General features: G+C 60.3%; 49 protein-coding genes, 5 tRNA genes and 1 pseudogene (2 of these 55 cut by a window edge). 25 read left to right on the top strand and 30 right to left on the bottom strand.

Translation table 11 applies throughout. From position 1 onward, the window contains the following. On the bottom strand, positions 1–1,151 hold the 5' portion of the coding sequence (locus tag NR126_RS21420; RefSeq protein ID WP_105755338.1) for an acyl-CoA dehydrogenase. Its footprint begins 79 nt before the window's first position; 1,151 of the gene's 1,230 nt are visible here — the first part of the coding sequence; it begins with the start codon at positions 1,149–1,151; its stop codon lies beyond the left edge, outside the window. Between the two features lie 176 nt (positions 1,152–1,327). On the opposite strand from NR126_RS21420, the gene NR126_RS21415 reads away from it, so the two are divergent. The 3 genes from NR126_RS21415 to NR126_RS21405 all read left to right on the top strand — a co-directional run bounded on the left by NR126_RS21415 (position 1,328) and on the right by NR126_RS21405 (position 3,703). After that, a complete protein-coding gene (locus NR126_RS21415) occupies positions 1,328–2,257 on the top strand; it encodes a LysR family transcriptional regulator (RefSeq protein WP_027618816.1) in 930 nt (309 codons plus the stop codon). Positions 2,258–2,375: 118 nt separating this feature from the next. Beyond that, a complete protein-coding gene (locus tag NR126_RS21410) occupies positions 2,376–2,786 on the top strand; it encodes a MerR family DNA-binding transcriptional regulator (RefSeq protein WP_027618815.1) in 411 nt (136 codons plus the stop codon). 17 nt (positions 2,787–2,803) lie between these two features. Continuing rightward, the gene (locus NR126_RS21405; protein ID WP_256831167.1) at positions 2,804–3,703 is read left to right on the top strand and encodes a hydroxymethylglutaryl-CoA lyase; all 900 of its coding nucleotides are present in this window, start codon (positions 2,804–2,806) and stop codon (positions 3,701–3,703) included. A gap of 590 nt (positions 3,704–4,293) precedes the next feature. Here the strand turns inward: NR126_RS21405 and NR126_RS21400 are convergent. Beyond that, positions 4,294–5,988 (bottom strand): AMP-binding protein, encoded by a 1,695-nt coding sequence (locus tag NR126_RS21400; protein WP_256831159.1) that lies wholly within the window; start codon positions 5,986–5,988, stop codon positions 4,294–4,296. A 217-nt stretch (positions 5,989–6,205) separates the two neighbouring features. Between NR126_RS21400 and NR126_RS21395 the strand changes: the two genes are divergently transcribed. From NR126_RS21395 to NR126_RS21380, 4 genes are read left to right on the top strand one after another with little or no spacing between them, the layout of a single operon-like run. Then, positions 6,206–7,369 (top strand): isovaleryl-CoA dehydrogenase, encoded by a 1,164-nt coding sequence (locus tag NR126_RS21395; RefSeq protein ID WP_256831151.1) that lies wholly within the window; start codon positions 6,206–6,208, stop codon positions 7,367–7,369. A gap of 11 nt (positions 7,370–7,380) precedes the next feature. Further along, complete coding sequence (locus NR126_RS21390; protein WP_027618811.1) at positions 7,381–8,988, top strand: carboxyl transferase domain-containing protein; 1,608 nt, start codon at positions 7,381–7,383, stop codon at positions 8,986–8,988. 13 nt (positions 8,989–9,001) lie between these two features. Further along, positions 9,002–9,817: a gamma-carboxygeranoyl-CoA hydratase gene (locus tag NR126_RS21385; RefSeq protein ID WP_027618810.1), complete on the top strand. Its 816-nt coding sequence runs from the start codon at positions 9,002–9,004 to the stop codon at positions 9,815–9,817. Then, positions 9,817–11,760, top strand: coding sequence for an acetyl/propionyl/methylcrotonyl-CoA carboxylase subunit alpha (locus tag NR126_RS21380; RefSeq protein WP_027618809.1), 1,944 nt, complete (start codon positions 9,817–9,819; stop codon positions 11,758–11,760). The genes NR126_RS21385 and NR126_RS21380 overlap by 1 nt, the downstream gene beginning before the upstream one ends. Positions 11,761–11,802: 42 nt before the next feature. Here the strand turns inward: NR126_RS21380 and NR126_RS21375 are convergent, their stop codons facing one another. Further along, the gene (locus tag NR126_RS21375) at positions 11,803–12,468 is read right to left on the bottom strand and encodes a LexA family transcriptional regulator (protein ID WP_027618808.1); all 666 of its coding nucleotides are present in this window, start codon (positions 12,466–12,468) and stop codon (positions 11,803–11,805) included. Positions 12,469–12,598: 130 nt separating this feature from the next. Here NR126_RS21375 and NR126_RS21370 point away from each other — a divergent pair, with 130 nt between their 5' ends. Both NR126_RS21370 and NR126_RS21365 read left to right on the top strand, forming a co-directional pair. Beyond that, positions 12,599–12,940, top strand: a complete 342-nt coding sequence (locus tag NR126_RS21370; RefSeq protein ID WP_027618807.1) for a DUF6124 family protein — start codon at positions 12,599–12,601, stop codon at positions 12,938–12,940. 510 nt (positions 12,941–13,450) lie between these two features. Continuing rightward, entirely contained in the window at positions 13,451–14,602 is a 1,152-nt protein-coding gene (locus NR126_RS21365) for a M14-type cytosolic carboxypeptidase (RefSeq protein ID WP_027618806.1), read from the top strand. 126 nt (positions 14,603–14,728) lie between these two features. Here NR126_RS21365 and NR126_RS21360 read toward each other — a convergent pair whose 3' ends face one another. Further along, complete coding sequence (locus tag NR126_RS21360) at positions 14,729–15,271, bottom strand: cytochrome b (RefSeq protein WP_105755341.1); 543 nt, start codon at positions 15,269–15,271, stop codon at positions 14,729–14,731. Beyond that, on the bottom strand, positions 15,268–16,353 hold the full coding sequence (locus NR126_RS21355) for a catalase family peroxidase (protein ID WP_027618804.1): 1,086 nt from the start codon (positions 16,351–16,353) through the stop codon (positions 15,268–15,270). Before NR126_RS21355 ends, NR126_RS21360 begins: the two co-directional genes overlap by 4 nt. A gap of 158 nt (positions 16,354–16,511) precedes the next feature. On the opposite strand from NR126_RS21355, the gene NR126_RS21350 reads away from it, so the two are divergent. After that, positions 16,512–17,018, top strand: coding sequence for an RNA polymerase sigma factor (locus NR126_RS21350; RefSeq protein ID WP_027618803.1), 507 nt, complete (start codon positions 16,512–16,514; stop codon positions 17,016–17,018). Then, positions 17,015–17,770: an anti-sigma factor gene (locus NR126_RS21345; RefSeq protein WP_027618802.1), complete on the top strand. Its 756-nt coding sequence runs from the start codon at positions 17,015–17,017 to the stop codon at positions 17,768–17,770. Before NR126_RS21350 ends, NR126_RS21345 begins: the two co-directional genes overlap by 4 nt. Here NR126_RS21345 and NR126_RS21340 read toward each other — a convergent pair. Continuing rightward, positions 17,767–18,048: pseudogene (locus tag NR126_RS21340) on the bottom strand (spore coat protein U domain-containing protein); the annotation flags it as partial. The gene NR126_RS21345 and the pseudogene NR126_RS21340 sit on opposite strands and share 4 nt — an antisense overlap. A gap of 323 nt (positions 18,049–18,371) precedes the next feature. On the opposite strand from NR126_RS21340, the gene zapE reads away from it, so the two are divergent. Both zapE and NR126_RS21330 read left to right on the top strand, forming a co-directional pair. Beyond that, positions 18,372–19,508, top strand: a complete 1,137-nt coding sequence (gene zapE / locus NR126_RS21335) for a cell division protein ZapE (protein WP_105755343.1) — start codon at positions 18,372–18,374, stop codon at positions 19,506–19,508. A gap of 70 nt (positions 19,509–19,578) precedes the next feature. Beyond that, entirely contained in the window at positions 19,579–20,892 is a 1,314-nt protein-coding gene (locus tag NR126_RS21330; RefSeq protein ID WP_256831107.1) for a leucine-rich repeat-containing protein kinase family protein, read from the top strand. Between the two features lie 51 nt (positions 20,893–20,943). Here NR126_RS21330 and NR126_RS21325 read toward each other — a convergent pair whose 3' ends face one another. Next, positions 20,944–21,648: a YebC/PmpR family DNA-binding transcriptional regulator gene (locus tag NR126_RS21325; protein WP_027618792.1), complete on the bottom strand. Its 705-nt coding sequence runs from the start codon at positions 21,646–21,648 to the stop codon at positions 20,944–20,946. A 218-nt stretch (positions 21,649–21,866) separates the two neighbouring features. On the opposite strand from NR126_RS21325, the gene NR126_RS21320 reads away from it, so the two are divergent. Next, a complete protein-coding gene (locus NR126_RS21320) occupies positions 21,867–23,732 on the top strand; it encodes a type VI secretion system Vgr family protein (protein ID WP_256831105.1) in 1,866 nt (621 codons plus the stop codon). 6 nt (positions 23,733–23,738) lie between these two features. Here the strand turns inward: NR126_RS21320 and NR126_RS21315 are convergent, their stop codons facing one another. Together NR126_RS21315 and NR126_RS21310 are read right to left on the bottom strand one after the other, a co-directional pair. Further along, on the bottom strand, positions 23,739–25,130 hold the full coding sequence (locus NR126_RS21315) for an FAD-dependent oxidoreductase (protein WP_027618791.1): 1,392 nt from the start codon (positions 25,128–25,130) through the stop codon (positions 23,739–23,741). A gap of 78 nt (positions 25,131–25,208) precedes the next feature. After that, positions 25,209–26,534: an MFS transporter gene (locus NR126_RS21310; protein ID WP_256831103.1), complete on the bottom strand. Its 1,326-nt coding sequence runs from the start codon at positions 26,532–26,534 to the stop codon at positions 25,209–25,211. A gap of 289 nt (positions 26,535–26,823) precedes the next feature. Here NR126_RS21310 and NR126_RS21305 point away from each other — a divergent pair, with 289 nt between their 5' ends. Beyond that, on the top strand, positions 26,824–27,696 hold the full coding sequence (locus NR126_RS21305; RefSeq protein WP_027618789.1) for a LysR family transcriptional regulator: 873 nt from the start codon (positions 26,824–26,826) through the stop codon (positions 27,694–27,696). Positions 27,697–27,708: 12 nt separating this feature from the next. Here the strand turns inward: NR126_RS21305 and NR126_RS21300 are convergent, their stop codons facing one another. After that, the gene (locus NR126_RS21300; protein ID WP_027618788.1) at positions 27,709–28,569 is read right to left on the bottom strand and encodes a LysR substrate-binding domain-containing protein; all 861 of its coding nucleotides are present in this window, start codon (positions 28,567–28,569) and stop codon (positions 27,709–27,711) included. 109 nt (positions 28,570–28,678) lie between these two features. Here NR126_RS21300 and NR126_RS21295 point away from each other — a divergent pair, with 109 nt between their 5' ends. The 3 genes from NR126_RS21295 (at position 28,679) to NR126_RS21285 (ending at position 31,415) form a co-directional block, all read left to right on the top strand. After that, positions 28,679–29,788, top strand: coding sequence for a 2-aminoethylphosphonate--pyruvate transaminase (locus tag NR126_RS21295; RefSeq protein ID WP_027618787.1), 1,110 nt, complete (start codon positions 28,679–28,681; stop codon positions 29,786–29,788). A gap of 52 nt (positions 29,789–29,840) precedes the next feature. Further along, positions 29,841–30,668, top strand: coding sequence for a phosphonoacetaldehyde hydrolase (gene phnX / locus NR126_RS21290; protein WP_027618786.1), 828 nt, complete (start codon positions 29,841–29,843; stop codon positions 30,666–30,668). Positions 30,669–30,866: 198 nt separating this feature from the next. Beyond that, positions 30,867–31,415, top strand: a complete 549-nt coding sequence (locus NR126_RS21285; protein WP_105755346.1) for a cytochrome b — start codon at positions 30,867–30,869, stop codon at positions 31,413–31,415. Here the strand turns inward: NR126_RS21285 and NR126_RS21280 are convergent. Both NR126_RS21280 and NR126_RS21275 read right to left on the bottom strand, forming a co-directional pair. Further along, positions 31,412–32,329: a 1-aminocyclopropane-1-carboxylate deaminase/D-cysteine desulfhydrase gene (locus NR126_RS21280; protein WP_256831094.1), complete on the bottom strand. Its 918-nt coding sequence runs from the start codon at positions 32,327–32,329 to the stop codon at positions 31,412–31,414. The genes NR126_RS21285 and NR126_RS21280 overlap by 4 nt on opposite strands. Positions 32,330–32,403: 74 nt before the next feature. After that, positions 32,404–34,443, bottom strand: a complete 2,040-nt coding sequence (locus NR126_RS21275) for an NADPH-dependent 2,4-dienoyl-CoA reductase (protein ID WP_256831093.1) — start codon at positions 34,441–34,443, stop codon at positions 32,404–32,406. 211 nt (positions 34,444–34,654) lie between these two features. Between NR126_RS21275 and NR126_RS21270 the strand changes: the two genes are divergently transcribed. Both NR126_RS21270 and NR126_RS21265 read left to right on the top strand, forming a co-directional pair. Then, on the top strand, positions 34,655–35,785 hold the full coding sequence (locus NR126_RS21270) for a nitrilase-related carbon-nitrogen hydrolase (RefSeq protein WP_256831092.1): 1,131 nt from the start codon (positions 34,655–34,657) through the stop codon (positions 35,783–35,785). A 3-nt stretch (positions 35,786–35,788) separates the two neighbouring features. After that, positions 35,789–36,829: an AraC family transcriptional regulator gene (locus NR126_RS21265; RefSeq protein ID WP_105755349.1), complete on the top strand. Its 1,041-nt coding sequence runs from the start codon at positions 35,789–35,791 to the stop codon at positions 36,827–36,829. A 6-nt stretch (positions 36,830–36,835) separates the two neighbouring features. Here NR126_RS21265 and NR126_RS21260 read toward each other — a convergent pair whose 3' ends face one another. The 13 genes from NR126_RS21260 to NR126_RS21200 all read right to left on the bottom strand — a co-directional run bounded on the left by NR126_RS21260 (position 36,836) and on the right by NR126_RS21200 (position 47,631). Beyond that, positions 36,836–36,982, bottom strand: a complete 147-nt coding sequence (locus NR126_RS21260; protein ID WP_256831086.1) for a hypothetical protein — start codon at positions 36,980–36,982, stop codon at positions 36,836–36,838. Between the two features lie 150 nt (positions 36,983–37,132). Next, entirely contained in the window at positions 37,133–38,014 is an 882-nt protein-coding gene (locus tag NR126_RS21255; protein WP_027618780.1) for a DUF2242 domain-containing protein, read from the bottom strand. Between the two features lie 191 nt (positions 38,015–38,205). Next, positions 38,206–40,065 carry a SurA N-terminal domain-containing protein gene (locus tag NR126_RS21250; RefSeq protein ID WP_105755351.1) on the bottom strand — a complete coding sequence of 620 codons (1,860 nt, stop codon included), beginning with the start codon at positions 40,063–40,065 and terminating at the stop codon, positions 38,206–38,208. Between the two features lie 102 nt (positions 40,066–40,167). Further along, positions 40,168–40,244 (bottom strand) — tRNA-Asn (locus NR126_RS21245). A gap of 53 nt (positions 40,245–40,297) precedes the next feature. Further along, on the bottom strand, positions 40,298–40,570 hold the full coding sequence (locus NR126_RS21240) for an HU family DNA-binding protein (protein WP_002552737.1): 273 nt from the start codon (positions 40,568–40,570) through the stop codon (positions 40,298–40,300). A gap of 147 nt (positions 40,571–40,717) precedes the next feature. After that, the gene (lon, locus tag NR126_RS21235; RefSeq protein ID WP_027618778.1) at positions 40,718–43,114 is read right to left on the bottom strand and encodes an endopeptidase La; all 2,397 of its coding nucleotides are present in this window, start codon (positions 43,112–43,114) and stop codon (positions 40,718–40,720) included. A 198-nt stretch (positions 43,115–43,312) separates the two neighbouring features. Beyond that, positions 43,313–44,596 carry an ATP-dependent Clp protease ATP-binding subunit ClpX gene (gene clpX, locus NR126_RS21230; RefSeq protein ID WP_027618777.1) on the bottom strand — a complete coding sequence of 428 codons (1,284 nt, stop codon included), beginning with the start codon at positions 44,594–44,596 and terminating at the stop codon, positions 43,313–43,315. A gap of 112 nt (positions 44,597–44,708) precedes the next feature. After that, positions 44,709–45,344, bottom strand: coding sequence for an ATP-dependent Clp endopeptidase proteolytic subunit ClpP (clpP, locus tag NR126_RS21225; protein WP_027618776.1), 636 nt, complete (start codon positions 45,342–45,344; stop codon positions 44,709–44,711). 92 nt (positions 45,345–45,436) lie between these two features. Continuing rightward, positions 45,437–46,747 (bottom strand): trigger factor, encoded by a 1,311-nt coding sequence (gene tig, locus NR126_RS21220; RefSeq protein WP_027618775.1) that lies wholly within the window; start codon positions 46,745–46,747, stop codon positions 45,437–45,439. Between the two features lie 402 nt (positions 46,748–47,149). After that, positions 47,150–47,225, bottom strand: a tRNA-His gene (locus NR126_RS21215). Between the two features lie 78 nt (positions 47,226–47,303). Next, positions 47,304–47,388: transfer RNA gene (locus tag NR126_RS21210), tRNA-Leu, on the bottom strand. Between the two features lie 58 nt (positions 47,389–47,446). Continuing rightward, positions 47,447–47,522 (bottom strand) — tRNA-His (locus tag NR126_RS21205). Between the two features lie 32 nt (positions 47,523–47,554). After that, positions 47,555–47,631 (bottom strand) — tRNA-Arg (locus NR126_RS21200). A gap of 276 nt (positions 47,632–47,907) precedes the next feature. Here NR126_RS21200 and folD point away from each other — a divergent pair. Both folD and pbpG read left to right on the top strand, forming a co-directional pair. After that, positions 47,908–48,762 carry a bifunctional methylenetetrahydrofolate dehydrogenase/methenyltetrahydrofolate cyclohydrolase FolD gene (folD, locus tag NR126_RS21195; RefSeq protein ID WP_256831061.1) on the top strand — a complete coding sequence of 285 codons (855 nt, stop codon included), beginning with the start codon at positions 47,908–47,910 and terminating at the stop codon, positions 48,760–48,762. A 237-nt stretch (positions 48,763–48,999) separates the two neighbouring features. Further along, complete coding sequence (pbpG, locus tag NR126_RS21190; RefSeq protein WP_027618773.1) at positions 49,000–49,938, top strand: D-alanyl-D-alanine endopeptidase; 939 nt, start codon at positions 49,000–49,002, stop codon at positions 49,936–49,938. A 39-nt stretch (positions 49,939–49,977) separates the two neighbouring features. Here pbpG and NR126_RS21185 read toward each other — a convergent pair whose 3' ends face one another. Then, positions 49,978–50,652: a peptidase C39 family protein gene (locus tag NR126_RS21185; RefSeq protein ID WP_256831215.1), complete on the bottom strand. Its 675-nt coding sequence runs from the start codon at positions 50,650–50,652 to the stop codon at positions 49,978–49,980. A gap of 177 nt (positions 50,653–50,829) precedes the next feature. Between NR126_RS21185 and NR126_RS21180 the strand changes: the two genes are divergently transcribed. Further along, the gene (locus NR126_RS21180) at positions 50,830–51,033 is read left to right on the top strand and encodes a hypothetical protein (protein ID WP_081786357.1); all 204 of its coding nucleotides are present in this window, start codon (positions 50,830–50,832) and stop codon (positions 51,031–51,033) included. Positions 51,034–51,100: 67 nt separating this feature from the next. Here the strand turns inward: NR126_RS21180 and NR126_RS21175 are convergent, their stop codons facing one another. After that, on the bottom strand, positions 51,101–51,850 hold the full coding sequence (locus NR126_RS21175) for a TerC family protein (protein ID WP_027618771.1): 750 nt from the start codon (positions 51,848–51,850) through the stop codon (positions 51,101–51,103). Between the two features lie 28 nt (positions 51,851–51,878). Next, entirely contained in the window at positions 51,879–52,130 is a 252-nt protein-coding gene (locus NR126_RS21170; RefSeq protein WP_105755352.1) for a hypothetical protein, read from the bottom strand. Positions 52,131–52,361: 231 nt separating this feature from the next. On the opposite strand from NR126_RS21170, the gene nhaR reads away from it, so the two are divergent. Next, positions 52,362–53,261 carry a transcriptional activator NhaR gene (gene nhaR, locus NR126_RS21165; protein ID WP_027618769.1) on the top strand — a complete coding sequence of 300 codons (900 nt, stop codon included), beginning with the start codon at positions 52,362–52,364 and terminating at the stop codon, positions 53,259–53,261. A 4-nt stretch (positions 53,262–53,265) separates the two neighbouring features. Here nhaR and NR126_RS21160 read toward each other — a convergent pair whose 3' ends face one another. Further along, positions 53,266–54,420 (bottom strand): MFS transporter, encoded by a 1,155-nt coding sequence (locus NR126_RS21160; RefSeq protein WP_105755353.1) that lies wholly within the window; start codon positions 54,418–54,420, stop codon positions 53,266–53,268. 306 nt (positions 54,421–54,726) lie between these two features. Between NR126_RS21160 and sstT the strand changes: the two genes are divergently transcribed. Next, complete coding sequence (gene sstT / locus NR126_RS21155) at positions 54,727–55,959, top strand: serine/threonine transporter SstT (protein ID WP_256831051.1); 1,233 nt, start codon at positions 54,727–54,729, stop codon at positions 55,957–55,959. Positions 55,960–56,019: 60 nt separating this feature from the next. Here the strand turns inward: sstT and NR126_RS21150 are convergent, their stop codons facing one another. Next, positions 56,020–56,497, bottom strand: the 3' portion of a protein-coding gene (locus tag NR126_RS21150) for a DUF1993 family protein (RefSeq protein ID WP_027618766.1). 32 nt of this gene lie beyond the right edge of the window; 478 of the gene's 510 nt are visible here — the last part of the coding sequence; its start codon lies beyond the right edge, outside the window; it ends in the stop codon at positions 56,020–56,022.

Genomic DNA, 56,497 nt, shown 5'->3' with positions numbered 1-56,497 from the left:
TCCGGACCATCGGCCAAACGCAAGGTACGCTGCATGGCGTACATGTAGGCCAGCGGGAAATCGTTGGACACCCCGGCGCCACCGTGGATCTGAATCGCCCGGTCGATCACCCGCAATGCCACATTCGGGGCGACCACCTTGATCTGCGCAATCTCGCTTTTCGCCACCTTGTTACCCACGGTGTCCATCATATAAGCGGCCTTGAGGGTCAGCAGGCGCGCCATGTCGATTTCCATCCGCGAGTCGGCAATCTTGTCGACGTTCCCACCCAGGCGGGCCAGCGGCTTGCCGAACGCGGTGCGATTGACCGCACGCTTGCACATCAACTCCAGGGCACGTTCGGCCATGCCGATCGAACGCATGCAGTGGTGAATGCGGCCCGGGCCGAGGCGACCCTGAGCAATTTCAAAGCCCCGGCCTTCGCCCAATAGAACGTTTTCATAGGGCACGCGGACGTTATCGAACAAGACTTCGGCATGACCATGGGGCGCATCGTCGTAGCCGAACACCGGCAATGGACGCAGAATTTTTACCCCAGGGGTGTCCACTGGCACCAGGATCATCGAGTGCTGGGCATGCCGTGGCGCATCCGGGTTACTCAGGCCCATGAAGATCAGGATCTTGCAACGCGGGTCGCAGGCACCGGAGGTCCACCATTTTTTGCCGTTGATCACCCACTCATCGCCATCGCGCACGGCACGGGCCGCCATGTTGGTGGCGTCCGACGAGGCTACGTCCGGTTCGGTCATGGCAAACGCCGAACGGATCTCGCCGCGCAGCAGGGGTTCGAGCCAGCGCTGTTTCTGCTCTTCATTGGCGTAACGCACCAGCACTTCCATGTTGCCGGTGTCCGGCGCCGAACAGTTGAATGGCTCGGGGCCGAGCAGGGAGCGGCCCATGATTTCCGCCAGCGGTGCGTATTCCAGGTTGGTCAGGCCCGCCCCCAGTTCCGACTCTGGCAGGAACAGGTTCCACAAGCCTTCCGCCTTGGCCTTGCGCTTGAGCTCTTCCATGATCGCGGTGGGCTGCCAGCGATCGCCTTCGGCGACCTGGCGTTCAAACACCGCTTCGGCTGGATAAACGTACGCATCCATGAACGCGGTGACGCGTTCACGCAGTTCCTGAACCTTGGGCGAATAAGCGAAATCCATGGGCAGTTACCTTTTTTGACCAGGTGGTGAAGTCGTTATGGAGGGCATGAATCGATGCTAGATCAGCTACGAAAATTTACCTAGCCTATTCTCGGCGTGTATTAACATTCATCACCGATATATGATCGACTTATCGAGCCACCTGCTCCCATAACAAAAGCCAAGAGCGAAATGCCATGAATCTAAGCAAGGTCGACCTCAACCTGTTCATCGTTTTCGACGCCATCTATACCGAAGCCAACCTGACCCGCGCCGGGCAGATTGTCGGCATTACCCAGCCGGCGGTATCCAACGCTCTGGCCCGCCTGCGCGAGACTTTCAACGACCCGCTGTTCGTGCGCACCGCCCAGGGCATGGTGCCGACGCCGATGGCGCAAAACATCATCGGCCCGGTGCGCAATGCCTTGTCGCTGCTGCGGGTGTCGGTGCAGGAAAGTCGCATCTTCAACCCGCAACAGGCGGTCAAGACCTACCGCATCAGCATGACCGACCTCACCGAGGCGGTGATCCTGCCACCGCTGTTCCAGCGCCTGCGTCGCCTCGCCCCGACGGTGATCATCGAGAGTTTCCTGTCCAAGCGCCGCGAAACCACCAAGGAACTGGCTGCCGGACGCCTCGACTTCGCCGTCGATGCGCCGCTCAATACCGACCCGCAAGTGCGTCACGTCAAGTTGATGGAAGACCATTACGTGTGCGCCATGCGCAAGGGCCATCCAATGGCGGGCAAGGAAAAGTTCAGCCTCGATGATTACCTGGGATTGACCCATATCCATATTTCCAGCCGCCGCAGCGGGCTGGGTCATGTCGACCTGGCGTTGGGCAAAATGGGCATCCAGCGCAAGATCGCCCTGCGCTCCCAGCATTACCTGATGGCCTCCCAGGTGCTGCAGCAAACCGATATGGTCATGACCGTGCCGGCCCGCTTCGCCCGCCGCCACGAACTGCATTCGTTCCCGCTGCCAGTGAAGGACGTACCGCCGGTGGCGACCCACCTGTATTGGCACGAAAGCACCGACCAGGACCCGGCCAACCGCTGGATGCGCGAGCAGATGATCGAACTGTGCCAGCAAGTCACCGCCCATGAGAAACAGCTGGATAAGGTGTAGGAACGGTGCAGTGAATCCTGTAGCAGCGCTGCGCTTGAGCGATCAACCGCAACGCTGCTTGACGTTTACGTCAACCTGACATTAGCTTAGCGCCATGACCCCACTCTCGAGCGCGCCCATGAGCAGCCAGACCTACAGCATTTCCGACCTCGCCCGCGAGCTCGACATCACCACCCGTGCCATTCGCTTCTATGAAGAGCAAGGCCTGCTCAGTCCCGAGCGTCGCGGGCAGGAGCGGATCTATTCGCCACGGGACAAAGTCAGCCTGAAACTGATTCTGCGTGGCAAGCGTATCGGCTTCTCCCTGGCCGAATGCCGCGAACTGATCGAACTCTACGACCCTTCCAGCGGTAATACCAAGCAATTGCACAGCATGCTGGCCAAAATCACCGAGCGTCGCGAGCAGCTTGAACAACAGTTGCTGGACATCGAGCAGATGAAGCTGGAACTCGACACTGCCGAAGAGCGCTGTGTCCAGGCGCTGGAACAGACCCTCAAGAGCCAACAGGCCGCACAGTCACACTCCTAACCGCAGGTGAACCTGATATGTCCCTCCCCTCCCATGTACGCCTGATTGAAGTCGGCCCGCGCGACGGCCTGCAGAACGAAGCCCAGCCCATCAGCGTCGCCGACAAAGTGCAACTGGTCGATGCCCTGAGCGCCGCCGGCCTGGGCTACATCGAAGTCGGCAGCTTCGTTTCGCCGAAATGGGTGCCGCAGATGGCCGGTTCCGCCGAGGTCTTCGCGCAAATCCAGCGCAAGGCCGGCGTTACCTATGGCGCGTTGGCGCCCAATCTGCGTGGCTTCGAAGACGCGATCGCGGCCGGAGTCAAGGAAGTCGCGGTGTTCGCCGCCGCCTCCGAAGCGTTCTCCCAACGCAATATCAACTGCTCGATCAGTGAAAGCCTGCAGCGCTTCGAGCCAATCATGCAGGCCGCCCGAGAACAGGGTGTGACGGTGCGCGGTTATGTGTCCTGCGTGCTGGGCTGCCCATACGAGGGCGATGTGACACCGGAGCAAGTGGCCATGGTCGCTCGCGAATTGTTTGCGATGGGCTGCTACGAAGTATCGCTAGGGGACACCATCGGCACCGGCACCGCTGGCGCTACCCGCAAAATGTTCGATGTAGTGAGCAAGGATGTGCCACGGGACAAGCTTGCCGGGCACTTCCACGACACCTACGGCCAGGCCATGGCCAATATCTACGCCAGTCTGCTGGAAGGCATCGCGGTGTTTGACAGCTCGATTGCCGGACTCGGCGGCTGCCCTTACGCCAAGGGCGCCAGCGGTAACGTGGCCACCGAAGACGTGCTGTACCTGCTCAATGGCCTGGGCATCGAAACCGGGGTCGACATGGACCTTCTGCTGCTGGCCGGCCAGCAGATTTCCAACGTCCTGGGGCGCGCGACCGGTTCGCGCGTGGCCAAGGCCCGCAGCGCACACTGAATGTGTCGGGGGTGTTACCTCACCCCCGCACAAACGAGTAACACGGAAACAAACTGCGCCAAATCTCTCCGTGATTTTTTTCTTAAAAATGTTAAATCATTGATTTTAAAGGCTTTTAAAAAGTTGGCACGGCATCTGCTTTATCTATCGCACAACAAGAATAAAAAAATTGCGGTAACCCTAATAAAAACAAGACGTAACGACTCTGACATAACAAAAACAACACGGCAGAGACGCAGCTAACAGATTTTTTTGGAGAAGGTGTGCTTTCAGGGTGCTGCTGGCAGTAACCCGCAACCGGGCAGAGAACAATAAACCTACCTTCAGGTAGCTCCCGAACTGGTTGGATCGCTAGACGAAAAGCAGATCAGCGCTCAAAAAAATACGTTTGCTCTTGACCTCGGATGGGGTCGCCAAAAACAGCGGTAAAGGGCCACGGTTGACAAAAACAACAACAGACCGCCCCTTAATAATAAAAAAAGAGCACGCAACGACAAATTAAAGGGGAGCCTCGGCTCCCCTTTGTGCTGTCTGGCGTTTGGCTTTTGCCTCGAGACAGGGGCGATTGCTCGCCCCTCCCGCAATGCCGGCTACACCTTCAGCTTCAACTCCTCGACGCTGATCTCACGCATCTTGAACTTCTGGATCTTGCCGGTCACGGTCATCGGGAACTCCTCGACGAACTTGAAGTAACGCGGCGTCTTGAAGTGGGCGATGCGCTCCTTGCACCAAGTCTGCAGCTCCAGCTCGTTGGCGGAATGACCGGGGTGGAACTTGATCCAGGCGACGATTTCCTCACCGTACTTCTCGCACGGAATGCCGATGACCTGCACATCCGCCACCGCCGGATGAGTGAAGAAGAACTCCTCCAACTCGCGAGGGTAAATATTCTCACCGCCGCGAATGATCATGTCCTTGTTGCGCCCGGCAATGCACACGTAGCCTTCTTCGTTCATGGTCGCCAGATCACCGGTGTGCATCCAGCCGGCCTGGTCGATGGCTTCCGCTGTGCCCTGGGGGTTGTTCCAGTAACCAAGCATCACACTGTAACCACGAGTGCAGAGCTCGCCGATGGTGCCACGGGGCACCAGATTACCGGCGTCATCGATGATCTTGCTTTCCAGTTGCGGCTGGGTCCGACCGACCGTGGTCACGCGCAGCTCGAGATCGTCTGAAGGACCCGTCTGCAATGACACCGGACTGGTTTCCGTCATGCCGTAGGCAATCTGCACTTCACTCATGTGCATTTCGCTGATGACCCGCCGCATGACTTCGATTGGACAGGTCGCTCCGGCCATGATCCCGGTGCGCAAGGTCGACAGGTCGAACTCGGCCCGACGCGGTTGATCGAGCATCGCGATGAACATGGTCGGCACGCCGTACAGGCCGGTGGCCTTTTCCTGGGCAACGGTTTCCAGGGTCAGCAATGGGTCGAAGGCATCGTTGGGATAGATCATGGTGGTGCCGTGGGTGATGCAGCCCAGATTGCCCATGACCATGCCGAAGCAGTGGTACAGCGGCACCGGGATCACCAGACGGTCGTTGGCGGTCAGGCCCAGGCTTTCGCCAACCATGTAACCGTTATTCAGGATGTTGTAATGACTAAGGGTCGCGCCCTTGGGAAAGCCGGTGGTGCCCGAGGTGTATTGAATGTTCACCGCCTGATCGAAATGCAGGCTGGCCTGGCGCGCCTTGAGTTGCTCAGGCGCAACATCGGCCGCCAACTGCGGCAGGTGCGCCCATGCCAGGAAACCGGCCGGCGGCGTAGGGTCGAGGCTGATGACGCCGCGCAAGTCCGGCAGACGCTCGCACCGCAACTGCCCACTGCCCTGCTGCGCCAACTCCGGCACCAGGCCCTGGATCATCGCGTGATAATCGGAAGTCTTGAACGAACCGGCACACACCAGCCACTGGCAACCGGACTGCTTGAGCACATACTCCAGCTCGGAACTGCGGTAGGCCGGATTGATGTTGACCAGAATCACCCCGATCTTCGCGCTGGCGAACTGGCTGATGCACCACTGGGCGCAATTCGGCGCCCAGATGCCCAGGCGGTCACCCGCCTGCAGACCGAGCACCAGCAAGGCCTTGGCATTGAGCTCGACCGCCTCGGCCAGTTGAGCCCAGGTGTAGCGCAACTGCTGATGGCGAACCACCAGCGCCTCTCCCTGCGGATACTGGGCTACCGTGTTATCGAAGGCCTGGCCGATGGTCATCGCCAGCAAGGCTTTGTCCTGTGAGCCACGGGTATAGCTGTGCTGTGGGTGAGCACTGTGTTGATCCATGACGACCCCTATTGTCTTTATTAGCGGGTGTGTGGAAGCCCGGCAGCCTGCCGCCGGACCCGACCTGAACTGCCTCTACTCTCGCTCAAGTTGACGTTAACGTAAAGGGCGATTGACAGCCTTTCGTCTCAGGTTTACGTTAACGTAAAGGTGACAGCCGATTCGGCGCGCTTTACAGGCCGATTCCCCATTAATAAAAACAGTTTGAAGGTGCCCCATGAGCTATCCGACTCTGAACTTTGCCCTCGGCGAAACCATCGACATGCTGCGCGACCAGGTCCGCGCATTCGTCAGCAAAGAGATCGCGCCTCGCGCGGCACAGATCGACAGCGACAACCTGTTCCCGGCGGATCTGTGGCGCAAGTTCGGTGACATGGGCCTGCTCGGCATCACTGTTCCAGAAGAGTACGGCGGCGCCGGCCTGGGCTATCTGGCCCACGTGGTGGCCATGGAAGAAATCAGCCGCGGCTCGGCGTCGGTTGCCCTTTCCTACGGCGCGCACTCCAACCTTTGCGTCAACCAGATCAACCGCAACGGCAACCATGAACAGAAAACCAAGTACCTGCCCAAGCTGATCAGCGGCGAACACATCGGCGCCCTCGCCATGAGCGAACCGAATGCCGGCTCCGACGTGGTGTCAATGAAACTGCGCGCCGACAAGCGCGGCGACAAGTACGTGCTCAACGGCAGCAAGACCTGGATCACCAACGGCCCAGACGCCAACACCTACGTGATCTACGCCAAGACCGACCTGGAAAAAGGTCCGCACGGCATCACCGCCTTCATCGTCGAGCGCGACTGGAAAGGCTTCAGCCGCAGTAACAAATTCGACAAGCTGGGGATGCGCGGTTCCAACACCTGCGAGCTGTTCTTCGACGACGTTGAAGTACCGGAGGAAAACATCCTCGGCGTGCTCAACGGTGGCGTGAAGGTGCTGATGAGCGGTCTCGACTACGAGCGCGTGGTGCTCTCCGGCGGTCCGACCGGGATCATGCAGGCCTGCATGGACCTGATCGTGCCGTACATCCACGACCGCAAGCAGTTTGGCCAGAGCATCGGCGAATTCCAGCTGATCCAGGGCAAGGTCGCCGACATGTACACCCAACTCAATGCCAGCCGCGCCTACCTGTACGCCGTGGCCCAGGCTTGCGAACGTGGCGAAACCACGCGCAAGGACGCCGCCGGGGTGATCCTCTACAGCGCCGAACGCGCGACGCAAATGGCACTGGACGCGATCCAGATTCTCGGTGGTAACGGCTACATCAACGAATTCCCGGCAGGTCGTCTGCTGCGTGACGCCAAGCTGTACGAAATCGGCGCCGGCACCAGCGAGATCCGTCGCATGCTCATCGGCCGCGAACTGTTTAACGAAACCCGCTAACGGAGCTGCCCATGGCTATCCTGCATACCCAGCTCAACCCCCGCTCGGCGGAATTCGCCAGCAACAGCGCCGCGATGCTGGCCCAGGTCGAGGCGTTGCACACCCTGCTCGCCCAGGTCCAGCAAGGCGGTGGCGCCAAGGCTCAGGAGCGGCACACCTCGCGCGGCAAACTGCTGCCTCGCGAACGGATCAACCGCTTGCTCGACCCGGGTTCACCGTTTCTCGAAATCAGCCAGTTGGCAGCCTATGAAGTCTACGGCGAAGACGTACCGGCAGCCGGCGTGATCGCCGGCATCGGCCGGGTCGAAGGCGTGGAATGCATGATTGTCGCCAACGATGCCACGGTCAAAGGCGGTTCCTACTACCCGCTGACAGTGAAAAAACATCTGCGCGCGCAGACCATTGCCCAGCAGAATCGTCTGCCGTGCATCTATCTGGTGGACTCCGGCGGCGCTAACCTTCCGCGCCAGGATGAGGTGTTCCCGGACCGTGAGCACTTCGGGCGGATCTTTTTCAACCAGGCCAACATGAGTGCCATGGGCATCCCGCAGATCGCCGTAGTGATGGGCTCCTGCACCGCGGGTGGAGCCTACGTACCGGCGATGGCCGACGAAGCCATCATGGTCCGTCAGCAGGCAACGATCTTCCTTGCCGGCCCGCCGCTGGTCAAAGCCGCGACGGGGGAAGTGGTCAGCGCCGAAGACCTCGGCGGTGCCGATGTGCACTGCAAGATTTCCGGGGTCGCCGACCACTACGCCGACAGCGACGAACACGCCCTGGCCCTGGCCCGCCGTAGCGTGGCCAACCTCAATTGGCGCAAGCTCGGCGACGTGCAGCAACGCACGCCAATTGCCCCGCTGTTCCCCAGCGAAGAGCTGTATGGCGTGGTCCCGGCCGATGCCAAGCAACCGTTCGACGTACGCGAAGTGATTGCACGTCTGGTCGACGGCTCGGTGTTCGATGAGTTCAAGGCGCTGTTCGGCACCACCTTGGTGTGCGGATTTGCCCACCTGCACGGCTACCCGATCGCGATCCTGGCGAACAACGGCATCCTCTTCGCCGAAGCCGCGCAAAAAGGCGCGCACTTCATTGAACTGGCCTGCCAGCGCGGTATTGCGCTGCTGTTCCTGCAAAACATCACCGGTTTCATGGTCGGGCAGAAATACGAGGCCGGCGGCATCGCCAAGCACGGCGCGAAACTGGTGACCGCCGTGGCCTGTGCCAAGGTACCGAAGTTCACCGTGATCATCGGTGGCAGTTTCGGCGCCGGCAATTACGGCATGTGCGGCCGGGCCTACGACCCACGCTTTCTGTGGATGTGGCCCAACGCGCGAATTGGCGTGATGGGCGCCGAACAGGCCGCCGGCGTGCTGGTGCAGGTCAAGCGCGAACAGGCCGAACGCAGTGGCCAGGGTTTCAACGCCGAGCAGGAAGCCGAGATCAAGCAACCGATCCTCGATCAGTACGAAGAACAAGGTCACCCCTACTATTCCAGCGCGCGCCTGTGGGACGACGGTGTGATTGATCCGGCACAAACCCGTGACGTGCTGGCACTGGCCTTGTCGGCGTCGCTGAATGCCCCTGTCGAACAGAGCCGCTTCGGCGTGTTCCGGATGTGATCTGGAGAAAACCATGAGCGACTTCAATACCCTCGAACTGCTGACCGACGCCCGTGGCTTTGCCACGCTCTGGCTCAGTCGCGAAAGCAAGAACAACGCATTCAACGCCCAGATGATCCGCGAGCTGATTCTCGCCCTCGACCAAGTCCAGGCCGATCCGAGCCTGCGTTTCCTGCTGGTGCGCGGTCGCGGCAAGCATTTCAGTGCCGGCGCAGACCTGGCCTGGATGCAGCAATCGGCAGAGCTTGATTATCAGACCAACCTCGACGATGCCCGCGAGCTCGCCGAGTTGATGTACAACCTGGCCAAGCTGAAGATCCCGACCCTGGCGGTAGTCCAGGGTGCGGCCTTCGGCGGAGCGCTGGGCTTGATCAGTTGCTGCGACATGGCGATTGGCGCCGATGACGCGCAATTCTGTCTCTCGGAAGTGCGTATTGGCCTGGCTCCTGCGGTGATCAGCCCGTTTGTCGTACAGGCCATTGGCGAGCGTGCAGCGCGTCGTTATGCCCTGACCGCCGAGCGATTCAGCGGCGTACGGGCCCAGGAAATCGGCCTGCTCAGCGAGAGCTATCCGTCGGAGCAATTAGAAGCCCAGGTCGCGGCCTGGATCAGCAATCTGTTGCTCAACAGCCCACAAGCCATGCGTTCCAGCAAAGAGTTGCTGCGTGAAGTCGGCAGCGGTGCACTCAACCCGGCGCTGCGTCGCTATTGCGAAAACGCCATTGCGCGGATTCGTGTCAGCCCCGAAGGCCAGGAAGGCTTGCGCGCCTTTCTGCAGAAACGTCCGCCGAGCTGGCAGCCTGAAACCACCACCAAGGAGTCGCGTTGATGAGCGCACCTGTCCTCACCACCCTGTTGGTGGCCAACCGTGGCGAAATCGCTTGCCGGGTCATGCGCACGGCCAAGGCCCTGGGCTTGACTACGGTCGCCGTCCACAGCGCCACCGACCGTGACGCCCGGCATAGCCGCGAGGCCGATATCCGGGTCGACTTGGGCGGCAGCAAGGCCGCTGACAGCTACCTGCAAATCGACAAACTGCTCGCTGCGGCCAAGGCCAGCGGCGCCCAGGCCATTCACCCTGGCTACGGCTTCCTCTCGGAAAATGCCGGCTTCGCCCGCGCCATCGAAAACGCCGGGCTGATTTTCCTCGGCCCGCCGGCGTCAGCCATCGATGCCATGGGCAGCAAATCCGCGGCCAAGGCCCTGATGGAAACGGCTGGCGTACCGTTGGTGCCGGGTTACCACGGCGAAGCCCAGGACCTGGAAACCTTCCGCGCCGCTGCCGAGCGTATCGGCTACCCGGTGTTGCTCAAGGCCACGGCGGGCGGCGGCGGCAAAGGCATGAAAGTGGTCGAGGACGTCAGCCAACTGGCCGAAGCCCTGGCCTCGGCCCAGCGTGAAGCGCTGTCATCGTTTGGCGACTCGCGGATGCTGGTGGAGAAATACCTGCTCAAGCCGCGTCACGTGGAAATCCAGGTATTCGCCGATCAACACGGCAACTGCCTGTACCTCAACGAGCGGGATTGCTCGATTCAGCGTCGGCACCAGAAAGTCGTCGAGGAAGCGCCGGCCCCGGGCCTCAGCCGCGAGTTGCGCCAGGCAATGGGCGAAGCGGCGGTGCGTGCCGCCCAGGCCATCGGTTATGTCGGTGCCGGCACGGTGGAGTTCCTGCTGGATTCGCGTGGCGAGTTCTTCTTCATGGAGATGAACACCCGCCTGCAGGTCGAGCACCCGGTCACCGAGGCCATCACGGGCCTGGATCTGGTGGCCTGGCAGATTCGCGTCGCCCAGGGTGAAGCGCTGCCCATCACCCAGGCCCAGGTGCCGCTGATCGGGCATGCGATTGAAGTGCGCTTGTACGCCGAAGACCCTGGCAACGACTTCCTGCCGGCTACCGGGCAATTGGCGCTGTACCGGGAATCCGCCGCAGGCCCGGGGCGCCGCGTCGACAGCGGGGTCGAGGAAGGCGATGTGATTTCGCCGTTCTATGACCCGATGCTGGGCAAGTTGATTGCCTGGGGTGAAGACCGCGAACAGGCACGCCTGCGCTTGCTCAGCATGCTCGATGAGTTCGCCATTGGCGGTTTGAAGACCAACATCGCTTTCCTGCGCAGAATCGTCGCTCACCCGGCTTTCGCTGCAGCTGAACTAGATACCGGATTTATCCCACGCTATCAGGAACAATTACTGCCAGCGCCTACAGCGCTCAGTGATGAATTCTGGCAGGCTGCCGCCCAGGCTTTCGCCCAAAGTCAGGCGCCGAGCGTGCGCCACGACGATCCGAGCTCGCCCTGGGCCAGCGGCACTGGCTTACGCCTGGGATTGCCTGCTGAAACGACCCTGCACCTGAGCTGCGAAAGCGAAGACCGCGCCCTCACTTTGGTTGTCGCCGGCACCGCACAGCTCAAGGGTGAGCACCTGCAGCTCGAGGTCGAAGGGGTGCGGCATCAGGTGCAAGCCATTCGTCAGGCAAACCGCCTGTACCTGCAATGGCAGGGTGAATTGCGCTGCATCACGGCGTACGACCCGATTGCCGCCGTGGAAGCCAGCCACGGCCATCAGGGCGGCCTGACCGCACCGATGAACGGCAGCATCGTCCGGGTTCTGGTAGAGCCTGGGCAAAAGGTCGAGGCCGGGGCGCAACTGGTGGTGCTTGAAGCGATGAAAATGGAGCACAGCATTCGTGCGCCCCAGGATGGGGTGATCAAGGCGCTGTATTGCCAGGAAGGCGAGATGGTCAACGAAGGCAGTGCGTTGGTCGAGCTGGAATAACGGAGTGTGAATGGCAGGTCCCGTGACGAGGGACCTGTCTGGTTAGAACCTGGCAGTGGCCTGCACCACTACACCAATGATCTGACAGTCTTCAGTGAACAGGACTTTGGGATAAGTCGGATTCAAGGGTACGAGATAGCGCTCACCGCCCTCTTCACTCAGCTTGCGGAACGTCGCCTCGGCGCTATGGGCCCATTGCGCAATCACCAGTTTACCTGGCTCCGCCGGCACGGCGGGATCGACCAGGACCAGCATGTCGTTAGCAATGCTGGTGCCACTGGGCGCCGTCATCGCATCCCCCACGACCACTAGCCAGAATGCCGCCCCCACGGCGTGGTAATCCGACAGTTCGGTACGCTGCTTGCTGATACCGGACGGTGGCGTTTCGCGTACCTCCGATAACGTCCGCCAGTCGCTGACCGGGTAGCGAAAATACGGGTTGAAACGTTGCGCGAGGGCGACTGCGGACTCATTTTCCAGGGCGTCGTCCAGCGCCTCTGCACGCTCGCGAATCACCATGGCGACCTCGAGCGAGCCGAGGCCCAGTTCCTGCAGCACACGGTTCATGTCTTCAAGACTGGGGGTGCGCCTTTTATTGAGCCAATGTCCGACGCCACCCTGTGACATGGCGAGACGCTCCGCGAGTTTTTCCTGAGTGATTTTGAGCTCACTCATCCTGGCCTTGACCAGCTCTATCCATTTATCCATGGGCGGAACAATACTTCGCGCAACCTGACCCTCAACACACATATTGTAGTATTTAATTTGTGGTCATGAATACGAATAGTACTACTATCTTTCCCACTCATTCGCCCCACCCACGGAGTACTACCCCATCATGGATAACCCCAGTAACGAGCCGGCCGATCCCGACGTCGCGATCGATTACACCGCTCTCAAGGATTGCGCAGCCACCCAGCGGGCGCTCGACTATTACTTGAAACCCATTGTTTCAGAGACGCCCAGCGGCGAACGCTTTTTCGCAGTGAGCCGGCATGTCGGCCGCGAGGAAGCCCTGATCCACGCCTCCGACTTGCTGCGCTGTGCGGCCGCCATTGCCCATGAAACAGCAGATAGCCGACACGGTGCGGGTCGCGACCTGGCGTTGTCGATCGGGCATATGGTCGATATGGCGAAAGCCATGGTGGACAGGTCCCTTGAAGCCGACAGCCACAAGTAACGAGATGAAATGAAAGCGAGAATGGCCGGATCAGGGTCGATCCTGGACTCAGGGTTCAGCGGCAGGAAAATTATTTCCCGGGAGACGGGTAAAAAGGTTTGACTTGCAAATGATAATGATTATTATTGCAAGCAACTGGTCGCGAGATCAGTTGGATAGACCAAGGGACCTTAGGTCGGACTCTTGGAATATCTCCTCATCAGGCTAATCACGGTTTTTGACCCGGCTTTTTGCCGGGTCTTTTTTTTGCCAGTTATTCTGGCTTTGGCTTCAGGCTAATGAAGACTGGTGTTGCTAAATTCGATGGCGCGAATGATATCAAAAGAGCACCTTTTTGCAACAAGCCGCCCAAAACCCATCGAAAATAGCACTTGAGAATCAATCGCATAAACACTAAGCTGCGGCTGCGTCAAGGACGACGCCCCCCCCCTTTTATTCCCGTAAATGCCCTCGGTTTTACCCCCCGCCCGTGTAAAGTAGCGTCATAACAATCATATTCAGGATGAGATTATGACCGTGGCTCAGCGTCCCCTTGAAATCACCGCCAACTTCGACAGCGGCAACATCGAAGTGCTGGACCTCAGCAATCCCCTGCAACCCCTGCTCGCCATCAAGCCCGACACCCGTAGCCCGCACTTTCAATGGTTCCATTTCAAGGCCAGCGGCCTGCACGTGGGCCAGGATCACTGGTTTCGCCTGAGCAATGCCAGCAAGTCCTCCTACAACAAGGCCTGGGACGGTTATCAGGCGGTGGCCTCCTACGATCACGTCAACTGGTTCCGTGTACCAACCATCTTCGAGGGCGACTGCCTGCGCTTCAGCCTCGAAGCCACCGCCACCCACGCCTGGTTTGCCTATTTCGAACCCTACAGCCGTGGGCGCCACGATTGGTTGATCGACCAGGCGCTGACCAAAGCCGGCACCGAATTGCTGGCCACCGGCAAGAGCGTCGAGGGTCGCGACATTCAATTGTTGCGCAAAGGCAGCGGCGCAGAGGGTCAGCGCAAGGTGTGGATCATCGCCCAGCAGCACCCCGGCGAGCACATGGCCGAGTGGTTCATGGAAGGGGTCATTGAGCGCCTGGAAAAACACGACGATCCGATTCTGAACAAACTTCTGGCCAGCGCCGATTTGTACCTGGTGCCGAACATGAATCCGGACGGCGCCTTCCATGGCCACCTGCGCACCAACGCCATGGGCCAGGACCTCAACCGCGCCTGGCAGAGCGCCAGCCCGGAACTCAGCCCGGAAGTGTTTTTCGTCCAGCAGCAAATGGAGAAATACGGCGTCGACCTGTTCCTCGATATCCACGGTGACGAGGAAATACCCCACGTGTTCACCGCCGGTTGCGAAGGCAACCCAGGCTACACGCCGCGCATCGAGAAGCTCGAAGAGCATTTCCGCAGCCACCTGAAACACACCACCAAGGACTTCCAGACCAAGTACGGCTACACGCGCGACGAGCCGGGAAAAGCCAACATGACCCTGGCCTGCAACAGCGTCGGTCAGAAGTTCGACTGCCTGTCACTGACCCTGGAAATGCCGTTCAAGGACCACGACGATCATCCGAATCCCCATACCGGCTGGTCGGGCAAGCGCTCGATGCAGTTGGGTAAGGATGTGTTGACCACAGTGGCGGACATGGTCGGTACCCTGCGCTAAGAAAACCGCCTGCGGACGTGATCCTGGGCAAGGATCACGTCCAGGCGCATTTCACTGCGCCGCAATCCGCCGACAATCCTCCGGCTCCAGCAACCGCCCATCCTCCGAACGCAGCGCCCTGCCCAATCAGTGATCCTTGCCCGATAACATGCTCTGCAACACCCCGTCACGCCGCACCCAACCGTGAAAGAGCGCTGCGGCCAGGTGCAACAACACCGTGAGGAACAACAGATACGCCAGATAGCCATGGGCCTTGCGCAAAAAGGCGAACAGCGAAGCATTGGCCGGCACGATTGCCGGAAGCTGCACGGCGCCCCCCAAGGTCACCGGGTCGCCCGCCGCCGAGATCATCGCCCAGCCCAGCAAGGGCAGCACCACCATCAGCCCATACAGGAGCAGATGGGAGGCCTTGGCGGCCAATACTTGCCAGCCCGGCAAGTCGGCCGGCAATGGCGGTTGGCGGGTGGCAAAGCGCACGAAGATTCGCACGATCACCAGCAGCAGGATCGCCACGCCCAGCGGCTTGTGCAGGTGGATCAGCCACTCATGGCGCTCGGACACCGAGGCCACCATGCCAGCACCGATAAACAACATGGCGATGATCATCACGGCCATCAGCCAGTGCAGCAGCCTTGCGACTGCGGCGAAATGCTTCGGTTGCGCACTCATTGTGCCGCCTCCTGGTTAACGCCAGGCAACTGGCTGACTTCACTGGTGCGTCGCAGGTACGAACGGGCGTAAGCCGCCGAACGCGCCGCGAGCAAAGGGTCTTTCGAGGCTTCGATGCCACTGGGCAGAATCAACGGGTCGTAGTTGATGTCCCGGCACTCGCCACTGCTCTGCGCCTGGCTGCCTTGCAGCACCAGAGTCCCGGCGTTCAAGACTTTGCGCGTGGCCGGCCAGGCTTTACTGGCGTCGTCGGTGGGGTCGCCCGGATCGGCCAAGGTGATCTGCAACTGCCAGCGCAAAGGGCCGGCCCGCAGCCGCTCGAGCAAGTCCTTTTCGAGGAAGTCGGCGCCCTGGGGCGGGCCGCTCACAGCGCCGTCCCGGGCGATCGGCACCACGCCCCAGCGAACGGCCTGACGCTGGCCGGCCGCATTGACCAGATAAAACGCATTGATCCCGTTGTAGGTCTCGGTGGCGTAGCTGGCCGACGGCTTGGCCGTCTTGACCCATTGCAGGAAGGGGCCGGTTTCCGGGTGCGCGGCAAAAAAAGCCGGTGCGGCGGCGGGATCGGGCTTGCCGGTGGCGGGCATCGGTGACTGTGCCTGCTGCAATTGATAGAACGCCTCAGGCGTGCCCACCGGGAACACCGGCATGCTGTTCATGCCAGTGCGCCATTGCTGGCCGTCCGCCTGATTGAAGCGCAGCGCCAGGCTGCGGATCGGTACACTGTTGTCGGGTGCGTAGGGATTGCCGCCCGGCAAGGCAAAGCGCCCGACCACCGGGGTGCGCGGCGCATTGAAGACCTGGGCAGTGGAGTACGCCCGTGCTTCTTCACTGCTCTCGAAGTAACCGGTCACGCACACGCCTTTGGCGTGGTTACGGCGAAAGCCCTGATGAACGCCGCCGTTCTTCTCAAGGACATTGACCAACGCATCGGGTGTCAGGCGCTGTGGGTCAAGCGAGCCATTAACGTAGGCGAAAGCCGCCGCGAGGCCGCCAACCACCACGCCGATTCCGGCGAGGCGCAGGGCCAGGCTCATGAAGCTCAAGGGTTGTCTGTCGCGCGGCGGTGCAGGATCTACCATGGAACACTCCGGGGCCGAGAATGGCTTGTGGCAAGGACAAGGCAGACGCAGGCCGCGCAGGTTTATTCCCTGGCCCGCTGTTTATTTTTTCGACGCGGGAATAATCTTCATGGCCAAGCGTCTCTCTCGTCCCAAGCGTAGTGTCTGGCCCGACCACCATGAATCCTTTCGACGAACAGTTACGTGAACTCATCCCCAGGCTGCGGCGTTTTGCCGTGTCACTGACGCGTAATCCGAGCAGCGCCGACGACCTCGTGCAGTCCTGCCTGGAGCGCGCCTTGTCGAGTTGGGGTGGCAAACACCCGGAAGGTGATCTGCGGGCCTGGCTGTTTGCGATTCTGTACCGGCAGTTTCTCGATGCCCATCGCCGTTCGCGGCGCTATGCGCGCATGCTCGAATTCTTCACCGGCCGCGACGAGCCACAGCCGTCGCTGGAGCGCACCGTGATCGCGCAAAGCACCCTGGAAGCCTTCGACCGCCTGCCCACCGAGCAACGTGCACTGTTGCTCTGGGTTTCGGTGGAGGGCTTGAGTTATAAAGAAGTGGCCGAGATTCTCCAGGTGCCCACCGGTACCGTGATGTCGCGTCTGTCCCGTGCCCGCCAGGCCTTGCGCCAGCTCAGCGACGGTGAAATCAGCAGCCCTTCCCTGCGGATACTCAAATGATCAGCATGCCCCCCAGCATCAACGACCTGCACGCCTACGTTGACCATCAGTTGAACGATGCCGACCGGCGCCTGGTGGAAACCTACCTGGTGGCCAATCCGCAGATGGCCGGACAGGTTCGCGCCTGGCAACAGGACGCGCAGCAGCTGCGGGCAGCCCTCGGTGGAGCGCTGCAACAACCTGACAACCCGGCACTCGACCCGACGCTGATTCGCCAGCGCAGCCAGCGTCAGTCGCGGCGCCACCTGGCGAGCGCCGCCATGCTGTTGCTGGCGCTGGGTGTGGGTGGCTTAAGTGGCTGGCAAGCGCGGCAGATGAGCCTGCCCCTTGCCTCGACCCTGCCGATGACCGATGCCCTGCAGGCCTACCGACTGTTCGCCCAACTGGGCATCCTGCCCGCCGACTACAAGGTCAGCGACGAAGGCAATATTCAAGGCTGGCTGGATCACTACTTCGCCCAGGCCAATCGCTTGCCGGACCTTGCCAGTTCCGGCTTTCGACCGGTCAGCGGACGCCTGCTCAGCACCGACCAGGGCCCGGCGGCCATGGTCATGTACCAAGACCAGGGCGGGCGCAAGATCAGCTTCTATATTCGTCCGCCCGGCCCGCGCAACAACCTGCTGCCCAAGGGCAGTCGCAGTGACGGTGAATTGCAGGCGCAGTACTGGTCCGGGGCGGGTTACAACTACGCGATGGTCAGTGAAGCGCGGGACCCGGCGACGCGGATCATCGAGCAAACGCTGAATTTTTAAAAACCGACATCCAGCACTACGTTGTCCAGGTAATTGCCGACCTTACCCCAACGGGTGGTGCCGGCGCTCTTGAAGATGTCGTAAGCGAGAAATTGTTCGCCCGCACTCATCTGCCGCCGCCCGCCTGCACTGACCGGATGTTCGCCGTCGTCGAGGCCGACGGTGTAGGCGCTGCCCTTGGTGCAGGCGAGGTGGATGGTCTGGCTGGTGACGGGAACGAAGGCGCTGACCACCGGCGCGCTGCCGAAGGCAATATTTGGCGCGGTGATCAGGCTGTCGGTCAGGCCATCGCGCTTGCGCCGAGCGTCACGCTGGCGACAGCCAAGACCATTGATCCTTTCACGGCCTCAATCCTTTTGAGGGGGAACACGTTGCAGGTTAGCAATCCAGATTTATTCCGCCAGTCCGCGCCACCAATTCCGACAGAGCTGCGTTGTGATTTCGTACCCAGTCCCGCGTAAAATCCAGGGTTATCCATGCGCTAACCCTGTACCAACAGCTATTTTTTGTTCAACTTCTTGGCAGGCCCGCTTCCTGCCACTGGCCGCTCATTTATGCCTGCGGTTACCATTGCCCGCAAAACCCGTAGGGAAACTTACCCTTGACCGTTCGCCCGCCTGATCGCTCACGATTCACCGCACGCTGGCCGGCGTTGCGCGGACTGTTGCGCAACGCCTTCAGACGCGCCCCCCACAACGGCGCCAATGGCCGATTGATTCACGACTATTTCCGACACAAGGCGCAGTCCCAGGGCTATACCCTCAGCCACAGCCAGCAACGGGTGATCGAATGCATGGCGCAATTGGCCAGCGCCCTGCCCGCCACGGCTGCACCGGGCCAGGTGCCCCGCAGCCTGTACCTGTATGGCGCAGTGGGCCGGGGCAAGAGCTGGTTGCTTGACGGATTCTTCAAGGCACTGCCGGTCGAGGAAAAACAGCGCCTGCACTTCCATGATTTTTTCGCCCAACTGCACCAGGGCATGTTCAACCACCAGGGCTCGCCGGATGCCTTGGCCGACACCCTGGATGATTTGCTCAAACAATGCCGGGTGCTGTGTTTCGACGAATTCCACGTCCACGACATTGGCGATGCCATGCTCATCACGCGGTTGTTCAAGGCGTTGTTCCAGCGCGGCATCCTGCTGCTGGTCACGTCCAACTACCCGCCCCAGGGCTTGCTGCCCAACCCGCTTTACCATGCGCGGTTCAAGCCGGTGATCGACCTGATCAATGCGCGCATGCAGGTCATGGAAGTCGGCGGCCCCCACGACTATCGCAGCCAGGTACGCAACCATTCCCAGCAGGTGTTTACCCAGGGCCAGTACGTCTGGCCCGGCACCGCGAACCAGCGCCAGGTCCTGCTGTTGCCCCCCGCCGAGGCGACGAGCATCACATTGCAAGTCGGCACCCGCCAGTTGCAGGCTCGTTACTGTGCCCAACGTACCGTCGCCTTCACCTTCAACGACTTGTGCGAACAACCCACGGCCGTCATGGACTACCTGGAGCTGTGCCGACGTTTCGATACCTGGATCGTCGACGGACTGCCGGATCTGGCTGACTGCCCGATCGCCATCCAGCAACGCTTCATCAATCTCATCGACGTCCTTTACGACCAGGACAAACGCCTGGTCCTGCTGGGTCAGCGCGCACTGCGTGAACACCTGGGCGGTGACGCCATCGATCTCGCGCGCACCCGTAGCCGTCTCGGCCAGTTGGTGGAAATCACCGCCGGACAATAAGCCACCCTGCCCCCGGTGCCGGGGGGTATCATGCCGGCACTTTTTAGGCTCTCACTGGCTGGATCTGTCCATGCACACCCTTGCACAACTGCGCGCCGGCGAATTGGCAGGCATCAAACGACTGGACCTGGCGTGCGGCCTGACCGAGTTTCCCGAGGACATCTTCAACCTGGCAGACTCGCTCGAAGTGCTCAACCTCAGCGGCAACGCCCTGAGCCGGCTGCCCGACGACCTGTATCGGCTGACTCACTTGCGCGTGCTGTTCTGCTCGGACAACCAGTTCCGTGAGCTGCCCGCCTGCCTGGGCCAATGTGCGCAATTGAGCATGATCGGCTTCAAGGCCAATCGCCTTGAACGGGTGCCCGCCGCCGCACTGCCGCCGCAGTTGCGCTGGCTGATCCTCACCGACAACTGCATCAGCGAGTTACCGGACGAGCTGGGCGCAAGACCGCAGTTGCAAAAGCTGATGCTCGCCGGCAATCGTCTGCAGAGACTGCCGTCGAGCCTGAGTCAGTGCCACAAGCTGGAGCTGTTGCGCATTGCCGCCAACCGCCTGAGCGAACTGCCACAGTGGTTACTGACCCTGCCGGCGCTGGCTTGGCTGGCGTACGCCGGCAATCCGCTGGAATCGCAGGGCAACACAGACGCGCTGGCCAATACCGCGCCCATTCCCTGGCGCGAATTGACCCTCGGCCAATGCCTGGGCGAAGGGGCCTCGGGGGTGATTCACCAGGCAGCCTGGCAACCGCCCGAGGCAGCGGCGCAACAGGTTGCGGTCAAGCTCTACAAAGGGCAGATGACCAGTGACGGTTCGCCCTTGCATGAAATGCAGGCCTGCGTCACCGCAGGCCTGCACCCAAACCTGATTCGCATACTCGGGCGGGTGGTCGACCATCCCCGGCAGCAAGCGGGACTGGTGATGCAGTTGATCGCACCGAACTATCGCAATCTGGCAGCGTTGCCCAGCCTGGACTCCTGCAGCCGCGATCTGTATGCCCCTGGCACTCGATTCGCCCCATCCGTAGCCTTGAATATCGCCTGCGGCATCGCCTCAGCGGCCGGACACTTGCATGAGCAAGGCATTACCCATGGCGACCTGTACGGCCACAACACCTTGTATAACGAGCACGGTGACTGCCTGTTGGGCGACTTCGGCGCGGCCTCGTTCCATGCCACCGCCGACACCCTGGAAACCCGCGCGCTGCAACGCATCGAAGTGCGCGCCTTCGGGATTTTGCTGGGGGAATTGCTGGAACGTATCGACTCGGGCTTGAGCAACGAGCGACGTCAGGCGTTGTGGGCATTGCAGGAAGATTGCTGTCAGCCAGAGGTACTGGCGCGACCTTGCTTCAAGGACATCCAGGCGGCATTACGCTCAGCCTGAACTGTGGCAAACGTGGAGCGGGGATCACCCGCTCCAGCCTGTCGGAGGGAATTAACCCGCCAAACCGACGAACATGTCCTGCACGTCGTCGTGGTTGTCCAGCCCTTCGAGGAAGGCTTCGACTTCTTCCATCTGCGCATCGGTCAGGCCGCTGACCGGGTTCTTCGGCTTGTAGCCCAGTTTGGCCGACAATACGGTGAAACCCTGGTCCGGCAGGGCTTTCTGCACCGCGTCCAGATCAGTGGCTTCGGTGATGAACAGGGTGGCGTTGCCTTCGCCCGGTTCGAAATCCTGGGCACCCGCTTCGATGGCGGCCATTTCCGGATCGGCGTCCGGGTTTGCCGGCTCGGCTTCGATCATGCCGACGTGGTCGAAATCCCAGGCCACGGAGCCGGATGCGCCCAGCTGGCCCTTACGGAAGGCCACACGGATTTCAGCGACGGTGCGGTTGATGTTGTCGGTCACGCACTCGACGATCAGCGGAACCTGATGCGGCGCGAAACCTTCGTAGGTCACACGGTGGTATTGGACCGTCTCGCCCAATTGACCCGAACCCTTCTTGATCGCACGTTCCAGGGTTTCACGGGGCATCGAGGCTTTCTTGGCCTGTTCAACTACCAGGCGCAAATGCGCGTTGGTCGAGATATCGGCACCGTTACGCGCAGCAATGGTGATTTCCTTCACCAGTTTGCCGAAGATTTTCCCCTTGGCGTTGGCTGCCGCTTCTTTGTGTTTAACCTTCCACTGTGCGCCCATTACTCACTCTCTTGATCAGTGGCGCCGAGACATCTATTGGCCGACGCTTTGCGCCAGTTTATACGGCAAGAAGTTGGCAATCGACCAAAAAGTTAATCCTGTGATCGACATATTCACACGCAGTTGTAGGGCTTTTCTGAAATGTGGTCCCGGACTGACTATTGGTGATTGTTGTTTCGTAACCTCTATGCCCGAACTTCACGGCAGAAGAGAGTTTGATGCTCAACGACATGGAAAGCCGCCCTACCCTGACCTTCACCACCACCGCCCAGCGCTTTATGGTGCGCCGTTTCAGCGGTCGCGAAGCCCTCAACCAGCTCTACCAGTTCGAGATCGATGTGGCGGGCCCGGCACTGGAACTGCAGCAATCACTGCATCAACCTGCTCTTCTCGCGCTGACTGCGCAGGCAATGATTCACGGCACCATTCACAGTGCGAGCCGGTATTACGAGGGTCCGCAGCACGTCGGCTATCGCCTGATGCTTGGCCCTCATCTGCGGGTCCTGGACCAGCCCCGGCGGCGTCGAATATGGCAGCAATCGAGTGTCCCGCAGATCCTGCGATGCTTGCTGCAAGAGCACCAGCTACCAGAGGACAGCTACCGTTTCGATCTGCCTCACGGCGTCTACCCGCCTCGTGAACTGTGCATTCAGTACGCTGAAAGCGACCTGCAACTGCTGCACAGGTTGTGCGAAGAAGAAGGCATTCATTTTCACTTTGAACACCACCCGCAGCAGCATGTGCTGGTGTTTGCCGAGGACAGTGGCAGCTTCATCCGACAGCCCCTCGAGACGCGCTTTGATCCTGGCGCGGCCCATGGTCATCCGCCGGTAATCCAGCAACTGACCCAATCCCTTGGCCGCCCCCACGATGTGCTACACCCCACTTTGCGCCGAACTGATTTCCACGGCGCACCCTTCACGCTTGACGAAGCGGCCAATCAGTCTCACTGCGCCGCGCCCCCGTCCGGTGCGCGCCTCAGCCCCGCGCAAGCCCACCAGAACCAATTGGGACGACGCGAATTGGAGCGCCTGCGCTGCCTTGACCAACACATCGACGGACGCAGCACCGACGCAGCCATGAGTACCGGACGCATCCTGCAAGTCAGCGGACATCCACGGGCATCGCTCAATGACCAATGGCTGCTGTACGAGCTGCAGCACCATTTCCAGATGCCGGAGGACGGCCACACCGCTGCGTACCACAATCGCTTCAAGGCCATTCCCTGGTCGACCGAGTTCCGCCCACCCTTCAAGGCTGCAAAACCCTGCATCAACGGCTTGCAGATTGGCCGCGTCATCGAACCGGCGCGCCTCGACGACAACAATCGCCTGCAGGTCCAGCTGTGGCCAACGCATCCTGATGGGCACGCTGGCCAGGGCGTATGGCTACCAGTCATCCACAGCGGCAGCGGACAGGCGAATTTGCCGAAGGCCGGGAGCGACGTTCACGTCAGTTTCCTTGAGGGAGATCCCGATCGACCGGTGCTGTGTGCGACAGACACCTACGCCTGCGCCGGAGAGGAGCCGCAGTCCATCAGTCTTGCCGCCAATGGCAATGTGCTGCACATCAATCCGAACAGCATCACCTTGTCCGGCCCGATGCTCGATGGCCTTCCGGCCGGCGCCTCGGAGCCAGCGGTCACCGATGAAGCCAACCCGGCACCGGAGCAACCATGGCGCAGTGAGATTTATCTGTTTGAACGACCGCCGGCGACCAGCGACCGCCTGGCTGATACGCCCTGGTACATCGTGCGCATGCCCGACTCAGGTATCACCCGCGCGGGAAGTCTCGAGCAAAAGGACGTTTTGATCCACGGCACCAGTTCGGAGCATGGCGAACTCGCGCTGAGCGTCCAACAGAAGACCCGCCTGGCGTCCGAGTTCGCGCGCACTCCCGAGCAACTTTGCCTCATGTATTCGGGACACTGCGTGCTGTTGGCAGAATATGTCCGGCAACACTGGGACAGTCGGCAACGCCTGGCACTTATCGAATGCGCCAGGTCGGCCGAGCGGCATCAGCGCTGCGCGGAAAATCATCTGCTGTTCGAATGGCTGTTGCCGCCGTCCGGCAAGGCAACGTGAAGCTCATCAGCCCTTGTCGGCCTTGCCAGCAGCGGCGGCAAACTTCGCCAGGTGCTGGTCCAGCCGCCGAGGTCGCCGGCCGTGATCCTCCGCCCGCTCCTTGCGGCGGATCGCATTGCGCACAATCAGCGAACCCAGGTAGCGAATCGGTTCCGGCGGAAAGTAGCCCAGTGGCCCGTTGACCAGCGGCGATCGAGTCCAGGGGTTGTCCAGGCCCAACACCATTGACGAAAGGATCTGCCCGCCCATGTGGCAGGGTCCGACACCGCTCCCGGAGTAGCCAAAGCCATAAAACACATTGCCGCTGGCACTCATTTGCCCGAAAAACGGCAGGCCGGTCACTGAGCGATCCGAAGGTCCGTTCCAGGTGGCCGCCACCGGCACCTCGGCGAATGCCGGGAAGAACTGCGCCAGGCTGGTGCGCAACAATCCGGCGTAGGGAGACGGCTGATCGAACACCGGCAGCATTTTGCCGCCGTAGGCAAAGGTATTACCGCCCTTGCCGAGCATGATCCGGCCATCCGGGGTGTTGTGGTAGTAGTGCACGAAAATCCGCGAGTCGAGGACCGTCACGCCGCTAGTCAGGCCAATCGACTTGAGCAAATCCGGACGCGGTTCGGTGATCAGCATGTCGCTGGAAACAATCGCCACGCTGCGCTCGAAACGCGGAAAGGCGCGGGCCATCCAGGCGTTCATCGCCAGCACCACGCGCCCCGCGCGAATCCGCCCGAGCAGTGTCTTGATCACTGCCGGGCGGCCTTCTTCAAGGCCGATCATGGCGGTGTTTTCATGAATCCGCACACCCAGTTGCAACGCCACCCGCCGCAGACCACGCACCAGTTTGCCCGGCTGCACACTGGCGGCTGCCGGGGAAAACCAACCTTCCAGGTGCTGACTCGAACCGGCCATGCGCTGTACGTCGGCCAGCGGACGCTTGCTGAACGAATTGATGCCCTGTCGCTCCAGCGCACTGATGACGCTGTCGGTCGCCCCGCATTGGGCGCGATTGGTCGCAGTGTAGAGCGTACCGTCGAGGCGAAAGTCGGCGTCCACCGCGTACTGTTCGCAAAAAGCCCCGATGGCATGGATGCTCTGCTCCGACGCCTTGACCAGTCGCACTGCCTCCTCGACGCCGAACAGGCGCTCCAGGGTGAAGTACTTGGCCGACCAGGACAGCGCGCAACCACCGTTGCGACCACTGGCGCCGGCTCCGCAAATATCGGCCTCGATCAACAGGACATCGAGGTCGGGTTGCTGCTGCTTGAGCATGATCGCCGTCCACAAGCCAGTGTAACCGCCACCGACAATGCACACCTCGGCGTGGGTATCACCGGCCAGGGGTGAGCTGGCTGCCGATGTTTCGGCGTCCAGTGCCTGGGCGAGCCAAAAGGGTCTCATGGTCTATCTCCTGTTTCGTGGGCACAGCCCCGCCGACGACCAGATCATGGCCGTCAACAGGATCTGTAGACAGCGGGATCAGGTGCGCAGTGGCTTGATCGCCATTGGCGTGTTGGGGACGTAGGCGTTATCGGTCCTGAGCGCGACCGGCCGACTGTTCCAGTGTGGAATCAGCACCAGCGCGGAGAACATGGCGCAACCGGCGAACACGATGAACACCGTGACGGTGTCGAAATAACCCGGCAGCAGACCGCCCAGAATCGCGCCCACCGAGCCGCAGCCATTGACGAAACCTGCGGCCGTGGCGCCAGCCCTGGCGGTGCCGAAATCAATCGCCGCCGCGCCGCTGATCATCGAGTCCGGTCCATACAGGGTCAGGCCCATGACAAACAACAGCGCCACCACCAACAGTACGCTGCCGGTATGCAGGGCGCCCATGAACAGCGCCAGGGTAACCGTCAGGGCCAACAGACTGAGGACACAGGCCGGCATGCGCCGCGCACCGAACAATTTGTCCGAGGCCAGGCCCAGCAGGATCGGCCCGAGCAAGCCGGCGAGTTCGAACGCGGTCGGAATGATCGCAGCGCCGACTTTGCCCACCGAGGGCATTTGCTCGAAGACAATCACCGGCCCCCATAACAGGATCGCGTAACGCGCCGGCTTGAGCATGAAGTACGCCAGGCCCAGGGTCAGTACCGTGCGATTGCGCAAAATGTCTCGCAGCGGCGCCAATACACTGACCTTGCCTTGCGCCTGGACTTCCTCGGCACTGAGCTGCGGTTCCGGCTCAACGGCGGGCAAGCCGACGTCTTCGGGCTTGTTGCGCTGAAAGATAAAGAACAGCAGCGCGACGAACGCCACCACCACCGCGCTGGAGATAAACGCCGCGTGCCAGCTGCCGATGTAGGTATAGGCCCACCATCCGGCAAAGGGCGATGCCACCAGCCCGCCGAAGGCGTAGCACGAACTCCAGAGCCCCAGTACCCGTCCTCGCTGTTGAGCGGGGTAAAAACTGCCGATGTTCTTGCACAGCCCCGACCAGCCGGTGGACTGCGCCAGGCCCTGAATCAGCATGCAGGTGGCAAAGATCGGCAAGGTGGCGAAGCTGCCCATCACCACTGCCGCCGCAGCGGAAATCAACAACCCGCCGAGCACCACCACCCGTGGCCCAAAGCGGTCAGCGAGCATGCCCCAGGCGAATTGCCCGACGGCATAGGCCGCGAGGTAGATCGCATCAAGGTTGGCCATGGCCATTTTGTCGAGGTGGAAGGTAGGGTCCTCGCCGATACCCAGCTTGGCCACCGAGAAGGCTTTTCGAGTGAAGTAAAAGGCTGCGTATGCGAGCCAGGTGATGGCGAAGATTTGCACGCGCCAACGCTTGATGGAGCCGATGTGCTTATTCATTGTGGATCTGACCTCAGGGTGTGAGTGTGCCGGCAGATTCAGAAAGCAAAACGCCTGTGTTTTTATTGTTGAGCACTGCGGCAAGACCTCTTTAACTGAAGCCTTACCGGTCAGATGAGTCCTGTTCCATCCCTGTCTCGAGATTTCCATGCGCGCCAGGATCATGGCCATCACCGCAAGTCGAACGACCCGTCGGCGACAGTTACAGCGATAAAAACAATTACTGATTAATAAGTGAAATCGATTTATCGTATTTCAAATATAAGCACAGCTTGTAAGAGGCCTTCCGATGTCGGTATCCCACACCCAGCTCAAGGCTTTTCATGCGGTCGCTCAGCATGGCAGCTTCACCAAGGCTGCCGAACGCCTGTTCCTGACCCAACCGGCGATTTCCGATCAAGTGCGCAAACTCGAAGAACGCTTCGGCGTTTTGCTGTTTCATCGCAACAAACGCTCGGTACGCCTCACCGACCTGGGCGAACGCCTGCTGAATATCACCCAGCGCCTGTTCGTCATCGAAGCGCAAGCCCACGAACTGCTGCAAGACTCCCAGGCTCTGCAAACCGGCAGCCTGATCCTCGCGGTGGATGCGCCGGTGCACGTGCTGCCGCAGATCGCCCGCTTCTGCGAGCGCTACCCCGGCATCAGCGTGAAGATAGAAACCGGCAACACCGACGAATCGTTGTTTCGGCTGTTCAACTATCAGGCTGACCTGGCGTTGCTCGGCCGCGATGTCAGCGACGAACGCCTGCTGTCGTTACCTCTGCGCGACGATCCGATGGTTGCCTTCGTCTCGCGTAATCACCCCTGGGCAGATCGCGAGTCCATCTGCCTGGCGGACCTGGATGACACACCACTGGTTTTGCGCGAAGTCGGCTCGGTGACCCGCCAGACCCTGGAAGAAGAAATGGCTCGAGCCGGCTTTCGCATCCGCCCGGCGATCTCGGTGGAAGGCCGCGAAGCCGCCCGCGAGGCGGTGGTGGTGGGGATTGGCGTGGGGGTGGTGTCGGCCGCCGAGTTTGGCGCCGACGCGCGGGTCTGCGCGCTGCCGATCATCGACTGCACCCGGCGCCTGACCGAGACCCTGGTCTGCCTGCGCGAACAGAGCTCACGACGGGTGGTGGCGACGTTCCTGCAAATGGTCCGCGAAAGCCTGGAGTAACAGAGTCAGCCCCTAAGTTGCAGGTGCCAAGGCAAAAAACGCCTGAATCAGACGCAAGTCCCGACGGCGCTCCAGGCACCCCAGTAAGTGGCGATTGAGCAGCCCTTCGCCAACAATCGGCACAGCGCACACCCGCGGGTCGGGACTGACCTCCACCGATGCCACCACCCCGACCCCCAACTGCGCCGCCACCGCTTCGGTCACCGCCTCGCGGCTGTCCAGTTCCAGCAGCACCCGTGGGCTGATGCGTGCCTGAGCACAGGCCTCGTCGAATGTGCGACGGGTGATCGAACTCGGTTCGCGCAAGACCATGATCACCTGATCCAGTTGCTTGAGTGCCACCCCCTCGGCTTGCGCCCAGGGATGTCCCTGCGGCACCAACGCGCACATCCTTGATTCGGTGAGCGCCTGCAAATGCAGGCCCTTGCGCGGATCGACTTCGGTCAGCACGGCGACGTCGGCGTGTTCCGACAGCAGCGCTGCCAGGGTTTCCTGGGCATTGCCCAGCCGCAGGTTGACGGTAATGCCCGGATAACGGGCACGCAGGCTGGCAAGCATCGGCATGACCATGTGCGGACCATCGGCGGCGACCTCCAGGCGCCCGGTCAATAACTGGCGATTGGCTTCCAGCAGCACCTGGGCCTCATCGGCCAGGCCGAACATGGCCCGGGTGATCGCCGCCAACTTGATCCCCTCCTCGGTCAATTCGACCCGTCGCGCAGTGCGCCGCAACAAGGTGATCTGGTAGTGCTCTTCCAGCGCCTTGATGTGGCCCGTCACCGCCGGCTGGCTGATGAACAGGCGGCTCGCGGCCCGGGTGAAGCTGCCTTCACGGGCGACCGCATCAAAAGCACGCAACTGGAACAGGTTCATGAATAAGCCTCACTGATGGCTGGCATAACAACAAACAATTTGATTGATGGCAGCGCAAATTGCAATTTATCTCCCGTAGCTTCATCCCATCGAACGCGAGGACACGAGAATGAGTACTGCCGAACCGATCCTGCTCACCCCCGGCCCACTGACCACATCGGCCCGCACCCGTCAGGCGATGATGGTTGATTGGGGTTCATGGGATGACCGCTTCAATCAATTGACCGCCAGCCTGTGCGAACAACTGCTGGCCATCGTCAACGGCGCCGACAGCCACCACTGCGTGCCCCTGCAAGGCAGCGGCACCTTCGCGGTCGAAGCGGCAATCGGCACCCTGGTGCCACGTGATGGCAAGGTGCTGGTGTTGATCAATGGGGCCTACGGCAAGCGCCTGGCGAAGATCTGCGAAGTGCTGGGTCGCTCGTTCAGTACCTTTGAAACCGCCGAAGACGAACCCACCACTGCCGCCGACGTCGACCGCCTGCTGCAGGCCGATAACAGCATCACTCACGTGGCGTTGATCCACTGCGAAACCAGCACCGGGATCCTCAATCCCCTGCCGGAAATCGCCGAGGTCATCGCTCGCCACGGTAAACGCCTGATCATCGACGCCATGAGCTCTTTCGGCGCGCTGCCGATCGACGCGCAGCAGGTGCCGTTCGACGCCTTGATCGCCGCCAGCGGCAAATGCCTGGAAGGCGTGCCCGGCATGGGTTTCGTCTTCGCTAACAAGGCCGCGCTGGCCAGCGCCGCCGGCAACTCTCATTCGCTGGCCATGGACCTGTTCGACCAGCACAGCTATATGGCCAAGACCGGGCAATGGCGCTTCACCCCGCCTACCCACGTGGTCGCGGCGCTGCACGAAGCCCTGCTGCAATACAACGAAGAAGGCGGCCTGGCCGTGCGCCATCAGCGCTACGCCGCCAATTGCCAGGTGCTGTTGGAAGAAATGGCCCGACTCGGCCTGCGCAGCTTCCTGCCAGCGGCGATCCAGGCACCGATCATTGTCACCTTCCATGCGCCGAAGGACCCGCGCTATCAGTTCAAGGAGTTCTACGAACGGGTCAAGGCCAAGGGATTCATCCTTTATCCGGGCAAATTGACCCAGGTGGAAACCTTCCGCGTGGGCTGCATTGGCCACGTCAACGGCGCCGAGATGCGAGCTGCCGTCGCCGCGGTGGCCGACGTGCTGCGGGAAATGGAAGTCCTGGATATCTGATTCACACCCAATCCTGCATAAAACCGCCATCTCGCTCAGGAACTTACTCACCATGAACTACACCAACCCAACCCAACTGCAAGCCGCCATCCTCGACTGGGCCGGCACCGTGGTCGATTTCGGCTCTTTCGCCCCAACCCAGATTTTTGTCGAAGCGTTCGCCGAGTTTGACGTCCAGGTCTCCATCGAAGAGGCCCGCGGGCCAATGGGCATGGGCAAGTGGGACCACATTCGCACCCTGTGCGATCAGCCGGAAGTGGCAGAACGTTATCGCAAGGTCTTCGGCCGCACCCCGACCGACGATGACGTGACCGCCATCTACCAGCGCTTCATGCCCCTGCAGATCGAAAAAATCGCCGAACACTCGGCGCTGATTCCCGGCGCCCTGGAGACCATCGCCCAGTTGCGTCAGCAGGGGATCAAGATCGGTTCATGCTCCGGTTATCCGAAGCAGGTCATGGACAAGGTCGTCGAACTGGCCGCGACCAATGGCTACATTGCCGATCATGTGGTCGCCACCGACGAAGTGCCCAACGGTCGCCCATGGCCAGCCCAGGCCCTGGCCAACGTCATCGCCCTGGGCATCGACGACGTCGCCGCCTGCGTGAAGATCGACGACACCGTGCCGGGCATTCTCGAAGGCCGTCGCGCCGGCATGTGGACCGTGGCGCTGATCTGCTCGGGCAATGCCCTGGGCCTGACGTATGAGGGTTACCGCGCCCTGGCCAGCGACACCCTGGCCAGCGAGCGCACGCGTATTCACGGTCTGTTCGAAGGTTCGCGCCCGCACTACATGATCGACACCATCACCGATCTGCCGCAGGTCATCGCTGATATCAACCAGCGTCTGGCCCGGGGCGAGATGCCGCAAAGCAGCTGAATGCGAGCACTTGTCAATCACGCCAGCCATTGATAACGGCTGGCGTTTTCATTTACGCCCAATCCCCGTATCAGAGCCTTCGGAGGCTGACAAAAGCTTGATCTGATCCCAACACATCCGCGCAAACAGGATTACAGTTAAAGCACTCCGTCACAGAAGAACGGAACGCTTCAGACCTGACTAGCGAGGAACCACCGTATGCCCTGGAAGAACTCCGACTCACGCTACAGCACCGTCTCGATCGCGCTGCACTGGTTGATGCTGGTGCTGCTGGTCGTGGTGTATGCCACCATCGAACTGCGCGGGATCTTTCCCAAGGGCAGTGGTGGCCGGACCCTGATCAAGGAAGCTCACTTCATGCTCGGTCTAACCGTATTCGTGCTGGTCTGGCTGCGCCTGTTCGCCCGCAGTCTGGGCGTCGCTCCGAAAATCATCCCGGCACCGCCGCAGTGGCAAAGCCTGATGGCCACACTGATGCACATCGCCCTGTATGTTTTCATGATCGGCATGCCGATTCTCGGTTGGATGACCACCAGCGCCGCTGGCAATCAGGTGATGTTCTACGGTATCGACTTGCCGTTGCTGATGTCCGAGAACAAGGATCTGGCCAAGCAACTGCAGGGTTGGCACGTGCTGGGCGGGACCATCGGTTATTGGCTGATCGGCCTGCACGCCTTGGCCGGTATTGCCCATCACTACTATTACCGCGACAACACCCTGCTGCGCATGATGCCCAAGCGCAACTAGCCCACGAAGCCCCGGCGGCCTTGCAAGCCGCCGGTGTGCACGAAAATCAGCCGCGTTCCTGCGGCGAATCGCCCGCCTTCGACCTGTTGTTTGAGCGCCAGCAGCGCCTTGCCGGTGTACAACGGCTCCAGCGCCACACCACTGGCAAGCTCGGTCTCGGCAATGAACGCCAGAAGCTGCGGATCGACTTTGGAAAAACCGCCACGACTGCCATCAAGCAGCTCATAACCGCTATCGGGTAACGCGCCTTCATGGAGGATCGCTGTAATCTGCTGCGCCACGCCATGATCCGCCGGCACCGCCAGCACCCCGTACAGCGGACGTCGCCCGCCTTCAGCCAATATCAGCCCTGCCGCCGTGGTGCCGGTGCCACAGGCCAGCCACCAGCCATCGTGGTCATGCCAGCCCAGGCTGTGCAGTTGCTGCTCGACCAGCGTCAATAACTGCCCACAGCCCCGCGCCCCAAGGATTCCCCCACCGCCTTCCGGCACCGCCCGGAAACCCGGGTACTGCGTCAGCCACGGAATCCAGAAATCCGCCGCATGCCGCGCGCGATAGCCGCCGTAGCCCAACCAATGCAGCTGCATGCCCAAGGCCTGCAAATCGGCCACGGTGGCCGTTTCCTGAGGATGCCCGCGCAGCAGGCCGACGGTGGCGAAACCAAAGCGTTTACCCGCCGCCGCCAGGGCATGCAGGTGATTGGACCAGGGGCCGCCCAGGCTGATGATGCCCTGAGCGTGGGACTCGCTGGCGAGTTTGAGGTGCTCGACCAGCTTGAACCACTTGTTGCCGTTGATCAGCGGATCCATAAGGTCCAGGCGCAACACTGCCACCTCGACTCCGGCACGACGCAGCCAATCCAGGTGCAGGGGTTCGAGCGGGGCGTGAGGTCGCCAGTCAGAAGGGAGAAACATCGGTGGCCGGCTCGGGGAGAAATAGCCCGGATGTTAGCAGCTTCCCTCTCCCCCCTCGCCGACCCGCCGGCGAATTACAGCTCGGCCGCCAGGCGCGAACCCTGGTTGATGGCGCGCTTGGCATCGAGCTCTGCGGCCACATCGGCGCCGCCGATCAAGTGCACGTTCTGCCCGGCAGCCACCAGGCCATCATGCAGCTCACGCAAAGGGTCCTGACCGGCGCAGATCACGATGTTGTCCACCGCCAGCACCTGCGGCTCGCCGGTTTCGCCAATGCGAATGTGCAGGCCCTGATCGTCGATCTTCAGGTACTCGACACTGTTGAGCATCTGCACCTGTTTGTTCTTCAACCCGGTGCGGTGAATCCAGCCGGTGGTCTTGCCCAGGCCATCACCCACCTTGGATTTCTTGCGCTGCAACAGGAACACCTGGCGCGCCGGAGCATGGGGTTGGGCCTGGATTCCGGCGACACCGCCGCGTGCTTCAAGGTGGGTGTCGATGCCCCACTCCTTCCAGAACGCCTCACGGTCCTGACTGGTGGCGACCCCCTGGTGCACGAGGAACTCGCTGACGTCGAAACCGATACCGCCAGCACCGATCACCGCGACGGTCTGACCGACCGGTTTGCGCTGCAGGATCACATCCAGGTAGCTCAGCACCTTGGCATGCTCAACCCCGGGAATGGCTGGCGTGCGCGGTGCGATACCGGTGGCAAGGATCACTTCATCAAAGCCACCGGCCACGAGCTGGGCCACATCGACCCGGGTGTTCAGGCACACCTCGACGTGGGTGGTCTGCAGCTTGCGGTTGAAATAGCGCAGGGTTTCGAAGAACTCTTCCTTGCCCGGCACACGCTTGGCGACGTTGAACTGGCCACCGATTTCACTGGCCGAATCGAACAGCGTCACCTGATGCCCACGCTCGGCCGCCACAGTTGCCGCCGCCAGACCGGCAGGCCCGGCACCCACCACGGCAATTTTCTTGATCTGCTGCACGGCCAGGTAGTTGAGTTCGGTCTCGTGACAGGCACGCGGGTTGACCAGGCACGAGGTCAGCTTGCCGCCAAAGGTGTGGTCCAGGCAGGCCTGGTTGCAACCGATGCAGGTGTTGATTTCGTCGGCGCGACCAGCAGCAGCCTTGTTGACGAAGTCGGGGTCGGCGAGGAATGGCCGGGCCATGGAGACCATGTCAGCGTCGCCCTCAGCGAGAATCTGCTCGGCGACCTCCGGGGTGTTGATGCGGTTGGTGGTGATCAGCGGAATGCTCACCGAACCGCGCAGCTTGGCCGTGACCTTGCTGAAGGCGGCGCGTGGGACCTTGGTGGCGATGGTCGGGATTCGCGCTTCGTGCCAGCCGATGCCGGTGTTGATAATGGTCGCCCCGGCCTGCTCGATAGCCTTGGCCAACTGGACGATTTCTTCCCAGGTGCTGCCGCCTTCCACCAGGTCGAGCATCGACAGGCGGAAAATGATGATGAAGTTCGGACCCGTGGCTTCACGCACCCGACGAACGATTTCCACCGGCAGGCGCATTCGGTTTTCGTAGCTGCCGCCCCAGCGATCAGTGCGGTGGTTGGTGTGGGCGGCGAGGAACTGGTTAATGAAATAACCTTCCGAGCCCATGATCTCGACGCCGTCATACTCGGCTGTTTGCGCCAGTGTCGAGCAGGTGACGAAATCGCTGATCTGTTTCTCGATTCCCTCCTCGTCCAGCTCCTTGGGCTTGAACGGGTTGATCGGTGCCTGAATGGCGCTCGGCGCGACCTGTTTCGGGCTGTAGGCATAACGCCCGGCGTGGAGGATCTGCATGCAGATCTTGCCCCCCGCCTCGTGCACGGCACGGGTGACGATCTGATGCTTGAGCGCTTCTTCGTGGGTGGTCAGCTTGGCCGCGCCCGAATACACCCCGCCCTCATCGTTCGGGCCAATGCCGCCCGTGACCATCAGCCCCACGCCGCCACGGGCGCGCTCGGCAAAATAGGCCGCCATGCGCTCGAAGCCGCCGGGTTTTTCCTCAAGGCCGGTGTGCATCGAACCCATCAGGGTACGGTTGCGCAGCGTGGTAAAACCCAGGTCCAGCGGGGCCAGAAGGTGCGGGTATTGAGCGGCGGTCATTGGAAACTCCACAACGAGCAATCACGGAAAAAGTGCGGGCGCTCATGGGCGTCCATCAGTTATGTGGCACAGACTAAGATCAGGCATGGCGACGCTCAATGACCGAAACTGACAAGTTATTGATCCAAATGCGCAGCAGCCCTTGGCATTCATCTGCCACAGGCCTACCCTAGTCAGCGAATCCTGCACACGGTTGATCCGACGTTTTCCCATGCGCAAACTTTTGTACCTGACCCTGTCCATGGCCCTGGTCGCCGTTATCACCAGCTATGCCATGTGGACCACCGAACGCCCGGCGGGTCACTATCTGTCTGACCTGCGCATCCAGCTTGCGGTCGACCAGGGGGTGCCGGGTGACCGTGGCAATCTCTTGGGCATCCAGCCCCAACTGTTCCCCACTGACTATCAAAGCCCCGAGCGCCTGCACCGCAAGCTCGCTGCCTATCTGCAACAAGCTCGTGATCTCGGCCTGCTCAATGCGAAGACCGTGGTGGTACTGCCGGAGCATGTCGGCACCTGGTTGATGGTCAGCGGCGAAAAGGATGAGTTGTATCAGGCCGCCACCTTTGACGAAGCCATGAATTGGTTGGCAGCGAGCAATCCGCTGCCATTCCTGCGCGCCTGGGTGACGGCCAAGGGCGACAGTCGTGTGGCTGACGCTCACCTGCGGATGAAGGCAAAGAACATGGCCCGGCAGTATCAGGCCCTGTTCGGCGGCCTGGCCCGGGAGTTCCAGGTGACGCTGGTGGCGGGCAGTATTGTTCTGCCTGAGCCAAGGGTCGAAGACGGTAGCCTGAAGATCGGCCGCGGGCCGTTGTACAACGCCAGCCTGGTGTTTGGTCGCGATGGTTTGCCACTGGGCCAGCCGCAGCGCCAGATAAGCCCGAGTGTCGAAGAACGAACATTTATCCAGGCCGACGCCGAGCAGATACTGACGGTCGTCGACACCCCTGCCGGACGCCTGGGCATATTGATCGGCAATGACAGTTGGTACCCCGGCAATTACCGCACGCTCAACGAACAAGGCGCCACGCTGATCGCCGTGCCGGCGTTTGTCAGCGGTCGCGGCACCTGGGACAAACCCTGGCGTGGCTATCAGGGGCCATCGACGCCGAGTGAAATCAGTCTCAAACCCGGCGAACTCAGCGAGGGCCAGGCCTGGCATCGCCTGACGCTCACCAGTCAGCAACCCATCAGCCAGGCCCGCGCCGGGATCAGCGTGTTCCTGCGCGGGCAGTTCTGGGATCGGGGCAATGCCGGCCAGAGTTTCCTCAGCAGCAATGGCCAGCATTTCGCCGACGGCGAGGCGCGTGGAGCGCGCCTGCTGAACCTCTGGTTGTAAGCCATGAAGCCATTGCCTATGCGCCTTGGCGACCTGTCCGTGGGCTTCATCCACAGCCTGGCAGATGCGGTACGCAGCCATGGCCTCGACCCGCAACCCCTGCTCGAACAGTACGGCCTGGATGCCGCCCGCCTGGCAGAACCGGGGGCTCGGTTATCGATACCGCGCTATATGCGCCTGGGCCATGCCGCGATCCAGTTGACCGGTAATCCGGCACTGGGCCTGCGCATGGGCCAGCTCAGCCGTCTGAATCAACTCGGCCTGGCCGGCGTCACCGCCGCCCAGGCCCCCACGGTGCGTGAAGCAGCCCGCTGCATCAGTCGCTTCGAAGCCCTGTACGGTTCCAACTATCGGGGCCAATCGAGCTTCCACGAAGACACCTGTGGCGCCTGGCTGCGGTTCTATTCGATCAGTCCCTACAACACCTACAACCGCTTTGTAGTGGACTCGGTCATTGCCAGCTGGCTGCATCAGCTGTCCAGCATCAGCGACGCGCCCTTGCGCGCCGAGCGCGTTGAGATCGAGTTTCCACAGCCTGATTACCATGGGGATTACGCCCTGCTCGGTGATTGCGCCTTGCAGTTCGGCGCTGAACATAACCAATTGCGCCTCAGCCAGGACAGCCTGGCCCAGCGCAATCCTGCCCATTGCCCGAGCACCTGGCGCCTGTTGCTGAACTTGTGCGAGCGAGAACTGGAGCAGATGACCCGTACTCGCACCCTGCGCGAGCGCATTACTTCGTTACTGGGGCCATTGCTCAATGGCGGTCGGGAACCCGACCTGGAAGAAGTGGCGGCACGCCTGAAGCTGCCCACCTGGACCTTGCGCCGCAAGCTCGCCGAAGAAGGTACGCAATTTCGCGCGATTCTCAACGACACTCGCCGCGACCTGGCAATGACCTATATCCGCGACACGGAACTGGCGTTCGGCGAAATCGCCTACCTGCTGGGGTTTGCTTCGGCAGAAGCTTTTCAGCGCGCCTTCAAACGCTGGAACAGCCAGACGCCGGGTGAGTTTCGCCGCAGTCACCGGCAATCGGCATAGCCGCGGTTACAACTCGGTGGCGTCGTCCGCTGGCTCCAGCGGGTCGAGTTCGAAAGCCTGATATTCGAGCAGCTCTTCCTGATAATCGTCCATAGCACACTTCTCCTGAATCCCGTTGATACGCGTTAAAACACTGACCTGCATCAGCAGCATAAAGTGCCAGCGTGAAAGAAAAATGACGTCAGTACGCAGTGGCGCCTGCTACTTATAAAAACGTAGCAGGCACTGGGGAATTTATCACGGGGTTGACTCGGCAGATTTTGACCGCCGTCAAGGTTGCCGAGGCAGGTCGCGAACCGCCGGTTACAGGCCCGAGGCCGGCAAGGCCGGAATCGGCTCGGAGGGCGGCGGCAAGGACTCCGGGTTGCTCGGCGCGGTGATCACTTCGGGAGCCGCTTCTGGCGTGGTTTCAACTTTGCTGTCGGGAGTGATCGGCGCCGCCTCGGGCGGTGGCGCAACCGGTTCGGACACCGTAGGTGCGACCGGCTCTGCGGCTGCCGGGATCACTGGAGCCGCTTCGATCGGGGCCGGCTCATGGGCTGCCGGTACCGCCTGGGCGGGCTCAGCGGCTGGCGGCGTCGATGCCGGCACCGCAGGCGCCGCCTTGGGCTCCGGCACGCCGAGGTCGGTCTGGGGTTTTTCGCTGATGTGCGCAGCTTTCTTCACTTCAGGCGGCAGAAAGACTTCGACCAGGGCAAAGAAGCGCTCGTAGAACTTGGCCGCGGTTACGGTTTCACTGGCAACCTTGACCATCGAATCATCGGACGAACCGATCGGCATCGACACCGACCCCAAAACGCCAACTCCCAGGCTGGCCGAGTTGTTGGTCTTCTTCAGCGCATAGCGATCCTGCAGGGCATTGGCAAACATCGTCGCATGATGGCTGCTGTCTTCGGCGCAGACCACGCTGAAGCTGATCTCCATGTGCGTGTCGCCGGTCTGCTGGAAGCTCTTGTGCCCGCTGATCAATTTCGGATCGGAGCTGGTGATGATGTAGCCCTGGCTCAGCAATGCACGGCGTGCCGCCTCGCAGGATGCCGTGTCGGTCACCGGGTATTTGCGCGAAAACGTCCCGGAATCATCGAAGTTCTCATGCTCATAGATAGCCTGGTCCTTGGAGCAACCGGCCATGGCTGCCAGCATCAGCGCCAGTCCGGCGGCACGCAGAGGAAATGATGTGAACATTGAACATCCTGATGAAAACGATCCGGGGCGTATTGTGCAACAGATCGCCGGCTGACGGGGCGCGTGTCTTGCACGGGCGACAGTCTACTGACCATCAATTGCTGAAAAAAGTCGCCTGTATGGGCAATAAAACAAAAACCCCGACGAGATGGCCGGGGTTTTCGTTGACAACACAGCGCGTCAGTCAGGCATCAGTAATGCTTGACGTCTGCCTGGCTTTCCAACTGCTTGCGGTATGCCGCAAAGTCCTGCTGACCGACGCGCGAGGCGAGGTAGCGACGGTACTCGGCTTTCTCTGCATCGGTTGGCGCCGCGGCTTCGTTGACACCGTTGAGGCGCACGATCACCAGGCTGCCGTCCGGCAGGGTCACGCTGCTGAAGGTCGGTTTGTCCTTGGCAGCAGGCTTGGGCATGCGGAACAAGGCCTGCAGCACGGTCGGATCGACGCCTTCCTGGCCACGGGTGGCCGCTTCGGTGACTTTCCAGCTCAGGCTGCCCGGGGCGGTCTTGCCGTCGCGCAGGCTGGCAACCAGCTCATCCGCCTTGGCCTTGGCCGCGGCACTGGCGTGCTCCTTGATCAGTTGCGCGCGGATAGCGGTATCAACGCTGGCCAGCGGCAGTTGCTCTGGCTTGCGGTGCTCCTTGGCACGCAGCACGATCACGGTTTCCGGATCCAGCTCGATCGCCCCACTGTTAGCGCCTTCATCCAGCACTTCCGGGCTGAACGCCGCCGTGATCACTGCACGGTTGGCGGCAACACCTTCACCACCTTCGCGGCCAAATGGCGCGCTGGTGTGGACGGTCAGCTTCAGATCGGCAGCCGGCTGGGCCAGGTCGGAGGCTTCGAACGACGAGTCTTCCAGTTGCTTGGTCGCTTCGACAAAACGCTGCTCGACCTGTTGGGTTTTCGCTTCACGAGTCAGCTTGTCTTTCAGGCTGGCAAAACTCGGCACTTCTGGCGCTTCCACACCCAACAGCTTGATCAGGTGATAACCGAAACTGGAGCGAACCGGCGCCGAGACCTGGTCTTTGTTCAGCGCGTACAGCGCGGTTTCAAAGGCAGGATCGTAGACGCCTGGACCTGCATAACCGAGGTCACCGCCATTGGCAGCCGAACCCGGATCCTGGGAGAACTCCTTGGCCAGGGCCTCGAAGCTTTCGCCTTTAGCCAGGCGCGCCTGCACGTCTTCGATCTTGGCCTTGGCTTGCGCCTCGCTGACCTTGTCGTTGACTTCAATCAGAATGTGCGCAGCCCGGCGTTGTTCGGCCAGGTTGGCGATTTCTTTCTGATAGGCGTCCTGCAACTCTTCGTCTTTCACTGCAACCTGATCAAAGAACGACGACTTTTTCAGCTCGAGGTAATCAATGACCACCTGATCCGGGGTCATGAATTCCTTGGCGTGTTCGTCGTAGTAAGCCTTGACCTCTTCGTCGGTGAGTTTCACCGCGGCCGGGTCGGCCTTGACGTTCAGGGTAGCGAAATCGCGGGTCTGTTTTTCCAGACGGGCAAATGCCAGCACCTGGGCATCGGTTACAAAGCCACTGCCTGCCAGGCCAGCACGCAGTTGGCCGATCAGCATTTCCTGAGCCAGCATCTGGCGGAATTGCATGCGGCTATAGCCCAACTGACGAATCACCTGGTCGAAACGCTCAGGGCTGAACTTGCCATCAACCTGGAACTCAGGGGTCATCAGGATCACTTGGTCCAACGCAGCTTCGGAGAAAGCGAACTTGGAGTCGTGGGCGCCCTGCAGCAGCAGTTTGCGATCGATCAGGCCCTTGAGCGCTGAATCACGCAGCATTTTTTCGTCGAGCAAGGAAGCATCGAAGTCCTTGCCCAGCTGTTGCATGAGCTGGCGACGTTGCATGTCGACCGCCTGGCTCAGCTCGTTCTGGCTGATTTCTTCACCATTGACCTTGGCCACGTCGTTTTTATGCGTGGTGGCCTGGAAAATGGCGTCGAAACCGGTCAGGGCCATCAGTGCAACGATGACCCCAATAATAGTCTTGGCAATCCAGCCTTGTGAATTGTCCCTGATATTCTGCAGCATGCGTCCCCCAGAAACGGTTGAACTTCAAAATTAGGCAACCGTGGAGCGTGGGTAGAATCCGGATAGAAGAAAGGCGCATCCGAGGATGCGCCTTCTCGTAACTGGCGGAGCGGACGAGGGCTCGAACCCGCGACCCCCGCGTAATCGGTGGGTATTCTGACCAACCGAACTACCGCTCCGCTGCCAAGTCAGGAATGACCCCGACCCGGATAGGCAAAAAACCGACTGAAGCTTAGTTAACCGCTTCTTTCAGTGCTTTACCGGCTTTGAAACCTGGCTTTTTGGCAGCTGCGATTTCCAGAGTCTTGCCGGTCTGTGGGTTACGACCGATGCGAGCTGGACGATCGGTCACGGAGAAAGTACCGAAACCTACCAGAACTACAGAGTCGCCGGCCTTGAGAGCGCCAGTGACGGATTCGATTACTGCGTCCAGCGCACGGCCAGCAGCAGCTTTCGGGATATCAGCGGATGCAGCGATAGCATCAATCAGTTCCGACTTGTTCACTCTAAGTCCCCTTATATCTATATGAGATGATTCTAAGTTTTTTGGTAAAAGCAAAAACCAGTGCTGAATGGCCTACAGGCACTAAAGAGCCGCTTTATAACAAGGGCTCTAAAAAGCTGTCAAGGAAGCCCCCCAGGCTAATACGTATTAATGCGTGCTAATTCTTTCCTTAGAGTCAGACTCTCGCTTTTCATCCTTCGCAACTATCTCCGGAGCCACATCGGGCAAGGGCTCCGGCGCGTATTGCAGCGCAATTTGCAGGACCTCGTCAATCCATTTAACCGGTTTAATCTGCAGATCCCGCTTGATATTGTCGGGAATCTCCTTCAAATCTCGCACGTTCTCTTCGGGAATGATCACTGTCTTGATCCCGCCGCGATGAGCCGCCAGCAGTTTTTCCTTGAGACCACCAATGGCCAGCACCTGGCCACGCAAGGTGATCTCACCGGTCATGGCCACGTCGGCACGTACCGGAATGCCGGTCAGGGCCGAAACCAGGGCCGTGCACATGCCTATACCGGCACTAGGGCCATCTTTGGGAGTCGCCCCTTCCGGCATGTGGATGTGGGTGTCGCGCTTCTCGTGGAAGTCCAGAGGGATCCCCAGGCTCTTCGCCCGGCTACGCACGACGGTTTGCGCGGCAGTGATCGACTCGACCATCACATCGCCCAGCGAGCCGGTCTTGATCAGTTGACCCTTGCCCGGTACCACGGCGGCTTCAATCGTCAGCAACTCGCCGCCGACCTGTGTCCAGGCCAGACCAGTCACTTGACCCACCTGATCCTGTTGCTCGGCCAGACCATAACGGAATTTGCGCACGCCGAGGAAGTGCTCGAGCATGTCCGCCGACACCTTCACCGCGAAGCGTTTTTCCAGTGCATGTTCCTTGACCGTCTTGCGGCAAACCTTGGCAATCTGGCGCTCCAGCCCACGCACACCGGCCTCGCGAGTGTAGTAGCGAATGATGTCGCGGATCGCCTCGACTTCAAACTCCAGCTCGCCTTTTTTCAGGCCGTTGGCTTGAATCTGCTTCGGCGAAAGGTATTTGACGGCGATGTTGATCTTTTCGTCTTCGGTGTAACCCGGCAGGCGAATCACTTCCATCCGGTCCAGCAACGCTGGCGGAATGTTCATTGAGTTCGAGGTGCAGAGGAACATCACGTCGGACAGGTCGTAGTCGACTTCCAGGTAGTGATCGTTGAAATTGTGGTTCTGCTCGGGGTCGAGCACTTCCAGCAATGCCGACGCCGGGTCACCACGCATGTCGCTGCCCATCTTGTCGATTTCATCGAGCAGGAACAGCGGGTTGCGCACGCCCACTTTCGTCATCTTTTGAATCAATCTTCCTGGCATCGAACCGATGTAAGTACGGCGATGGCCACGGATTTCCGCCTCGTCACGCACGCCGCCCAGGGCCATACGTACGAATTTGCGGTTGGTGGCATTGGCAATCGACTCCGCCAGGGAGGTTTTACCCACGCCAGGAGGACCGACCAGGCACAGCACAGGGCCGCGAATCTTCTTCACGCGCTTTTGCACGGCGAGGTATTCGAGGATCCGCTCTTTGACTTCTTCCAGACCATAGTGGTCGGCGTCGAGAATGTCTTCGGCACGGGCCAGGTCCAGACGTACCTTGCTCTGGGCTTTCCACGGCACCTGTACCAGCCAGTCCAGGTAGGAGCGCACCACCGTGGCTTCGGCAGACATCGGCGACATCTGCTTGAGCTTGTTCAGCTCAGCCGTAGCCTTAGCCAGGGCATCCTTGGGCAGGCCCGCAGCATCGATGCGCTTTTTCAGCTCTTCGACTTCGTTGTGGCCTTCTTCGCTGTCGCCCAGCTCTTTCTGAATGGCCTTCATCTGCTCATTCAGGTAGTACTCGCGCTGACTGCGCTCCATTTGTTTCTTGACCCGACCGCGAATGCGCTTTTCAACCTGCAGCAGGTCGATTTCGGCATCCAGCAGGGCCAACACGTGCTCGACACGGGCCGACAGGTCGAGGATCTCGAGGATTTCCTGCTTCTGTTCTATCTTCAGCGCCATGTGCGCAGCCATGGTGTCGACCAGGCGGCTCGGCTCATCGATGCTATTGAGCGACGACAGGACTTCGGCGGGGACTTTCTTGCCCAGTTGAACGTATTGTTCGAACTGCGACAGCAATGTGCGGACGAACACTTCCGACTCGCGCTCAGGCGCGTCGACTTCGTCGATCAGCGAAACTTCGGCACGGCAATGGCCGTCCACTTCCATGAAACGTTCGACAGCACCACGCTGCTCGCCCTCGACCAGCACCTTGACGGTGCCATCAGGCAGCTTCAGCAGTTGCAGGACAGTGGCAATCGTGCCGACCCGGTAGAGTGCGTCTTCGCCGGGATCGTCGTCAGCAGGGTTTCTCTGGGCCAGCAGGAGGATCTGCTTGTCGCCCGTCATCGCGGCCTCGAGGGCTTCGATAGACTTCTCGCGCCCCACGAACAGCGGGATAACCATGTGCGGATACACCACGACATCACGCAATGGCAGGAGAGGCAATTCGATGGTTGTCTTCATGATTTCGCCTCTACGGCGGCCGTACGGCCGGAAACAGATGGAATTAAGCTTGAAGCCAAGATGGGGGCTGCTTTCGAAAAAAACAAGCGGATAACGTAAGCACGGCAAAGATCGTGTGAAAGCGCACTGAAACCTTGCCGATTCCCCATAAAAGCAAAGGGGCCCGAAGGCCCCTTCTTTAAACCGCCAGTGCGACGCTTACGCGTCTGGCGCTGCCTTGGCAGTCGGCTCACTGTTTTCATAGATATACAGTGGCTTGGACTTGCCTTCTATTACGCTTTCGTCGATCACAACTTTACTCACCTCGGACTGCGAGGGGATTTCGTACATTGTGTCGAGCAGAACGCCTTCGAGGATCGAGCGCAATCCGCGAGCACCGGTTTTGCGTTCCAGGGCACGCTTGGCGACCGATTTCAGCGCATCGGCGCGGAATTCCAGGTCTACGCCTTCCATCTCGAACAGCTTGGCATACTGTTTGGTCAGAGCATTTTTCGGCTCGGTGAGGATCTGCATCAGCGCAGCCTCGTCGAGCTCGTCCAGCGTCGCCAGCACCGGCAGACGACCGACGAATTCCGGGATCAGACCGAACTTGACCAGATCGTCAGGCTCGACTTCACGCAGGGATTCACCGACTTTCTTGCCTTCTTCCTTGCTGCGAACTTCTGCGTTGAAGCCGATGCCGCCTTTGGTGGAACGGTTTTGGATAACCTTTTCCAAGCCGGAGAACGCACCGCCGCAGATGAACAGGATGTTACGGGTGTCGACCTGCAGAAACTCCTGCTGCGGATGCTTGCGACCACCCTGAGGCGGAACGGAAGCGACCGTGCCTTCGATCAACTTGAGCAGGGCCTGCTGCACGCCTTCACCGGAAACGTCACGGGTGATCGACGGGTTGTCGGACTTGCGCGAAATCTTGTCGATTTCATCGATGTAGACAATGCCCATCTGGGCTTTTTCCACGTCGTAATCGCATTTCTGCAGCAGCTTCTGAATGATGTTCTCGACGTCCTCACCCACGTAGCCAGCCTCGGTGAGGGTGGTTGCGTCGGCGATGGTGAACGGAACGTTCAGCAAGCGGGCCAGGGTTTCGGCAAGCAGAGTCTTACCCGAGCCTGTCGGGCCGATCAGCAGGATGTTGCTCTTGCCGAGTTCGACGTCGTCGTTCTTTTTGTCACGCTGGTTCAAGCGCTTGTAGTGGTTGTACACCGCTACGGCCAGAATCTTTTTGGCACGCTCCTGACCAATTACATACTGGTCAAGGATGCCGCTGATTTCTTTAGGCGAAGGCAATTTATGCGCGCTGCTCTCTGCCTGTGCTTCCTGCACCTCCTCGCGGATGATGTCATTGCACAGGTCGACGCACTCGTCGCAGATAAAGACCGAGGGGCCGGCAATCAATTTGCGCACTTCATGCTGGCTTTTGCCACAGAAGGAGCAATAGAGCAGCTTGCCGTTGTCCTCGCCGTTGCGGGTGTCAGTCATTCGTTCGATCCAAATCCGATAGGCTTGCAACACAAGATGAAGGCTATTGCGGGCTTTTTCAAGCCCGCCGGTGATCGGACTCGCCGATCATGCCTGTTTTGCGCTGCTTGAATTACGCGGGGCGCTGGGTGATCACTTCGTCGATCAGGCCGTAGTCACGCGCGGCTTCTGCACTCATGAAGTTGTCGCGGTTGGTATCGCGCTCGATTTCTTCCAGAGTGCGGCCGCTGTGCTTGGCCATCAGCGTGTTGAGACGCTCGCGGATGAAGAGGATTTCCTTGGCATGGATTTCGATATCCGAGGCCTGACCCTGGAAACCGCCCAGCGGCTGGTGAATCATCACGCGCGAGTTTGGCAGACAGAAACGCTTGCCCTCGGCACCGGCTGTCAGCAGGAATGCGCCCATGCTGCACGCCTGACCGATACAGGTGGTCGACACATTTGGCTTGATGAACTGCATGGTGTCGTAGATCGACATACCCGCCGTCACCGAACCGCCCGGGGAGTTGATATAGAGATGGATGTCCTTGTCCGGGTTTTCCGCTTCAAGGAACAGCAGTTGCGCACAGATCAGGTTGGCCATGTAGTCCTCTACCGGGCCAACCAGAAAGATCACTCGCTCCTTGAGCAGGCGCGAATAGATGTCATAGGCGCGTTCGCCACGAGCAGACTGCTCGACAACCATCGGGACCAGGCCGCCAGCGGCCTGGATATCAGAGTTCTGCTGAATATACGAATTACGGAACATGCTCTGCAGTCACTCCCAAATAGTTATGTCTTGAATACGCATAAGCCAGCTCGAAAGCTGGCTTATGGTGTGTGCTTCTAACGCAAAAACAATCAGTCGGCTTGTGGAGCTTCTACCGGCTTGACCGCTTCTTCGTAAGAGACCGATTTGTCGGTCACGCTAGCTTTCTGCAGAACAGTATCCACAACTTGCTCTTCCAGCACAACCGAACGGACTTCGTTCAGTTGTTGCTCGTTTTTGTAGTACCAGGACACAACTTGCTCTGGCTCCTGGTAGGCCGAAGCCATTTCCTGGATCAGCTCGCGAACGCGGGTTTCGTCAGGCTTGAGGTCGAACTGCTTGACCACTTCAGCCACGACCAGGCCCAGCACTACGCGACGCTTGGCTTGTTCTTCGAACAGCTCGGCCGGCAGTTGGTCAGGCTTGATGTTGCCACCGAACTGTTGAACAGCCTGCACGCGCAGACGGTTCACTTCGTTGTCCAGCAGAGCCTTTGGCACTTCGATCGGGTTGGCAGCCAGCAGGCCGTCCATTACCTGATTCTTGACCTTGGATTTGATCGCCTGACGCAGCTCACGCTCCATGTTCTTGCGAACTTCGGCGCGGAAACCGTCGATGCCCGACTCCTTGATGCCGAACTGGGCGAAGAACTCTTCGGTCAGCTCTGGCAGCTTAGGCTCGGAAACCGAGTTGACGGTCACGGTGAACTCGGCTGCTTTGTTAGCCAGGTCCAGGTTCTGGTAGTTTTCCGGGAAGGTCAGGTTCAGAACACGCTCTTCGCCAGCCTTGGCGCCAACCAGGCCTTCTTCGAAACCAGGGATCATGCGGCCGGAACCCAGAACCAGCTGGGTGCCCTTGGCGGAACCGCCAGCGAATACTTCGCCGTCAACCTTGCCAACGAAGTCGATGTTCAGTTGGTCTTCGTCCTGGGCAGCACGATCAACTGCTTCGTAACGAACGTTCTGCTTGCGCAGGATGTCCAGCATCTTGTCCAGATCGGCGTCCGATACGTCAGCGCTCAGGCGCTCAACGTTGATGCCTTCAAAACCGGCAACGGTGAACTCAGGGAACACTTCGAATACGGCTACGTATTCCAGGTCCTTACCTGCTTCCAGGGATTTTGGCTCGATCGAAGGCGAACCAGCCGGGTTCAGCTTTTGCTCGACAACGGCTTCGTAGAAAGAAGCCTGGATGACGTCGCCTACTGCTTCCTGGCGCGCATCAGCTTCGTAACGCTGACGGATCACGCTCATTGGCACTTTGCCAGGACGGAAGCCTGCAATCTTGGCCTTTTGGGCAGTCTGCTGCAGACGCTTGTTGACTTGAGTCTCAATGCGCTCAGCTGGCACGGTGATGCTCATGCGGCGCTCAAGAGCAGAAGTATTTTCAACAGAAACTTGCATGGATATTCCTCGTTGCACAGACGTTAGCCGGCCGTTTCCGACCCCAGAATCAAGGGCATGCATTCTAGTGGGTCAAACTCAAGAAGTCACCCTACTGAAAACGGGTAAAACAGCAGCAGGAAATTTACAGGGGCGAATGCACGGATACACCTCACCCCAATGACAAATACAAGCAATCACGCCAAGGCTCTGCACCAACCCTTCCTTATATAGAAGAGCGCTGCGCACATCCCCCTGGCTGCCGACCCCGCAAGCAAGACCGGCGGGCGGCGCGGCATCATCGCGTAACATAAATACGACGAATCGCCCCGCCCCAGCGACCCGAAACCGGCGGCCGCGGAATTCGCACCCGCGAAAAACAAAAAAGGCGCCAGACTGTTAAATCTGGCGCCTTTCGAAATATGGGGTGGACGATGGGGATCGAACCCACGACAACGGGAGTCACAATCCCGTGCTCTACCAACTGAGCTACGCCCACCATATTGCGTGACCAAGAAGCCAAATCACTTCTTCGTCGAGCTTCAAACGCGCCTGTCGGCATGTATAAAGCTTTATTTGGTGCGGATGAAGAGACTCGAACTCTTACGCCTCGCGGCGCTGGAACCTAAATCCAGTGTGTCTACCAATTCCACCACATCCGCGAGTTGAAGCCTTTAAAGCAAAGGCGCCAGACTGTTACATCTGGCGCCTTTCGAAATATGGGGTGGACGATGGGGATCGAACCCACGACAACGGGAGTCACAATCCCGTGCTCTACCAACTGAGCTACGCCCACCATATCGCGTTACTTGTGCCAAAGCTGCCTAATGGCGCACCCGGCAGGACTCGAACCTGCGACCATCCGCTTAGAAGGCGGATGCTCTATCCAGCTGAGCTACGGGCGCCTTATTAATCTGTACTCTTGGAGGACTACAAACTAAATGCTTTCCAGCTTTGCAGAACCGTAATTCCGCTCAACCTTCTTAACCAGTGCTAGGCTGTGCCCGACAAGTGCGACGAATAGTATAGAGAGCTCCGCAGGTCGTCAAATGCTTTTTAAGAAAAATTCATTTAATTAAAGGGCTTAGGGGAATTTGCAGACCAAGCGCCTTTGCCCTCACGCCACGGCATGCGAGAATACGCACTCTTTTCTTCCCCCTCTCGATGGTTAATCACGCGCAATGACTGCACAACTAATCGACGGCAAATCGATCGCCGCCAGCCTGCGCCAGCAGATCGCCAAACGAGTTGCCGAGCGTCGCCAGCAAGGCCTGCGCACTCCCGGCCTCGCGGTGATCCTGGTCGGCAGCGATCCCGCCTCTCAGGTTTATGTCTCGCACAAGCGTAAAGACTGTGAAGAGGTCGGCTTCCTCTCCCAAGCCTATGACCTGCCTGCTGACACCAGCCAGCAAGCCCTGACCGACCTGATCGATCGCCTCAACGAAGACCCGAACATCGACGGCGTGCTCCTGCAATTGCCACTGCCCGAGCACCTCGACGCTTCCAAATTGCTGGAGCGCATCCGCCCGGATAAAGACGTCGACGGGTTCCACCCTTATAACGTCGGCCGCCTGGCCCAGCGCATCCCGCTGCTGCGCCCCTGCACACCCAAGGGCATCATGACCCTGCTGGAAAGCACCGGCGTCGATTTGTACGGAATGGACGCCGTGGTCGTAGGCGCCTCGAACATCGTCGGTCGGCCGATGGCCATGGAACTGTTGCTGGCCGGTTGCACCGTAACCGTCACCCACCGCTTCACCAAGGACCTGGCCGGTCACGTTAGCCGCGCCGATCTGGTGGTGGTGGCCGCCGGCAAGCCGGGCCTGGTCAAGGGTGAGTGGATCAAGGAAGGTGCAATTGTCATCGACGTCGGTATCAACCGACAGGACGATGGCAAACTGGTTGGCGACGTGATCTACGAAACCGCCCTGCCCCGTGCTGGCTGGATCACTCCGGTACCGGGTGGTGTCGGCCCCATGACCCGCGCCTGCCTGCTGGAAAACACCCTGTACGCAGCAGAAACCCTGCACGGATAATCCTCAGGATTAAGCCAAGGCAGCTCCCGAAACCCCGCCCCTCTGGCGGGGTTTTGCGTTTCAATGCCGACTGTCGGCTCGTCGTCGAAAATTGCTGTTTTCTACCCGAAAACAAGGGCTTTGCCCCGCTCCCCGAAGAACATTCGACAGTTCCTCAGCTACGCTCATAAAATGTAACGCTTTTTCGGAAAAAGCCCGTTGCAAAACGGCATACCCACATCTTTCGAGTCTACTCGCGTGAAAATCCGTCTTTCTATCCTGAGTCTCTTTTTTGCATTTTCAGGCAGCCTCCTCACGCCGAGCGTCGACGCTCGTGAAACCACCGAAGCACCCCGCGACACCTCGAACCTGCACATTGCCTCCGGCAGTGCCATGTTGATCGACCTGCAGACCAACAAGATCATCTATGCCAGCAACCCTGACGTGGTGGTGCCGATCGCCTCGGTCACCAAGCTGATGACCGGCCTGGTGGTGCTCGAGGCCAAACAGAACATGGATGAGTACATTTCCGTGTCGATCAGCGACACCCCGGAAATGAAGGGCGTGTTCTCTCGGGTCAAGCTCAACAGTGAACTGCCGCGCAAGGAAATGCTGCTGATCACCCTGATGTCCTCGGAAAACCGCGCCGCTGCCAGCCTGGCCCATCACTATCCGGGCGGCTACGCGGCCTTTATTGCGGCGATGAACGCCAAGGCCAAGGCGTTGGGCATGACCAGCACCCACTATGTCGAGCCGACCGGTCTGTCGACCAGCAACGTCTCTACCGCGCGCGACCTCAGCAAGCTGCTGCAGGCGGCACGCAAGTACCCGATGCTGAGCGAGTTGAGCACCACCAAGGAAAAGACCGTGGCGTTCCGCAAGCCCAACTACACCCTGGGTTTCCACAACACCGACCACCTGGTACGCAAGGACAACTGGGATATCCAGCTGACCAAGACCGGCTTCACCAACCAGGCAGGTCATTGCCTGGTGCTGGTCACCCGCATGGCCGATCGTCCGGTGTCGCTGGTGATTCTCGACGCCTTCGGCAAATACACGCACTTTGCCGATGCCAGCCGGATCCGTCAGTGGGTCGAAACCGGAAAGAGCAGCACGGTGCCGGCGGTGGCCTTGCAGTACAAGGCTGACAAGAACCTCAAGGCCCGGCAAACCGGCGTGGCGCAAACCGCGGAATAATCCTGCAGTAACGAGAACGGCGCCCGAGGGCGCCGTTCTTCATGGCTGGCTATTCAATGCCTGAACTGCCCGGTTGGCCGCCCGCTCCTGTCCAGCGCGGTTGAGTTCGCTGGCGGCATTCAACCAGCGCTGACGATCGACCTTGGCCGGTATCTGATCAGGCGCCTGCACCAGCACCGCCCAGCCTCCCGCGTCGAGAAAGGCCGACTCGAACGATTTAAAGTTCATCAGCACGCGTTTTTCCAGGCCCGAACGCAACAGCACGGTCTGCTTCTGTCGGTTGTAACCGGCCAACAGCGCGTAGCGTGGCGTCTTCCAAAAGGCCGAGCCGTCGCTATAACGCAGCCACACCGGATAGCCTGCCGCCACCTGAGTCAGCAATGCTGGCAGATTACTGTCCAGCGGATAGACCACCATCCCGTACTCGCGCGCCAGTTGCTGCATGTTCTGCTGCAACTGCGCTTCGGCGCCCGGCAAGTGCAACGGCTTTTCCAGCAATCCCGGGGTGATCACCACCCCCTGTTGCGATAGAACGCTGGCCAGGGTTTGCGGTCCACCCTGATAGGCGTCCCCACGGTAGAACCTGCCGCTGAGCTCGACACGCTCGGGCAGGCGCTTGATTTCAGGTTGTACGCTGCCGGCACAGCCGGCCAGGCTCAGGGCGCAGGCCGCAGCCAGCAGGGCAAAGCGAAATCGAGGAAGTAGCGGCAACATATCACTCACTTGTCCAGGTTCCAGGCGTTCAGCGTCCCGGCTTGGGCAGGATGATAGCAGCGCTATAGCCTGAAACGGCAGTTGTCTGACGCTGATAGAGCAAACTCATTGGTGACTCACGACTATTGGTCAATAGTCTGTCACCGTCCAGCAGCTAGACTGAGACCTGCGAGAAGTGTGTGCCCGACACAGGGCAAAGAGGAGGCATTAATGAGCCTGACGACGATTATCGTGATGCTGATAGCGGGATGGCTGGCCGTTGCCGCGGCGATGCTGTGGGGAGTGATGCGTATCACCCGGCGGCACCATCCGGCGTACCGCACGCCCGAGCCTCCGGCCGCCAGCGAAGAGCCTGCCCCACCCCACGCTTCGGTTCATTAGCCCCAACGCAAAACGGCCGCCTGCACCTTTCGATGCAGACGACCGTCCTGTTTGCCCCCTTCAGTGATTAGGCCTGTTCAAGCGCCCGCTTCTGCCGGGCCCGACGCGACAGCATGTTCAACACTTCGATCGCTGCCGAGAAGGCCATGGCCGCATAGACGTAGCCTTTAGGTACGTGGGCACCGAAACCTTCGGCAATCAACGTCATGCCGATCATGATCAGGAAGCCCAGGGCCAGCATCACCACGGTCGGGTTGTCATTGATGAACTTGGCCAAGGGTTCAGCCGCCAACAACATCACCAGCACCGACACGAGCACCGCGATGATCATGATCGGCAAGTGCTCGGTCATGCCCACAGCTGTAATGATGCTGTCGATGGAGAACACGAGGTCGAGCATCAGGATCTGCCCGATAGCGGCGGCAAAGCCCAGGGTAACGGTCGAGGTTTTCGAGGTCGGATCCTCGGGCGACGGGTCCATGCTGTGGTGAATTTCGGTCGTGGCCTTCCACAACAGGAACAGACCACCGGCGATCAGGATCATGTCCTTCCACGAGAACGCGTGACCGAACACTTCAAACACCGGCGCCGTCAGTTGCACGATAAAGGCGATGGTGCTCAGCAGGCCCAAACGCAATATTAGCGCCATGCTGATGCCGATCCGCCGTGCTTTGGCACGGTGCTGTTCAGGCAGTTTGTTGGTGAGGATCGAAATAAAGATCAGGTTATCGATACCCAGCACGATTTCCATGACGATCAAGGTCGCCAGGGCGACCCAGGCGGTGGGGCTTGCAGCAAGCTGTAACAGGTAATCCATGGGTCAGTCCTGACTCGGTGTTGGGCGATTAGATTTCTTGCGAAGAACTGTCTGCTTTCTCGTCATCAGCGTCGCTTTCTTTTTTGCCGATGATGTTGCCGGTGGCGTCGCTCAAGGCCTGCTCCGCGGCTTTGTGAGTATCGTCAATCGCCTGCTTGGCGGATTCGGCGGCTTTACCCATTAACTGCTGGGCGCTCTTTTCTGCCTGGTCGCAGCCGGTCAGCAACAGAGCGGAGATAGCCAGCAAGGATGCGCCGGCCAGGGATTTAAATGAATTCATACTTTCCTCGTCAGATCGGAGATCAGTTAGCGATGGCTTTATGGGAGCGGCCTTGCCCGCGAAGAACGATGACGTGCACTACTTGAAATTTGTAGCGCATTCATCCCGGGCAAGCCCGCTCCCACAGGTTTACTCCGTCACACATAGCGAAACATTCTAAGCAGACCAACACTTCAGGAAAATTCGTATTTTCAGCGGTTATACTTCGGTTTTTACGAATAGACGAACGCCATGCTCAACTATCGACAACTGCACTATTTCTGGGTTGTGGCCAAGACCGGCAGCATCGTGCGCGCCTGTGAGCAACTGAACCTGACACCGCAAACCATCAGCGGCCAAATCAGCCTGCTCGAACAAACCTACGGCATCGAGTTATTTCGCCGCGTCGGCCGGCAGCTCGAACTCACCGAGGCCGGCCGCCAGACCCTGCCCTACGCCGAGCAGATGTTTCAGTTGGGTGGCGAACTGGAGGCATTGCTGCGGGCCCAGCCCAATGAGCAACAGATCGTCTTTCGGGTAGGAGTCGCCGATGTGGTGCCCAAGTCCATTGTCTATCGGCTGATCGCGCCGACCATGGACTTGAGCGAACCGCTGCGCATCACCTGTCGTGAGGACAAACTCGAACGGCTGCTGGCCGACCTGGCGATCCAGCGCCTGGACCTGGTGATCTCCGACAGCCCGATGCCTTCGCACTTGGACATCAAAGGCTACAGCCAGAAACTCGGCGAATGCGGGATCAGTTTTTTTGCCACCGCCGAGCTTGCGCGACGCCACGGTAGCGATTTCCCCTATTGCCTGCATGGCGCCCCACTGTTGATTCCCGGTCAGGAAACCGTGGTCCGCAGTCGCCTGCAACGCTGGTTCGCCGAGCAGAAAATCCAGCCGCGCATCGTCGGCGAATTCGATGACAGCGCCCTGATGCAGGCCTTCGGCCAATCCGGCAGCGGGATTTTCATCGGCCCCAGCGTGATCGCCGATGAAGTGCGGCGCCAGTACGGCGTGGAATTGATCGGCCAGACCGACGCTGTCATGGAGTCGTTCTACGCGATTTCAGTGGAACGCAAGGTCAAGCACCCCGGCATCGTGGCGATTACCGAAGGCGCCCGTCGCGAACTCTTTACCCACATTTAAGAGATCAGGCGCAGACCGGCGCCGCCTTGGTTTTCATCAGCAGCAGCGCCAGCAGGACGGACACCAGGATAAAACCTGCCGCGGCGAAGCCAAGGCTGCCCAGGCCCAGAGTGTCGATCACCCTCCCCCCCACCAGCGCGCCCAGGCCAATGCCCAAGTTGCCCCCGGCAATGTTCAGCGACGCGGCAAAGGCCGGTGCCTGGGGTGCCGCTTTCATCAAGCGCACATGGCTGACCAGGAACAACGCCGCCTGAGTCACGCCCCAGATACCCAAGGCCGCCGCCAACCCGAGTGTCGAGTGAATGCTCGGCACCAGCGCCACCATGCCGCCGATCATGAAGACACAGAACACCATCGACGCGATCAGCGGATGGCGATCAACCATGCGCCCGCCCAGCGAGTTGCCGATCAGCCCAACCGCGCCGAAACCCATCAGGCACCAGCCGACGACCGTTCCGTCGAATCCGGCCAGACGCTCAAGGATATCGGCCAGGTAGGTGTAGGCGGTGAACATGCCGCTGAAGACCAGGATCGATAGAAGCACATGGCCCTGCATCAGCGGGCTGCGCAAGATCTTGAACTGCGAACGCAAACTCACCTGCTGGTGGTGCAGGTCGGTTTTCGGCAGGTAGATAAACAGCAGCAAGGCCTTGGCCAGGGCAATCACCGCCAGGATAGCGAACGCGCTGCGCCAGCCGAATGCATCGCTGATCAGGGTACCCACCGGGATGCCAAACACGGTGGCGCAGACGATCCCGAAACCGATCTTGGCGATCGCCCGCCCGGCGTAGTCCGGCCCGACGATGTCCACTGCCGTTTCACTGGCCAGCGCCCAGAACACCGGCAGGCCAAGCGCCGGGATCAGCCGCGCCACCGCCATGACCCAAATGTTCGGCGCCAGGGCCGCCAGGGTGTTGGCCAGGCCAAACAGGACCAGCACGCTGATAAACAGGCGCCGGCGCTCGAACCGGGCAAAAAAGGCGGTCAGGAACGGGCCGAAGGCGGCGACCGTGAAGGCGAACAGGGTCACCAGCAGCCCGGCCTGGGAAACGCTGACGTCGAGGTCGCGGGCGATCGACGGCAGCAGGCCGACAATCACGAATTCCGTGGTCAGCACGGTAAATCCGGCGGCAGACAACAGCAGGATGGGCAACAGCATGGGTAACTCCGGGAAAACGACAACGCCAGCGACAGCCCGAAGGCTCACTGGAAGAGATAAAAAAGGATGGCGCAGCTTACCAGAATGGGTCCCGCACGGGGAAACGCGGGTCGACTGGCCCGGCGTCCAATCGTCACAGGCCTGAAGGAAATTGCCTACGCTGTGCTAAAGTCCGCGCCCCCGCGCCAGGCTGACATCGTTCAGCCATGACCGATTTCGCGTTACCCGCCTGTCCTGCCAGCCTGCCCGTTGTTGCCGGCAGGCTCATGGGATCCGCGACACCTTAAAAAAAACAGAGATACCGCTATGACTGCTGCCCCGCCCACTCTTTTGCAACGATTCACCCGCACCAGCCTGGTGACCCAGATCGTCATCGGCCTGATCGCCGGCATTGCCCTGGCCCTGTTGGCGCCAGAAGTGGCGAAGTCCACCAGCTTCATTGGCAAGGTCTTTGTCTCGGCCCTGAAAGCGGTCGCGCCGATCCTTGTGTTCATATTGGTCATGGCCTCGATCGCCAACCACAAGCACGGCCAGGAAACCCATATCCGCCCAATCCTGTTCCTGTACCTGCTGGGCACCTTTGCTGCGGCGGTGGTCGCGGTCGTCGCCAGTACTCTGTTCCCGTCGAGCCTGGTGCTGTCGACGCACGACATCGCGGTTTCCGCGCCGGGCGGCATCACTGAAGTGCTGCAGAGCCTGCTGCTGAGCGTGGTCGATAACCCGGTCAGCGCACTGATGAACGCCAATTTCATCGGCATCCTGGCCTGGGCCATCGGCATGGGCATCGCTATTCGCCACGCCGGCGAAACCACTCGCACCGTGCTCGATGACCTGTCCAATGGCGTGACCCTGATCGTGCGCGTGGTGATTCGCTTCGCACCGCTGGGTATTTTCGGCCTGGTGGCCTCGACCCTCGCCACTTCCGGCTTCGGCGCACTGCTCGGCTACCTGCACCTGCTGGGCGTGCTGCTGGGTTGCATGCTGTTCGTCGCGCTGGTGATGAACCCGGCGATCGTCTACTGGAAGCTGCGTCGCAACCCGTATCCGCTGGTCCTGACTTGCCTGCGTGAAAGCGGGATCACTGCGTTCTTCACCCGCAGTTCGGCGGCAAACATTCCGGTCAACCTGGAGTTGAGCAGCCGCCTGGGCCTGCATGAAGACACCTATTCGGTGTCGATCCCGCTCGGTGCGACCATCAACATGGCCGGCGCGGCGATCACCATCACCGTGCTGACCCTGGCCGCCGTGCACACCCTGGGGATTGCCGTGGACCTGCCGACCGCCGTGCTGCTCAGCGTGGTCGCGGCGATTTGCGCGTGTGGTGCCTCCGGTGTCGCCGGCGGTTCGCTGCTGCTGATCCCGCTGGCCTGCAGCCTGTTCGGCATTCCCAGCGAAATCGCCATGCAGGTAGTAGCCGTCGGTTTCATCATCGGTGTGTTGCAGGACTCGGCGGAAACCGCCCTCAACTCCTCCACTGACGTGCTGTTCACCGCCGCGGCCTGCCTGGCCGAGGAAGAGCGCGACAAGCAAGCGGCATAAAAACCGCCGACAACAAAAAGCCCGCCCCGGCTCAAACCAGGGCGGGCTTTTTATGCAGCTTTAGAACGCGCCCATGTAATCGCGTTTGCCAACTTCCACACCGTTGTGGCGCAGGATCGCGTAGGTGGTGGTGACGTGGAAGAAGAACTGCGGCAGGCCGTAGGTCAGCAGATAGGACTGGCCACTGAAGCGTTTTTCTTTCGGCGTGCCCGGACGGGTAACGATCTCGATGCCTTCCTTGCCATCGATCTGCGCAGGCTGAATGCCGTCGATGAACGCCAACACCTTGGCAATCAGCGCCTGCAAATCGGCGAAGGTCACTTCGCTGTCGTCGTATTTTGGCAGCTCGACTTCAGCCAGGCGCGCCGAAACGCCCTTGGCGAAATCCACCGCGATTTGCACCTGGCGGACCAATGGGAACATATCGGGGAACAGGCGTGCCTGCAGCAAGGCATTCGGCTCGATATTTTTTGCCGTGGCGTGGGCCTCGGCCTTGTTCAGCACATCGCTCAGGGCATTGAGCATTTGCTTGAAGACG

Origin of the sequence: Pseudomonas sp. Pse1, from assembly GCF_024519635.1 — a bacterium.
GTDB lineage: Bacteria > Pseudomonadota > Gammaproteobacteria > Pseudomonadales > Pseudomonadaceae > Aquipseudomonas.
Note: the sequence above shows the minus strand (reverse complement) of the source record. Positions and strands in the feature narration are given on the sequence as shown.

What these genes read in the sequence shown, in the direction of transcription:
- lon (WP_027618778.1), bottom strand. Translation starts at nt 43,114, where the DNA reads ATGAAGACAACCATCGAATTGCCTCTCCTGCCATTGCGTGATGTCGTG.
- folD (WP_256831061.1), top strand. Translation starts at nt 47,908, where the DNA reads ATGACTGCACAACTAATCGACGGCAAATCGATCGCCGCCAGCCTGCGC.
- nhaR (WP_027618769.1), top strand. Translation starts at nt 52,362, where the DNA reads ATGCTCAACTATCGACAACTGCACTATTTCTGGGTTGTGGCCAAGACC.
- NR126_RS21295 (WP_027618787.1), top strand. Translation starts at nt 28,679, where the DNA reads ATGAGTACTGCCGAACCGATCCTGCTCACCCCCGGCCCACTGACCACA.
- NR126_RS21395 (WP_256831151.1), top strand. Translation starts at nt 6,206, where the DNA reads ATGAGCTATCCGACTCTGAACTTTGCCCTCGGCGAAACCATCGACATG.
- NR126_RS21250 (WP_105755351.1), bottom strand. Translation starts at nt 40,065, where the DNA reads ATGCTGCAGAATATCAGGGACAATTCACAAGGCTGGATTGCCAAGACT.
- NR126_RS21325 (WP_027618792.1), bottom strand. Translation starts at nt 21,648, where the DNA reads ATGGGCGCACAGTGGAAGGTTAAACACAAAGAAGCGGCAGCCAACGCC.
- NR126_RS21380 (WP_027618809.1), top strand. Translation starts at nt 9,817, where the DNA reads ATGAGCGCACCTGTCCTCACCACCCTGTTGGTGGCCAACCGTGGCGAA.
- NR126_RS21365 (WP_027618806.1), top strand. Translation starts at nt 13,451, where the DNA reads ATGACCGTGGCTCAGCGTCCCCTTGAAATCACCGCCAACTTCGACAGC.
- tig (WP_027618775.1), bottom strand. Translation starts at nt 46,747, where the DNA reads ATGCAAGTTTCTGTTGAAAATACTTCTGCTCTTGAGCGCCGCATGAGC.
- NR126_RS21330 (WP_256831107.1), top strand. Translation starts at nt 19,579, where the DNA reads ATGCACACCCTTGCACAACTGCGCGCCGGCGAATTGGCAGGCATCAAA.
- NR126_RS21415 (WP_027618816.1), top strand. Translation starts at nt 1,328, where the DNA reads ATGAATCTAAGCAAGGTCGACCTCAACCTGTTCATCGTTTTCGACGCC.
- NR126_RS21310 (WP_256831103.1), bottom strand. Translation starts at nt 26,534, where the DNA reads ATGAATAAGCACATCGGCTCCATCAAGCGTTGGCGCGTGCAAATCTTC.
- NR126_RS21305 (WP_027618789.1), top strand. Translation starts at nt 26,824, where the DNA reads ATGTCGGTATCCCACACCCAGCTCAAGGCTTTTCATGCGGTCGCTCAG.
- NR126_RS21405 (WP_256831167.1), top strand. Translation starts at nt 2,804, where the DNA reads ATGTCCCTCCCCTCCCATGTACGCCTGATTGAAGTCGGCCCGCGCGAC.
- NR126_RS21255 (WP_027618780.1), bottom strand. Translation starts at nt 38,014, where the DNA reads ATGTTCACATCATTTCCTCTGCGTGCCGCCGGACTGGCGCTGATGCTG.
- NR126_RS21350 (WP_027618803.1), top strand. Translation starts at nt 16,512, where the DNA reads ATGAATCCTTTCGACGAACAGTTACGTGAACTCATCCCCAGGCTGCGG.
- NR126_RS21360 (WP_105755341.1), bottom strand. Translation starts at nt 15,271, where the DNA reads ATGAGTGCGCAACCGAAGCATTTCGCCGCAGTCGCAAGGCTGCTGCAC.
- NR126_RS21275 (WP_256831093.1), bottom strand. Translation starts at nt 34,443, where the DNA reads ATGACCGCCGCTCAATACCCGCACCTTCTGGCCCCGCTGGACCTGGGT.
- NR126_RS21160 (WP_105755353.1), bottom strand. Translation starts at nt 54,420, where the DNA reads ATGCTGTTGCCCATCCTGCTGTTGTCTGCCGCCGGATTTACCGTGCTG.
- NR126_RS21170 (WP_105755352.1), bottom strand. Translation starts at nt 52,130, where the DNA reads ATGAATTCATTTAAATCCCTGGCCGGCGCATCCTTGCTGGCTATCTCC.
- NR126_RS21270 (WP_256831092.1), top strand. Translation starts at nt 34,655, where the DNA reads ATGCGCAAACTTTTGTACCTGACCCTGTCCATGGCCCTGGTCGCCGTT.
- NR126_RS21410 (WP_027618815.1), top strand. Translation starts at nt 2,376, where the DNA reads ATGAGCAGCCAGACCTACAGCATTTCCGACCTCGCCCGCGAGCTCGAC.
- sstT (WP_256831051.1), top strand. Translation starts at nt 54,727, where the DNA reads ATGACTGCTGCCCCGCCCACTCTTTTGCAACGATTCACCCGCACCAGC.
- NR126_RS21385 (WP_027618810.1), top strand. Translation starts at nt 9,002, where the DNA reads ATGAGCGACTTCAATACCCTCGAACTGCTGACCGACGCCCGTGGCTTT.
- NR126_RS21315 (WP_027618791.1), bottom strand. Translation starts at nt 25,130, where the DNA reads ATGAGACCCTTTTGGCTCGCCCAGGCACTGGACGCCGAAACATCGGCA.
- phnX (WP_027618786.1), top strand. Translation starts at nt 29,841, where the DNA reads ATGAACTACACCAACCCAACCCAACTGCAAGCCGCCATCCTCGACTGG.
- NR126_RS21320 (WP_256831105.1), top strand. Translation starts at nt 21,867, where the DNA reads ATGCTCAACGACATGGAAAGCCGCCCTACCCTGACCTTCACCACCACC.
- NR126_RS21175 (WP_027618771.1), bottom strand. Translation starts at nt 51,850, where the DNA reads ATGGATTACCTGTTACAGCTTGCTGCAAGCCCCACCGCCTGGGTCGCC.
- NR126_RS21280 (WP_256831094.1), bottom strand. Translation starts at nt 32,329, where the DNA reads ATGTTTCTCCCTTCTGACTGGCGACCTCACGCCCCGCTCGAACCCCTG.
- NR126_RS21355 (WP_027618804.1), bottom strand. Translation starts at nt 16,353, where the DNA reads ATGGTAGATCCTGCACCGCCGCGCGACAGACAACCCTTGAGCTTCATG.
- NR126_RS21345 (WP_027618802.1), top strand. Translation starts at nt 17,015, where the DNA reads ATGATCAGCATGCCCCCCAGCATCAACGACCTGCACGCCTACGTTGAC.
- NR126_RS21300 (WP_027618788.1), bottom strand. Translation starts at nt 28,569, where the DNA reads ATGAACCTGTTCCAGTTGCGTGCTTTTGATGCGGTCGCCCGTGAAGGC.
- NR126_RS21390 (WP_027618811.1), top strand. Translation starts at nt 7,381, where the DNA reads ATGGCTATCCTGCATACCCAGCTCAACCCCCGCTCGGCGGAATTCGCC.
- NR126_RS21265 (WP_105755349.1), top strand. Translation starts at nt 35,789, where the DNA reads ATGAAGCCATTGCCTATGCGCCTTGGCGACCTGTCCGTGGGCTTCATC.
- NR126_RS21185 (WP_256831215.1), bottom strand. Translation starts at nt 50,652, where the DNA reads ATGTTGCCGCTACTTCCTCGATTTCGCTTTGCCCTGCTGGCTGCGGCC.
- NR126_RS21375 (WP_027618808.1), bottom strand. Translation starts at nt 12,468, where the DNA reads ATGGATAAATGGATAGAGCTGGTCAAGGCCAGGATGAGTGAGCTCAAA.
- NR126_RS21370 (WP_027618807.1), top strand. Translation starts at nt 12,599, where the DNA reads ATGGATAACCCCAGTAACGAGCCGGCCGATCCCGACGTCGCGATCGAT.
- NR126_RS21400 (WP_256831159.1), bottom strand. Translation starts at nt 5,988, where the DNA reads ATGGATCAACACAGTGCTCACCCACAGCACAGCTATACCCGTGGCTCA.
- NR126_RS21285 (WP_105755346.1), top strand. Translation starts at nt 30,867, where the DNA reads ATGCCCTGGAAGAACTCCGACTCACGCTACAGCACCGTCTCGATCGCG.
- clpP (WP_027618776.1), bottom strand. Translation starts at nt 45,344, where the DNA reads ATGTTCCGTAATTCGTATATTCAGCAGAACTCTGATATCCAGGCCGCT.
- clpX (WP_027618777.1), bottom strand. Translation starts at nt 44,596, where the DNA reads ATGACTGACACCCGCAACGGCGAGGACAACGGCAAGCTGCTCTATTGC.
- NR126_RS21260 (WP_256831086.1), bottom strand. Translation starts at nt 36,982, where the DNA reads ATGCTGCTGATGCAGGTCAGTGTTTTAACGCGTATCAACGGGATTCAG.